This window comes from Methylibium petroleiphilum PM1, assembly GCF_000015725.1.
Lineage (GTDB): Bacteria > Pseudomonadota > Gammaproteobacteria > Burkholderiales > Burkholderiaceae_C > Methylibium > Methylibium petroleiphilum.
Map to the genome: position 1 here is coordinate 3,134,982 of NC_008825.1, position 56,520 is coordinate 3,191,501.

48 protein-coding genes, 2 tRNA genes and 3 pseudogenes (2 of these 53 running past the window's edge) are annotated in these 56,520 nt (G+C 67.5%); 19 read left to right on the plus strand and 34 right to left on the minus strand.

Annotated features, from left to right (window positions below; all coding sequences use genetic code 11):
- The 6 genes in view from MPE_RS22830 to tolA are tightly spaced (at most 14 nt apart) and all read left to right on the plus strand, a layout consistent with a single transcriptional unit that may run on beyond the window.
- A protein-coding gene (locus MPE_RS22830; protein ID WP_148210963.1) for a serine/threonine-protein kinase crosses the window boundary here: on the plus strand, window positions 1-1,013 show its 3' portion. The gene continues 484 nt to the left of window position 1, outside the view; the window shows 1,013 of its 1,497 coding nt (coding positions 485-1,497); its start codon lies beyond the left edge, outside the window; it ends in the stop codon at window positions 1,011-1,013.
- Window positions 1,013-1,516: a TssQ family T6SS-associated lipoprotein gene (locus tag MPE_RS14890; protein ID WP_011830534.1), complete on the plus strand. Its 504-nt coding sequence runs from the start codon at window positions 1,013-1,015 to the stop codon at window positions 1,514-1,516. Before MPE_RS22830 ends, MPE_RS14890 begins: the two co-directional genes overlap by 1 nt.
- Window positions 1,517-1,530: 14 nt before the next feature.
- Complete coding sequence (ybgC, locus tag MPE_RS14895; RefSeq protein ID WP_011830535.1) at window positions 1,531-1,956, plus strand: tol-pal system-associated acyl-CoA thioesterase; 426 nt, start codon at window positions 1,531-1,533, stop codon at window positions 1,954-1,956.
- On the plus strand, window positions 1,953-2,636 hold the full coding sequence (tolQ, locus tag MPE_RS14900; RefSeq protein ID WP_011830536.1) for a protein TolQ: 684 nt from the start codon (window positions 1,953-1,955) through the stop codon (window positions 2,634-2,636). Before ybgC ends, tolQ begins: the two co-directional genes overlap by 4 nt.
- Before the next feature lie 3 nt (window positions 2,637-2,639).
- Window positions 2,640-3,068, plus strand: a complete 429-nt coding sequence (gene tolR, locus MPE_RS14905) for a protein TolR (RefSeq protein WP_011830537.1) — start codon at window positions 2,640-2,642, stop codon at window positions 3,066-3,068.
- Between the two features lie 7 nt (window positions 3,069-3,075).
- Window positions 3,076-3,924 (plus strand): cell envelope integrity protein TolA, encoded by an 849-nt coding sequence (tolA, locus tag MPE_RS14910; RefSeq protein WP_011830538.1) that lies wholly within the window; start codon window positions 3,076-3,078, stop codon window positions 3,922-3,924.
- Here the strand turns inward: tolA and MPE_RS14915 are convergent.
- From MPE_RS14915 to MPE_RS14930, 4 genes are read right to left on the minus strand one after another with little or no spacing between them, the layout of a single operon-like run.
- Entirely contained in the window at window positions 3,921-4,388 is a 468-nt protein-coding gene (locus MPE_RS14915; protein ID WP_011830539.1) for a DoxX family protein, read from the minus strand. The two genes, tolA and MPE_RS14915, sit on opposite strands and share 4 nt — an antisense overlap.
- Complete coding sequence (locus tag MPE_RS22835; protein ID WP_011830540.1) at window positions 4,369-5,196, minus strand: HvfC/BufC family peptide modification chaperone; 828 nt, start codon at window positions 5,194-5,196, stop codon at window positions 4,369-4,371. Before MPE_RS22835 ends, MPE_RS14915 begins: the two co-directional genes overlap by 20 nt.
- Window positions 5,193-6,089 (minus strand): MbnB/TglH/ChrH family RiPP precursor modification enzyme, encoded by an 897-nt coding sequence (locus tag MPE_RS14925; protein ID WP_011830541.1) that lies wholly within the window; start codon window positions 6,087-6,089, stop codon window positions 5,193-5,195. Before MPE_RS14925 ends, MPE_RS22835 begins: the two co-directional genes overlap by 4 nt.
- Before the next feature lie 51 nt (window positions 6,090-6,140).
- Complete coding sequence (locus tag MPE_RS14930; RefSeq protein WP_011830542.1) at window positions 6,141-6,419, minus strand: BufA1 family periplasmic bufferin-type metallophore; 279 nt, start codon at window positions 6,417-6,419, stop codon at window positions 6,141-6,143.
- Window positions 6,420-6,533: 114 nt separating this feature from the next.
- Here MPE_RS14930 and MPE_RS14935 point away from each other — a divergent pair, with 114 nt between their 5' ends.
- The gene (locus MPE_RS14935) at window positions 6,534-7,130 is read left to right on the plus strand and encodes a sigma-70 family RNA polymerase sigma factor (RefSeq protein WP_011830543.1); all 597 of its coding nucleotides are present in this window, start codon (window positions 6,534-6,536) and stop codon (window positions 7,128-7,130) included.
- Entirely contained in the window at window positions 7,127-7,336 is a 210-nt protein-coding gene (locus MPE_RS14940; RefSeq protein WP_041929709.1) for a zf-HC2 domain-containing protein, read from the plus strand. The genes MPE_RS14935 and MPE_RS14940 overlap by 4 nt, the downstream gene beginning before the upstream one ends.
- Window positions 7,337-7,342: 6 nt before the next feature.
- On the opposite strand, the gene MPE_RS14945 is transcribed toward MPE_RS14940, so the two are convergent.
- From MPE_RS14945 to MPE_RS14955, 3 genes and pseudogenes are all read right to left on the minus strand, one after another.
- Window positions 7,343-7,948, minus strand: a complete 606-nt coding sequence (locus tag MPE_RS14945; RefSeq protein WP_011830544.1) for a TetR/AcrR family transcriptional regulator — start codon at window positions 7,946-7,948, stop codon at window positions 7,343-7,345.
- A gap of 23 nt (window positions 7,949-7,971) precedes the next feature.
- A complete protein-coding gene (gene adeC, locus MPE_RS14950) occupies window positions 7,972-9,435 on the minus strand; it encodes an AdeC/AdeK/OprM family multidrug efflux complex outer membrane factor (protein ID WP_011830545.1) in 1,464 nt (487 codons plus the stop codon).
- Window position 9,436: 1 nt separating this feature from the next.
- Window positions 9,437-10,582 (minus strand): annotated as a pseudogene (locus MPE_RS14955) (efflux RND transporter permease subunit); the annotation flags it as partial.
- 60 nt (window positions 10,583-10,642) lie between these two features.
- On the opposite strand from MPE_RS14955, the gene MPE_RS14960 reads away from it, so the two are divergent.
- Window positions 10,643-11,656 carry an IS5 family transposase gene (locus MPE_RS14960; protein WP_011830032.1) on the plus strand — a complete coding sequence of 338 codons (1,014 nt, stop codon included), beginning with the start codon at window positions 10,643-10,645 and terminating at the stop codon, window positions 11,654-11,656.
- 131 nt (window positions 11,657-11,787) lie between these two features.
- On the opposite strand, the pseudogene MPE_RS14965 reads toward MPE_RS14960, so the two are convergent.
- The 3 genes and pseudogenes from MPE_RS14965 to MPE_RS14975 form a co-directional block, all read right to left on the minus strand.
- A pseudogene (locus tag MPE_RS14965) lies at window positions 11,788-13,800 on the minus strand (efflux RND transporter permease subunit); the annotation flags it as partial.
- 23 nt (window positions 13,801-13,823) lie between these two features.
- The gene (locus MPE_RS14970) at window positions 13,824-15,032 is read right to left on the minus strand and encodes an efflux RND transporter periplasmic adaptor subunit (protein WP_237706330.1); all 1,209 of its coding nucleotides are present in this window, start codon (window positions 15,030-15,032) and stop codon (window positions 13,824-13,826) included.
- A gap of 190 nt (window positions 15,033-15,222) precedes the next feature.
- The gene (locus tag MPE_RS14975; RefSeq protein WP_011830549.1) at window positions 15,223-18,912 is read right to left on the minus strand and encodes a hydantoinase B/oxoprolinase family protein; all 3,690 of its coding nucleotides are present in this window, start codon (window positions 18,910-18,912) and stop codon (window positions 15,223-15,225) included.
- 197 nt (window positions 18,913-19,109) lie between these two features.
- Here MPE_RS14975 and MPE_RS14980 point away from each other — a divergent pair, with 197 nt between their 5' ends.
- Window positions 19,110-21,635, plus strand: coding sequence for a GspE/PulE family protein (locus MPE_RS14980; protein ID WP_011830550.1), 2,526 nt, complete (start codon window positions 19,110-19,112; stop codon window positions 21,633-21,635).
- A 50-nt stretch (window positions 21,636-21,685) separates the two neighbouring features.
- On the opposite strand, the gene MPE_RS14985 is transcribed toward MPE_RS14980, so the two are convergent.
- A complete protein-coding gene (locus tag MPE_RS14985) occupies window positions 21,686-24,238 on the minus strand; it encodes a chemotaxis protein CheW (RefSeq protein WP_148210964.1) in 2,553 nt (850 codons plus the stop codon).
- Between the two features lie 86 nt (window positions 24,239-24,324).
- Window positions 24,325-26,100, minus strand: a complete 1,776-nt coding sequence (locus MPE_RS14990; protein WP_158304624.1) for a serine/threonine protein kinase — start codon at window positions 26,098-26,100, stop codon at window positions 24,325-24,327.
- Window positions 26,101-26,164: 64 nt separating this feature from the next.
- Between MPE_RS14990 and MPE_RS14995 the strand changes: the two genes are divergently transcribed.
- Together MPE_RS14995 and MPE_RS15000 are read left to right on the plus strand one after the other, a co-directional pair.
- Window positions 26,165-27,097, plus strand: a complete 933-nt coding sequence (locus tag MPE_RS14995; RefSeq protein ID WP_011830553.1) for an NAD(P)-dependent oxidoreductase — start codon at window positions 26,165-26,167, stop codon at window positions 27,095-27,097.
- A gap of 30 nt (window positions 27,098-27,127) precedes the next feature.
- Window positions 27,128-27,203 (plus strand) — tRNA-Ala (locus MPE_RS15000).
- 109 nt (window positions 27,204-27,312) lie between these two features.
- Here MPE_RS15000 and MPE_RS15005 read toward each other — a convergent pair.
- From MPE_RS15005 to MPE_RS15035, 7 genes are all read right to left on the minus strand, one after another.
- Entirely contained in the window at window positions 27,313-27,714 is a 402-nt protein-coding gene (locus MPE_RS15005) for a cupin domain-containing protein (protein WP_011830554.1), read from the minus strand.
- Window positions 27,715-27,763: 49 nt separating this feature from the next.
- Window positions 27,764-28,972, minus strand: coding sequence for an NAD(P)/FAD-dependent oxidoreductase (locus MPE_RS15010; protein WP_011830555.1), 1,209 nt, complete (start codon window positions 28,970-28,972; stop codon window positions 27,764-27,766).
- Between the two features lie 135 nt (window positions 28,973-29,107).
- Window positions 29,108-29,662 carry an RrF2 family transcriptional regulator gene (locus MPE_RS15015; RefSeq protein ID WP_011830556.1) on the minus strand — a complete coding sequence of 185 codons (555 nt, stop codon included), beginning with the start codon at window positions 29,660-29,662 and terminating at the stop codon, window positions 29,108-29,110.
- A 526-nt stretch (window positions 29,663-30,188) separates the two neighbouring features.
- On the minus strand, window positions 30,189-30,905 hold the full coding sequence (locus MPE_RS15020; protein WP_041929712.1) for a hypothetical protein: 717 nt from the start codon (window positions 30,903-30,905) through the stop codon (window positions 30,189-30,191).
- A gap of 58 nt (window positions 30,906-30,963) precedes the next feature.
- Complete coding sequence (locus tag MPE_RS24040) at window positions 30,964-31,629, minus strand: DUF6988 family protein (protein WP_041929713.1); 666 nt, start codon at window positions 31,627-31,629, stop codon at window positions 30,964-30,966.
- Window positions 31,630-31,731: 102 nt separating this feature from the next.
- Window positions 31,732-32,604: a hypothetical protein gene (locus MPE_RS15030; RefSeq protein WP_011830560.1), complete on the minus strand. Its 873-nt coding sequence runs from the start codon at window positions 32,602-32,604 to the stop codon at window positions 31,732-31,734.
- Between the two features lie 184 nt (window positions 32,605-32,788).
- Complete coding sequence (locus MPE_RS15035) at window positions 32,789-33,715, minus strand: HNH endonuclease (RefSeq protein ID WP_011830561.1); 927 nt, start codon at window positions 33,713-33,715, stop codon at window positions 32,789-32,791.
- Between the two features lie 71 nt (window positions 33,716-33,786).
- Here MPE_RS15035 and MPE_RS23370 point away from each other — a divergent pair, with 71 nt between their 5' ends.
- The 4 genes from MPE_RS23370 to MPE_RS15050 all read left to right on the plus strand — a co-directional run bounded on the left by MPE_RS23370 (window position 33,787) and on the right by MPE_RS15050 (window position 37,727).
- Window positions 33,787-34,212, plus strand: a complete 426-nt coding sequence (locus MPE_RS23370; protein ID WP_011830562.1) for a hypothetical protein — start codon at window positions 33,787-33,789, stop codon at window positions 34,210-34,212.
- A 178-nt stretch (window positions 34,213-34,390) separates the two neighbouring features.
- On the plus strand, window positions 34,391-35,956 hold the full coding sequence (locus MPE_RS15040; RefSeq protein WP_011830563.1) for a recombinase family protein: 1,566 nt from the start codon (window positions 34,391-34,393) through the stop codon (window positions 35,954-35,956).
- Window positions 35,953-36,852: a ParB/RepB/Spo0J family partition protein gene (locus MPE_RS15045; protein ID WP_011830564.1), complete on the plus strand. Its 900-nt coding sequence runs from the start codon at window positions 35,953-35,955 to the stop codon at window positions 36,850-36,852. Before MPE_RS15040 ends, MPE_RS15045 begins: the two co-directional genes overlap by 4 nt.
- Entirely contained in the window at window positions 36,849-37,727 is an 879-nt protein-coding gene (locus MPE_RS15050; protein ID WP_011830565.1) for a plasmid partitioning protein RepB C-terminal domain-containing protein, read from the plus strand. The genes MPE_RS15045 and MPE_RS15050 overlap by 4 nt, the downstream gene beginning before the upstream one ends.
- Window positions 37,728-37,752: 25 nt before the next feature.
- Here MPE_RS15050 and MPE_RS22850 read toward each other — a convergent pair whose 3' ends face one another.
- The 5 genes from MPE_RS22850 to MPE_RS15075 all read right to left on the minus strand — a co-directional run bounded on the left by MPE_RS22850 (window position 37,753) and on the right by MPE_RS15075 (window position 42,296).
- The gene (locus MPE_RS22850) at window positions 37,753-38,163 is read right to left on the minus strand and encodes a hypothetical protein (RefSeq protein WP_158304625.1); all 411 of its coding nucleotides are present in this window, start codon (window positions 38,161-38,163) and stop codon (window positions 37,753-37,755) included.
- Complete coding sequence (locus MPE_RS15060; RefSeq protein WP_011830567.1) at window positions 38,138-39,202, minus strand: nuclease-related domain-containing protein; 1,065 nt, start codon at window positions 39,200-39,202, stop codon at window positions 38,138-38,140. Before MPE_RS15060 ends, MPE_RS22850 begins: the two co-directional genes overlap by 26 nt.
- A gap of 98 nt (window positions 39,203-39,300) precedes the next feature.
- Entirely contained in the window at window positions 39,301-40,257 is a 957-nt protein-coding gene (locus tag MPE_RS15065) for a tyrosine-type recombinase/integrase (RefSeq protein WP_011830568.1), read from the minus strand.
- A gap of 234 nt (window positions 40,258-40,491) precedes the next feature.
- Window positions 40,492-41,505: an IS5 family transposase gene (locus MPE_RS15070; RefSeq protein WP_011830032.1), complete on the minus strand. Its 1,014-nt coding sequence runs from the start codon at window positions 41,503-41,505 to the stop codon at window positions 40,492-40,494.
- A 323-nt stretch (window positions 41,506-41,828) separates the two neighbouring features.
- Window positions 41,829-42,296 (minus strand): hypothetical protein, encoded by a 468-nt coding sequence (locus tag MPE_RS15075; protein WP_011830569.1) that lies wholly within the window; start codon window positions 42,294-42,296, stop codon window positions 41,829-41,831.
- A 147-nt stretch (window positions 42,297-42,443) separates the two neighbouring features.
- Here MPE_RS15075 and MPE_RS15080 point away from each other — a divergent pair, with 147 nt between their 5' ends.
- Window positions 42,444-43,457, plus strand: coding sequence for an IS5 family transposase (locus MPE_RS15080; RefSeq protein ID WP_011830032.1), 1,014 nt, complete (start codon window positions 42,444-42,446; stop codon window positions 43,455-43,457).
- Between the two features lie 119 nt (window positions 43,458-43,576).
- Here MPE_RS15080 and MPE_RS23375 read toward each other — a convergent pair whose 3' ends face one another.
- Window positions 43,577-44,629, minus strand: coding sequence for an nSTAND3 domain-containing NTPase (locus MPE_RS23375; RefSeq protein ID WP_375136172.1), 1,053 nt, complete (start codon window positions 44,627-44,629; stop codon window positions 43,577-43,579).
- A 54-nt stretch (window positions 44,630-44,683) separates the two neighbouring features.
- Between MPE_RS23375 and MPE_RS15090 the strand changes: the two genes are divergently transcribed.
- Window positions 44,684-45,697, plus strand: coding sequence for an IS5 family transposase (locus MPE_RS15090; RefSeq protein WP_011830032.1), 1,014 nt, complete (start codon window positions 44,684-44,686; stop codon window positions 45,695-45,697).
- Between the two features lie 119 nt (window positions 45,698-45,816).
- On the opposite strand, the gene MPE_RS15095 is transcribed toward MPE_RS15090, so the two are convergent.
- From MPE_RS15095 to istA, 5 genes and pseudogenes are all read right to left on the minus strand, one after another.
- Window positions 45,817-46,521 carry an nSTAND3 domain-containing NTPase gene (locus MPE_RS15095; protein ID WP_041929715.1) on the minus strand — a complete coding sequence of 235 codons (705 nt, stop codon included), beginning with the start codon at window positions 46,519-46,521 and terminating at the stop codon, window positions 45,817-45,819.
- A gap of 36 nt (window positions 46,522-46,557) precedes the next feature.
- Window positions 46,558-48,384, minus strand: a complete 1,827-nt coding sequence (locus tag MPE_RS15100; protein WP_011830572.1) for an ATP-binding protein — start codon at window positions 48,382-48,384, stop codon at window positions 46,558-46,560.
- A gap of 194 nt (window positions 48,385-48,578) precedes the next feature.
- A pseudogene (locus tag MPE_RS15105) lies at window positions 48,579-50,168 on the minus strand (type I restriction endonuclease subunit R); the annotation flags it as partial.
- 54 nt (window positions 50,169-50,222) lie between these two features.
- On the minus strand, window positions 50,223-51,056 hold the full coding sequence (gene istB / locus MPE_RS15110; RefSeq protein ID WP_011829064.1) for an IS21-like element helper ATPase IstB: 834 nt from the start codon (window positions 51,054-51,056) through the stop codon (window positions 50,223-50,225).
- Window positions 51,053-52,552: an IS21 family transposase gene (gene istA, locus MPE_RS15115; protein WP_036236417.1), complete on the minus strand. Its 1,500-nt coding sequence runs from the start codon at window positions 52,550-52,552 to the stop codon at window positions 51,053-51,055. Before istA ends, istB begins: the two co-directional genes overlap by 4 nt.
- Before the next feature lie 197 nt (window positions 52,553-52,749).
- On the opposite strand from istA, the gene MPE_RS15120 reads away from it, so the two are divergent.
- A complete protein-coding gene (locus MPE_RS15120) occupies window positions 52,750-53,388 on the plus strand; it encodes a tyrosine-type recombinase/integrase (protein ID WP_011830574.1) in 639 nt (212 codons plus the stop codon).
- A gap of 79 nt (window positions 53,389-53,467) precedes the next feature.
- Here MPE_RS15120 and MPE_RS15125 read toward each other — a convergent pair.
- The 4 genes from MPE_RS15125 to MPE_RS15140 all read right to left on the minus strand — a co-directional run.
- Window positions 53,468-53,544 (minus strand) — tRNA-Arg (locus MPE_RS15125).
- 38 nt (window positions 53,545-53,582) lie between these two features.
- On the minus strand, window positions 53,583-54,830 hold the full coding sequence (locus tag MPE_RS15130; RefSeq protein WP_011830575.1) for a heme biosynthesis HemY N-terminal domain-containing protein: 1,248 nt from the start codon (window positions 54,828-54,830) through the stop codon (window positions 53,583-53,585).
- A 13-nt stretch (window positions 54,831-54,843) separates the two neighbouring features.
- The gene (locus MPE_RS15135) at window positions 54,844-55,851 is read right to left on the minus strand and encodes a uroporphyrinogen-III C-methyltransferase (protein WP_148211069.1); all 1,008 of its coding nucleotides are present in this window, start codon (window positions 55,849-55,851) and stop codon (window positions 54,844-54,846) included.
- A gap of 116 nt (window positions 55,852-55,967) precedes the next feature.
- Window positions 55,968-56,520, minus strand: partial view of a uroporphyrinogen-III synthase gene (locus MPE_RS15140; RefSeq protein WP_011830577.1) — the 3' portion only. It continues 275 nt past the right edge of the window; only the last 553 of its 828 coding nucleotides appear in the window; its start codon lies off the right edge, out of view; its stop codon occupies window positions 55,968-55,970.

A 56,520-nucleotide genomic window follows, 5' to 3' on the forward strand; every position in this document is an offset into this window, starting at 1 on the left:
GGCGGCCGACAGTGGGCCAGGCGGTGCTGATCATCCGCCGCGTCGCCGACGCGCTAGCCTATGCGCACAGCAAGGGCATCGTCCACCGCGACATCAAGCCGGCCAATATCTTCATGGTCGGCCGCACCCAGCCCAAGGTGCTGGACTTCGGCATCGCCAGCGTCGCGCACGCGCGCGACAGCGGCGGTGCGGTCGGCGGCTCGCCGCACTACATGGCCCCAGAGCAGGTGCGCAACGAGCCGACCGACCGGCGCACCGACGTGTTCTCTCTCGGCGTCGTGCTCTACGAGTTGCTGACCGGGCACCGCGCGTTCGAGGGCGACTCGCTGGCCGCCATCACCGGCGCGGTATGCAGCTTCACGCCACCGATGGCCGACGAGGTGAGCACCGCCGTGCCGCCGGCACTGGCCTCGATCGCCGCGCGGGCCATGGCCAAGCGCCCGGAGGACCGGCCGCGTTCGGCCCGGGCGCTGTCGCGCGACCTGCACGAATGGCTGCAAGCCCACCCCGAAGCGCTGCAATCCGGTGAGGACGACGCGCCGACGGCCGAGCGCCGCTGGCCCCAGTGGGCCTTCGGCAGCCTGGCCCTGGTCGGCGCGGGCCTGATCGGCTTCGGGATCTGGCACGGCCTCGCGTCGGCGCCGGCCGGGCAGAGCCTGGCCGAACCGACGCCCGCCGCGTCGCCGGTCCGGGTGGCCATGGCACCGGCCGAACCCACGGCGCAGGTCACCTCACCGACCGCATCGCCGGCCGCAACGGCCGACCCGCCCGCGACGACCATCGCCCCACCGGCCGCCGCCGGCAGCGGCGTGCTGCAGCTCGCCATCAGCCCGTGGGCGGAGGTCGAGGTCGACGGCAAGGTGCAGGGGCTCACCCCGCCGCTCAACCAGCTCAACCTCCCCGTCGGCCGCCACACTGTGACCCTGCGCAACAGCGGCTATGCGGCCCATGCCATCGCCGTCGACATCGAGGCGAACGAGAGCGTCCTCGTCAAGCACCGTTTCGGACCCTGATGACCCCTGCCGCCCCCACACGCCGGCTGCTGGCCGCCACCACCGCGCTGGCGCTGCTGGCCGGCTGCGCCCAGCTGTCGCCGCCGCCCCCTCCGCCTGCACCGGCGCCGGTGCAGGCGCCGATCCAGCCGCCGCCTCCGCCCGCGCCGCCACCGCCCCCCCCTCCGCCCGCTCCCCCGCCGCCGGTGAGCGTGGTCGAACTCAGCGCACGGCCGGCCGAGCAAGCGCTGCTCGCAGGCCTCCGCGCCTACGACGATGGCCAGTACAAGCTCGCCGAGCAGCGCCTCGGCGGCGCGCTGAAGGCCGGTCTCGCAGCCCCCAAGGACCGCGCCGCCGCCCACAAGACCCTGGCCTTCATCTATTGCACCAGCCAGCGCGCCAAGGCCTGCGAGAACGCGTTCCGCGCCGCACGCAGCGCCGACCCGGCCTTCACCCTCAGCAAGGCCGAGGCCGGCCACCCGCTCTGGGGACCGGTCTACCGTCGCACGCTGGCTGCACCCTGAGTGCCTGACCGATCTTGCCGATCTCCTCACTGCCCCCCGCGTTCCGCTTCCCGCTGCGCGTGTACTGGGAAGACACCGACGCCGGCGGCGTGGTGTTCTACGCCAACTACCTGAAGTTCTTCGAACGCGCCCGCACGGAGTGGCTGCGCGGCTTCGGCTTCGAGCAGGAGATACTGCGCACCCGCGAGAGCGTGATGTTCATCGTCAGCGAGACCGCGGTGCGCTACCTGCGCCCGGCCCGGCTCGACGACCTGCTGCAGGTGAGCGTGACGATCCGCGAAGCCCGGCAGGCCAGCCTGAAGCTCGCGCAACAATGCTGGCGCAGCGATCCCGACGGCGAGACGCTGCTGGCCGAAGGCACGATCCGCATCGGCTGCGTGGATAGCGGAACCTTCCGCCCGCGTCGCATTCCGATCTCTCTCCTCGAAGCCCTGGCATGAATTCACAAGACCTCTCGATCTTCCAGCTGGTGCTGCACGCGAGCCTCGTCGTGCAGTTGGTCATCGTCGCGCTGCTGGCGATGTCACTCGCGAGCTGGACCGTGATCTTCGGCAAGCTGTTCGGGCTCAAGCGCGTGCGCGCGCTCAACGAGGGCTTCGAGCGTGACTTCTGGTCGGGCCAGAACCTGCAGGACCTGTACGCCGACGCCGCCAAGAAGGCCGACCGATCCGGCCCGATGACGCGCATCTTCGCCTCCGGCATGCGCGAGTTCATGAAGCTGCGCGAGCGCCGCGTGGCCGATCCGGGCGCGCTCCTCGACGGCTCTCGCCGCGCGATGCGCGCGAGCTTCCAGCGCGAACTCGACACCGTGGAATCGCACCTGAGCTTCCTCGCCTCGGTGGGCTCGGTGTCGCCCTACGTCGGCCTGTTCGGCACCGTGTGGGGAATCATGCATGCCTTCACCGGCCTGGCGAACCTGCAGCAGGTGACGCTGGCCACGGTGGCCCCCGGCATCGCCGAGGCGCTGGTGGCCACCGCGATCGGACTGTTCGCCGCCATCCCGGCGGTGCTGGCCTACAACCGCTTCGCGCGCGACATCGACCGCATCGCGATCCAGATGGAGACCTTCATCGAGGAGTTCTCCAACATTCTCCAGCGCAACATCGGCCAAGGGCACTGACCCATGGCACAAGTCACTGCACGCCACGGCTCGCGCCGCCGCACCATCAACGAGATCAACATGGTGCCCTTCATCGACGTGATGCTGGTGCTGCTGATCATCTTCATGGTGAGCGCGCCGCTCATCACCACCGGCGTGGTCGACCTGCCCTCGGTCGGCCAGGCCAAGCGCCAGCCCGACAAGGTGATCGAGGTCGTGGTCGGCACCGACGAGAGCCTGAAGCTGCGCGTCGACGGCAAGGACGCGGCACGCACCTCGCTGCGCGAACTGGCCGGCCGCGTGACGGCGCTGCAGAACGGCAGCGCCAACACGCCGGTGATCATCGCCGCCGACCGCAACGTCAAGTACGAGCAGGTCGTGAAGGTGATGGACACGCTGCAGAAGTCCGGCGTTCAGCGCGTGGGCCTGGCGGTCAAGGCCACCGGGGCCTGACGCCGCGATGAACGCGACGACGCTCGACGACCTGCGCCCGCGCAAGCCCGGGGGGCTGCCACGGGCGGCCGTGCTGGCGCTGATCGCGCACGGGCTGCTGGTGCTGGCGCTGAGCCTGAGCGTCAACTGGCGCAGGTCCGAACCGGCCGGCGTGGAGGCCGAGCTGTGGGCGGCGGTGCCGCAGATCGCTGCGCCCCGCGCCGTGCCGCCCGAACCGACGCCCACGCCGACCCCGCCGCCGAAGCCCGAGCCGCAGGCCAAGGCCGAGCCGCCGCCGCCCCCGCCGAACCGCGACGCCGACATCGCACGCGAGAAGCGTGAGCAGAAGGAGAAGCTCGAGAAGCAGCGGCTCGAGGAACAGCGCAAGGAAGACGCGCTGCGCAAGAAGAAGGAGCAGCGCGAGCAGGAAGAGAAGGCCCAGGCCGAAGCCGACAAGCGCGAGGCGGAGAAGAAAAAGAAGGCCGAGGCCGAGCGCCAGGCCAAGCAGGAAGCCATCCGCAGGCAGCAGCTCGACCGCGTGATGGCCGAGGCCGCCGGTACCGGCGCGCCGGGCAGCACCGGCACGGCGGCGCAGAGCGCGGGGCCATCGGCCAGCTATGCCGGTCGCATCAAGGCACGCATCAAGCCCAACGTGGTGTTCGGCGACGAGGTCGACGGCAACCCGCTCGCCTCGGTGGAGGTGAAGGTGGCCCCCGACGGCACGATCGTCGGCCGCCGGCTCGTCAAGTCCAGCGGCGTCCCGGCCTGGGACGAGGCCGTGCTGCGCGCCATCGACAAGACCGAGGTGCTCCCGCGCGACACCGACGGCCGCGTGCCGTCGGCCATGCTGCTGGACTTCCGTCCGCGCGATTTCTAGCGGCGTGGCGAGCCGCCCACGCGCGGCCACCACCACGCATCGAGCGACCACTTGCCGGGGCCCCACAGGGCCAGCGCCGCCAGCAGGCTGCCCCAGAACACATGCTGCTGCAGCGCCGCCGGCGCGATCTCCTCGAGGCTGAGAACGGCCACCACGTTCATCACCGACAGCCCGAGCGCGCCGAAACGGCCGAACAGCCCGAGCACCAGCAGCACCGGCAGCACCAGTTCACCGCCGGTGCCCATGACCGCGGCCAGGTGCGGCGGCAGCAGCGGCACCTTGTACTCGTCCTGGAACAGCGCGAGCGTGGTGTCCCAGTCGGCGATCTTGGTCAGCCCGGAGCGGAAGAACACCGCGCCGACATAGAGGCGTGCGGCCAGTTGGGCCGCCGGCTGCAGCGCCTCCAGCACGCGGGTGCCGGAGCGGCACAGCGCCAACGGGGTTTCAAGCCAGGTCTGGGTCATGGTGTTTCTCCTCGGTCTCGTCAACAAGCTCGGCCTTCCACAGCCAGCCGCGTTGCAGGGCCTGGATCAGCCAGGCACTGAAGTCGAATCCCCGGCCGGCCCGCTGCAGCGCCTCGGCCAGCGTGCGGCTCGCCTGCAGGGCCTGCATCCAGGCGAACACCGGGGCATCGACCGGCGTCACGTCGGCCCGCCAAGCGGTGCGCCCGACCACCACGGACTCGGCCTGGCCGGTCGCGAGCGCCTCGCGGACGGCGGCGATGGCAGCATCACCGTCGTGCCGATGGGCTGCGTGCAGCGCCGCCACCGGCCAGCGGCTCGCGAGCAGTTGCACCGCCGGTGCCAGCCGCAGCCTCAAGGCCTCGGCCGGGTGCTCGGCCAGCCAGGCAAGCGTGTCACGATCGAGCACGGCATCGGCCGCACCTTCGCACTGCACGATCGCGGCGTCGAGTCGCGCGCAATCGCCGAGGTAGGGCCATTCGGCGAGATCCGCCTGCGCCTCGACGAAGGTCGGCAGATCCTGCCCCCATTGCGCGAGATCGCCACGCTGCGGCGGCGCATCGCACCACAGTGCGCGGGCCAGCCGGCCGAAGTCCTCTGCGCCCACCAGGGCCAGCAAGGTCGGATAGGCCACGGCCAGCGCGCGTTCGGCGGCGGCCGCGGCATGGGCCCGGTAGGCCTCGAGTCCGAGTTGCAGCCGCGCGCCCTGCTCCGCCAGGCGTGCCGACGGCACCGGCGCGGCGCCGCGCAGGGTCGCCAGCAGGGCGCTCTGGCGTGCGGCCTCGGTTCGCCGTTCTGCGGAGCACGTCATGCCGCGCTCCGCAGGCCGGCGACCTCGTGCTGGCAACGTGCCGCCTGCGCGGCTTCATCCAGCAGCACGTCGAGCGCGGGCACGTCGGTGTCCCATTCGATCAACGTCGGCAGTGCGCCCAGGCGCGAGACGGCGTGCCGGTAGACGGCCCACACCGGTTCGTGCACGCGGCTGCCGTGATCGTCGATCACCAGCGCGCCGGCATCGCAATAGCCGGCCAGGTGGATCTCGCCGACCACGTCGGCCGGCAGCGCGTCGACGAAGGCGCAGGCCGCGGCCACCGGATCTCCGGCCGCCGGATCGGCACGCTGCGCGTTCAGTGCGTTGACGACCAAGTTGTTGACATCGAGCAGCAGCTGGCAGCCGGTGCGACGGGCCAGCGCCGCGAGGAACGCGGGCTCGGGCATCTGGTCGGCGTCGTCGAAGGAGAGATAGGCCGACAGGTTCTCGACCAGCAGCGGACGGCGCAGGCGCTCCTGCACCTGCTGCACGTTCGTGCACAGGAGGTCGAGCGAGGCCGGAGTGAAGGCGATCGGCAGCAGGTCGGCCGCATGCAGCACGGTCGACGCATCGCCCGGCACCGATGCCCGCGCGAAGCAGGCATGGTCCGACACACGCACCGGCCCGATGCGATCGACCAGCCTGGCCAGCCGTTCCAGATGCCAGGCATCGACGCCGGCCGCGGAACCGAGCGCGAGCCCGACGCCGTGCAAGCTCACCGCATGGTGCTCGCGCACGTCCGACAGCACCGCCAGCGCGGCCCCGCCCTCGGCGAAGAAATTCTCCGCATGGACCTCGACGAAGCCAACCGCCGGGCGGCGTTCGGCCCACTCCCGGTAGTGCGGCTGGCGCAGACCGATACCGACACCGGCCGGGGTCGAACGCGCGTCCATGCTGAGCGACGGAGAGGATCGCTGCGTCCGGTGCCGTGCGTCCTTTTGCTGTTACTTCTTCTCGGCCAGCTTGGCCTTGGCTTCGGCGGCGCTCAGGCCACCGGCGGCCTTGCAGGTGCCCTTGGCGACGTACTTCCATTCGCCGACGTCGCCCGCCGTCGCCTGGCCCGCACACGAGTGGGTTCCCGACAGGTTGGCGCAATCGTTCTGCCCGGCCTTGGCGATGCCGTAGCACTTCTCCTTGCCCGAGTCCTGGGCGGCGGCCGGGCCGACCAGGCCCAGCGCGAGGAGGGAAGCGAGGGCGGACGATGCGATCAGATGCTGGTTCATGCAGTGCTCCTGGAGGGGGATTGAATGGGCCGCCACGGAGGCGACGTGCATGTGTCGCGAAGACCGGAAGATTCTTACACTGCCCCCTGCTTCCTCTCATCGAAACGGCCCTTCATGACCGACGTGTCCGCCTTGCTCGAAACCTTGCGCCCGCAGTTGCTGCGCTATGCGCAACTGCAGTTGCGCAATCCGGCCTGGGCCGAGGACGCGGTGTCGGAGACGATACTGGCCGCACTCGAGAAGCCGGAGGCCTTTGCCGGCCGCGCCGCGCCGAAGACCTGGCTGATCGGCATCCTGAAGCACAAGCTGGTCGACCAGGTGCGTCGGCATGCGCGCGAGTGCTCGATGACGAGCGACGAAGACGACGGCGCAACGCTCGAAGAACAGCTGTTCGACGAAACGGGCCACTTCCGCGACGCCCCGATCGAATGGGGCGACCCACAGGCGATCGTGGCCCAGGATCAGTTCATCAAAGTGCTCGACGCCTGCATCGAGAAACTGCCCAACCAGCTCGGCCGCGTGTTCCTGATGCGCGAGTGGATGGAACTCGAAACTGACGAGATCTGTAAGGAACTGTCGGTCACGCCGACGAACCTCTGGGTCATGCTGCACCGGGCCCGGTTGAGGCTGCGGGAATGCCTGCAACTCAACTGGTTCGGCGAGCCCGCCCTCGCTCTGTCTTCCGTCCCGCCCGCCCCGAAGCGCCGATGAAGCTGCCCTTCCTCATTTCATGCCGTCAGTCCGCGCGCCTGCTGTCCGGCCGCCTCGATCGTCGCCTCTCGCCGGCCGAGCGGGTGACGCTGCGCATGCACCTCGCGATCTGCAAGGTCTGCCCGGTGTTCGACCGCCAGCTCCGGCTGATGAGCCGTGCCATGGGGACGTGGCGCGCGTACTCCGAACAGGAGCGCGAGCGCTGAGGCGCCTCAGGCGCCGATCATGTGGCGCACGGCATCGCGCAGGCCGCGCTTGAGGGCCTGGCGGTCGATCTCCGGCTGGCGCAGCGTGCGGAGCATCAACCCCTCGAACAAGGCCAGCAGCAGCTCGGCGCGCGCCACCAGGTCGGCCTCGTCGACCGGTCCTCGCGCTGCGGCTCGCACCAGCTCGATGAGCCGCCGGCGCACCGTGGCGTCGGCCCGCTGCACCATGTCGGCGATCTTCGGGTTGCGCGAGGCCTCGGCCACGATCTCGATCTGCAGCGACGCGTGGTCGGCGTCGAGCCGGCGGTCGGTGCCCTCGTCGACGCGCTCGACCATCTCGTGCCGCAGGTCGGCCTCGCCCTGCATCTGAGCGGTCAGCGTGAGGAACTCGTCGATGTCGCGCGCGACGATCGCCTCGATGATCGCTTCCTTGCTGTCGAAGTAGTTGTAGATGTGGCCGGCGCTCATGCCGAAGGTCTTCGCGATCTCGGCCATGCTCGCCGCATGGAAGCCGCGGCGGCGGAACACCTCGACCGCGGCATCCAGGATCTGGCGGCGCCGCACCTCGGCGTGCGCCACCTCCTCACCGTCGATCAGGCTGCAACGTGCCATCGCCGCTCTCCGCTCCGCTGGTCTCAGCCCGTGGCCGCGTCGGCGCGCTGCCAGCCGCCGCCGAGCACCTTGTACAGCGTCACGAGGTTGGCACTGCGCGAGAGCCGCAGCGTGATCAGCGACTGCTGCGCCGCATACAGCGAGCGCTGCGCATCGAGCACGGCCAGGTAGCTGTCCACGCCGCTGCGGTAGCGCGCCTGCGAGAGGCGGAAGGTCTCGCCGGTCGCGTCGACCAGCGCCTGCTGGGCGGCGAGCTGCGCGTCGAAGGTGCCGCGTGCGGCCAGCGCGTCGGCCACCTCCCGGAATGCCGACTGGATGGCCAGTTCGTATTGCGCCAGCGCGATGTCGCGTTGCGTCTTCGAGACCTCGAGGTTGGCGCGGTTGCGGCCGGCGTCGAAGATCGGCAGGCTCACCTGGGGCACGAAGCTCCAGGTGCGCGCGCTGCCCTGGAACAGGTCGGACAGCGAGCTGCTCGCCACGCCGGCCGAGGCCGTGAGCGCAATGCGCGGGAAGAAGGCCGCGCGCGCGGCGCCGATGGTCGCGTTGGCCGCCTGCAGCTGGCGCTCGGCCTGCAGCACGTCGGGGCGGCGCTGAAGCACCTCCGACGGCAGGCCCGACGGCAGCTCGGCCAGCCGGTCGATCCAGCGCAGGTCCTCGGGTTGCACGCTGCCGGGCCGCAGCTCGGCGGGCAATGGCCCACCGACCAGCAGCGCCAGCGCGTTGAGGTCCTGCGCCAGCGCGCGGGTGTAGCGTGCCACGTCGGCGCGCGCCACCTCCACGCTGGTCTGGGCCTGCCGCAGGTCGAGCGCCGATGCAACGCCCAGCTCGTGGCTGCGCTGCGCCAGCCTGTACGAGGACTCCTGGCTCTCCAGCGTGTCGCGCGCCAGGCGCAGCAATTCGCCGTCGGCGGTCGCCGTGAGGTAGACATTGGCCACCTCGGCCACCAGGCTGATCTGGGTGCTGCGGCGCGCCTCCTCGGTGGCGAAGAACTGCTGCAGCGCCTGCTCGTTGAGATTGCGGACGCGCCCGAACAGGTCGAGCTCGTAGGTCGAGAAGCCGATGCCGGCGCTGTAGGTGTGGCTCGTGACGGCGCGGCCGGCCTGACTCAGGTCGGCCGGCGTGCGCTGGTGCACCGCCTCGCCGCTGGCCGCGACGGTGGGAAACAGGTCGGCGCGCTGGATCTGGTACTGCGCGCGCGCCTGCTCGATGTTCAGCGCCGCGACACGCAGGTTGCGGTTGTTGCTCAGCGCCAGCTCGATCGTGCGCTGCAGCGGCGCGTCGACGAACACCTCGCGCCAGGCCAACTCGGAGGCGGCCACGCCACCGCCGGTGCCGGGCTCACCGTAGGCCTCGCCTTGCGGCCACGCGGGGGCCACGGGTGCCGCGGGGCGCTCGTAGGTCGGCGCCAGGTTCATGCAACCCGCTAGGGCCGCGGTGGCCAGCAGCGTCAGGCGGCCGCGGCAGTGGTTCATCGTGGCGGTCCTCATGTCACTGTCCCTCCGCGACGGCCGGCGCACCCTGCGGCGCCGGGTCGACCTTGCGTTGCCTGAACAGGCGCCGTACCACCACGAAGAACAGCGGCACGAAGAAGATGCCCAGGAAGGTGGCCGCGATCATGCCGCCCAGCACGCCGGTGCCGATCGCGTTCTGGCTGCCCGAACCGGCGCCGGTGGCGAGCGCCAGCGGCAGCACGCCGAAGGCGAAGGCCAGCGAGGTCATCAGGATCGGCCGCAGGCGCAGGCGCACCGCCTCGAGCGTCGCCTCGATCAGGCCCTTGCCGTGCTCCATCTGCTCTTTCGCAAACTCCACGATCAGGATCGCGTTCTTCGCCGACAGGCCGATGGTGGTCAGCAGGCCGACCTGGAAGTACACGTCGTTCGACAGCCCGCGCGAACTCGCCGCGATCAGCGCACCGAGCACGCCAAGCGGCACGACCAGCATCACCGAGAACGGGATCGACCAGCTCTCGTACAGCGCCGCGAGACACAGGAACACCACCAGCAGCGACAGCGCGTAGAGCAGCGGCGCCTGCGAACCCGACAGCCGCTCCTCGTAGGACAGGCCGGTCCAGTCGAGGCCGATGCCGGCCGGCAGCTGCGCCACCAGCCGCTCCATCTCCTCCATCGCCTCGCCGGTGCTCCGGCCCGGCGCGGGTTGGCCCTGGATGTTCAGCGCCGGCAGGCCGTTGAAGCGCTCGAGCCGCGGCGAACCGTAGCTCCACTTGGCCGAGGCGAAGGCCGAGAACGGCACCATGTCGCCCTGCGCATTGCGCACGTACCACTTGTCGAGGTCCTCGGGCAGCATGCGGTGCGGCGCATCGGCCTGCAGGTAGACGCGCTTGACGCGGCCCTTGTCGATGAAGTCGTTGATGTAGGAGCTGCCCCAGGCGGCCGACAGCGTGGCGTTCACGTCCGACATCGCCAGGCCCAGCGCTCCCGCCTTGGCCGAGTCGATCTGCACGCTGAACTGCGGCGTGTCGTCCTGGCCGTTCGGGCGGACAGCCACCAGCACCGGGCTCTTGGCGGCCAGCCCCAGCAGCTGGTTGCGGGCCGCCATCAACGCGTCGTGGCCGAGCGCGCCGCGGTCCTGCAGGTACATGTCGAAACCGTTGGCGGTGCCCAGCTCTAGGGAAGCACTGATTTATCCGTGCAGGCCACGATGGCGTGCGGCGAATTCAGCGGCGATGATGCTGCCATGAAGCAGACGAGTTTTGCCACTGCCGAGTACGCCGGCAAGAAGCGCCAGACGCGCCGGGAGCGCTTCCTGGCCGAGATGAACGTGGTGGTTCCGTGGGCGCGGCTTGAGGCGCTGATCGAGCCGCACTACCCGAAGAGCGGCAAGGTGGGCCGACCGCCGATTGGCGTGCCGCGGATGCTGCGCATGTACTTCCTGCAGCAGTGGTACACGCTGGCCGACGAGGCACTGGAAGACGCGCTGTACGACAGCCAGGCCATGCGCGAGTTCATCGGCATCGACCTTGGGCGGGAGAACGTACCCGACGCCACAACGCTGCTGAAGTTCCGCCGCCTGCTCGAGCAGCACGACTTGACGTCGGCCATCCTGGCCGAGGTCAACGCGCACCTCACCGAGCGTGGGCTGCTGATGCGCCAGGGCACGGTGGTGGACGCCACCATCATTGCCGCGCCAAGTTCGACGAAGAACGAGGACGGCAAGCGCGACCCCGAGATGCACCAGACCAAGAAGGGGAACCAGTGGCACTTCGGGATGAAGATGCACTCGGGCGTGGATGCCGAGTCGGGTCTGATCCACAGCGTGGTCTGCACCGCGGCCAACGAGGCTGACGTGGCGCACGCGCACGAACTGCTGCATGGCCAGGAGAGCCAAGTTCACGGCGACAGCGGCTACACCGGCATCCAGAGGCGAGACGAGATCACGACGGCGCAGGAAGAGGGCAGGCTGCGCCAGGACATGGATTGGCGTATCGCCATGAAGCGCGGCCAACTCAAGGCCATGCCCGAAGGGCCGGCCAAGGCGATGCACGAGTGGTTCGAACGGCGCAAGGCTCAGGTGCGGGCCATCGTCGAACACCCGTTCCACGTCATCAAGAACCTGTTCGGCTACCGCAAGGTCAGCTACCGCGGGATCTCCAAGAACGAAGCTCGCGCGAAGGCGCACGCTGCGCTGGCCAACTTGTACATCGCCCGGCGCCGATTGCTGGCCCAAGGCCTCAGTGCGTCTGCTGCATGAACGGGGGCCTGAGAGCGGCCTCGAAGTGCCGCAGAAGGGGCTCATCGGTGCCACTTCTGAGTTCACGAGTCGCCATCAACGCCCGCTGTCGGCCGAGTCGCGGTCACGAAGCGGGTTGATCAGCGCTTCCCTAGCACCGCCGGCGGCGCGAAGGCAAAGCCCATCGCGTCGCGGAACTGCGAGAAGGCCTTCATCGCCCGCGCCGCCACCGCCTTCACGGTGTGGTCGGCGCCGGGGCGCTCGCTCCAGTCCTTCATGCGGATGAAGCCGAGTCCGACGTTCTGGCCATTACCACCGAAGCTGAAACCGGCCACGGTGAACAGACCCTGCACCGAGTCCTTCTCGGTCTCGAGGAAGTGGTGCTCGACCTGGCGCAGCACCTTCAGCGTGCGCTCCTGCGTGGCGCCGGCCGGCAGCTGGATCTGGGTGAACAGGATGCCCTGGTCCTCGTCGGGCAGGAAGGCGGTGGGCAGGCGCGTGAACAGCCACGCCACCGCCAGCAGCAGCACCCCGTAGATCAGCAGGTAGCGCAGGCTGCGGCCGAGCATGCGACCGACGATGCCCTGGTAGCCCTTGCTGCTGCGGTCGAACATGCGGTTGAAGGCGCCGAAGAAGCCGGTCGTCTTGCCGTGGTCGCCCTGCGGGATCGGCTTGAGCAGCGTCGCGCACAGCGCCGGCGTGAGCACCAGCGCCACCAGCACCGAGAGCACCATCGATGCGACGATGGTGATCGAGAACTGCCGGTAGATCACACCGGTCGAACCGCCGAAGAAGGCCATCGGCAGGAACACCGCCGACAGCACCATCGCGATGCCGACCAGCGCGCCGGTGATCTGGCCCATCGATTTCTTGGTCGCCTCCTTCGGCGACAGGCCCTCCTCGCTCATGACCCGCTCGACGTTCTCGACCACGACGATCGCGTCGTCGACCAGCAGGCCGATCGCGAGCACCAGGCCGAACATCGTCAGCACGTTGATCGAGAAGCCGGCCACCGCCATCACGCCGAAGGTGCCGAGCAGCACCACCGGCACCGCGATCGTCGGGATCAGCGTGGCGCGGAAGTTCTGCAGGAACAGGTACATCACCAGGAACACCAGCACGATGGCCTCGGCCAGCGTCTTCACCACTTCCTCGATCGACAGCTTGATGAACGGCGTGGTGTCGTAGGCGACGATGGCGTCGAAGCCGGCGGGGAAGTAGGGCTTGAGCGCATCGATCCTGGCCTTCACCGCGTCGGCGGTGGCCAGCGCGTTGGCGCCGGCCGCGAGACGGATCGCCAGGCCCGCGGCGGGCTTGCCGTTGTAGAAGGACAGGCTGGTGTAGTTCTCGCCACCGAGCTCGACGCGCGCCACGTCCCGCAGGCGCACGGTCGCACCGCCGGCGGCGGTGCGCAGGATGATCTGCTCGAACTGCTCCGCGGTCTGCAGCCGGCTCTGCGCGGTGATGGTCGCGTTGATCTGCTGGCCCGGGGCCGCGGGCAGGCCGCCCAGCTGGCCGGCCGAGACCTGGGCGTTCTGGGCCCGCACCGCCGTCGCCACGTCGGCCGGCGTGAGCTTGTAGTTCAGCAGCTTGGCCGGGTCGAGCCAGATCCGCATCGCGTACTGCGCGCCGAACAGCGTGACCTCGCCGACGCCGGTCACGCGGCTCACCGTGTCCTGCACGTTGGCCGCCACGAAGTCGGCCAGGTCGGTGCGGGTCATGCTCGGGTCGTCGGAGACGAAGCCGACCACCATGATGAAGTTGCGCACCGACTTCGTGACCGTCAGACCCTGCTGCTGCACTTCCTGCGGCAGCTGCGCGGTGGCGAGCTGCAGCTTGTTCTGCACCTGCACCTGGGCGATGTCGGGGTTGGTGCCGGCCTGGAAGGTCAGCGTGATCTGCGCGGTGCCGGCGGCATCGCTGTTCGACGCGATGTAGCGCAGGCCGTCGAGGCCGGTCATGCGCTGCTCGATCACCTGCGTGACGGTGTCCTCCAGCGTCTTGGCCGAGGCGCCCGGGTAGGTCGCCGTGACGGTGATCTGCGGCGGCGCGATGCTCGGGTACTGGTTGATCGGCAGGCTCAGGATCGAGAGTCCGCCGGCCAGCATGATGACCAGCGCGATCACCCACGCGAAGATCGGCCGTTCGATGAAAAAGCGAGCCATGGTGTGGTCCCCTGTCGCCGCGCTCAGGTGCCGCTGGCCGCCGCAGGGGCCGGCGTCGCAGCGGACGCCGCGGCGCCGGGCGCCGAAGCCGCGGGAGCCGGCGCCGAGGCGCCAGCGCCCGGCACCCGCTCCACCGCCTTCACCTGCGCGCCGGGGCGGGCCTTCTGCAGCCCCTCGAACACCACCTGGTCACCGGCCTTCAGACCCGCATCGACCAGCCATTCGTTGCCGACCGAGCGCGGCACCTGCACCGCGCGCTGCGCGACCTTGCCGTCGGCCCCGACCACCATCGCGATCGCGTTGCCGCGGTTGTCGCGCGCCACGGCCTGCTGCGGCACCAGGATCGCGTTCTCGCGCACGCCTTCCTCCAGCACCGCCCGCACGTACAGCCCCGGCAGCAGCAGTTGCTTGGGATTGGGAAAGGTCGCGCGCAGCGTCACCGAGTTGGTCTGCTCATCGACCGTCACATCGGAGAACTGCAGCTTGCCGCTCACCGGATACAGCGTGCCGTCGTCCAGCTTGAGTTTCACCGAGGCCTGGTTGGCCGCGTCGGTCTTCAGGCGTCCGGCGGCCAGTTCGCGGCGCAGTCTCAGCAACTCGGCGCTGGACTGCGTCACGTCGACGTAGATCGAGTCGAGCTGCTGCACCGTCGCCAGCGCCTGCGCCTGGTTGGCGGTCACCAGCGCGCCCGGGGTCACGCTGGACTTGCCGATGCGGCCGGAGATCGGCGCAGTGATGCGCGTGTAGGCGAGGTTGATGCGGGCGGTCTCGAGGGCAGCCTTGGCGGCGGCGACATCGGCCTCGGCCTGCAGGGCGGCCGCAATGGCTTCGTCGGCCGCCTGCTTGCTGACCGCGTCGATCTGCACCAGCTCCTTGTAGCGGTCGGACTTGGCTTGCGCCGCCACCACGTTGGCCTGGGCCCGGGCGAGCGTGGCCTGGGCGCTGCCGAAGGCCGCGCGGAAGGGCGCGGGATCGATCTGGTACAGCGTCTGGCCCTTGCGGACATCGCTGCCTTCGCGGAAGTCACGGGTCAGCACGATGCCGCCGACCTGCGGCCGGACCTCGGCCACCAGCAGCGCGGAGACACGGCCGGGCAACTCGTTCTGCAGCGACACGGTGCGCGGCTTGATGGTCAGCACACCCACCTCGGCCGGCGGCGGGGCAGCCGGCGCGTTGGCCGCGCCGCCGCGGCTGCAGGCCACCAGCAGGGCCGCCAGGGACAGGACGGCCATCTGCGCCCCGTGGCGCATCGAAACTCGCGGGAAAACCATCTGGCACCTCGTCGGGTCGGGGCGCGCCACGGCAGCGACGGCTCCCAGATTGATGATCAGAACGCTCTGAATAAACGTTCATTCTCACATCGGGAAAAGTCCTCTGCCACGGCTTGGGTATCTGCCAGCCACCGCCCGTGCCGACCGAGGGTCAGCGCCCGGGCGAGCCGTAGCCGCCGCCGCCGGGCGTCTCGATCACGAACACGTCGCCCGGCTCCATCGCCACCGATCCCAGCGGCCCGAGCTCCTCGATCGCGCCACGCCGGCCGTCCGTGCCGGGCGCGCGCTCGACCCGGTTGATCCCCAGCGCGCCGGCCTCGCCGCCGGCCAGCCCGAAGGCCGGCACGCGGCGGCCGTTGCTGAGGATGCTGGCCGTCATCGGCTCCAGGAAGCGCAGGCGCCGCACGCCGCCGTCGCCGCCCCGGTGACGGCCGGCACCGCCCGAACCGTGGCGGATGGCGTAGCTGTCCAGCCGCACCGGGAAGCGGAACTCCAGCACCTCCGGGTCGGTGAGCCGGGAGTTGGTCATGTGGGTCTGCACGACGGCCGTGCCGTCGAAGTCGGGGCCGGCGCCGCTGCCGCCGGCGACCGTCTCGTAGTACTGGTGGCGCTCGTTGCCGAAGGTGAAGTTGTTCATCGTGCACTGGCTGGCCGCCATCACGCCGAGCGCGCCGTAGAGCGCATTGGTCACGCACATCGAGGTCTCGACGTTGCCGGCCACCACCGCCGCCGGCGGCCGCGGGTTCAGCAGCGAGCCTTCGGGCACCACCACCCGCAGCGGCTTCAGGCAGCCGGCGTTGAGCGGGATGTCGTCGCCCACCAGCGTGCGGAAGACGTACAGCACCGCCGCCATCGTGACCGACTTCGGTGCGTTGAAGTTGCCGTCGTCCTGCTGGGGGCTGCTGCCGCTGAAGTCGATGCAGGCGCTGCGCGCGGTGGCATCGACGCTCACCTGCACCGCGATCTGCGCGCCGTTGTCGAGCGGCAGCGTGTAGCGGCCGTCGCCGATCGTCGCGGCCAGCGCCGTGACGACGCGGCGCACGCTCTCCTCGGCGTTGTCCTGCACGTGCTGCATGTAGGCCTGCACCGTCTCCAGGCCGACCTGCGCCACCAGCGCGCGCAGCTCCTGGGCGCCCTTCTCGTTGGCGGCGATCTGCGCCCGCAGGTCGGCGAGGTTCTGCGCCGGATTGCGCGCCGGGTGCGGCCCGGCGCCCAACACGGCCAGCAGTTCGGCCTCGCGCAGCCGCGGCGTGGCACCGCCCTCGACGAGCCGGAAATTGTCGAACAGCACGCCCTCGTCGTCGATGCGGCGCGAGAACGGCGGCATCGACCCCGGCGTGATGCCGCCGACATCGGCATGGTGGCCGCGCGAAGCCACGTAGAACAGCGGCCTTTCTCCCTCGCCCTCCGGGAGACGGCTGGAGTGAGGGGCCAGGAACACCGGCGTCACCACCGTGATGTCCGGCAGGTGCGTGCCGCCGTGGTAGGGGTCGTTGAGCACGAACACGTCGCCCGGCAGCAGCCGAGGGTTGCGGGCGATCACGGTCTTGATCGACTCGCTCATCGAACCCAGGTGCACCGGCATGTGCGGTGCATTGGCGATCAGCTCGCCGGCAGCGTCGAACAGCGCGCAGGAGAAGTCGAGCCGCTCCTTGATGTTCACCGAGTGCGCGGTGTTCTGCAGCCGCAGGCCCATCTGCTCGGCGATGTTCATGAAGAGGTTGTTGAAGACCTCCAGGCGCACCGGGTCCACCGCGGTGCCGAGCGCGGTGCGCAGCGCGCGCGGTCGCACGCGCGCCAGCTCCAGCGCGCCCTGCGCCGTCACGCGGGCCTGCCAGCCCGGCTCGACCACCGTCGTCGCGTTGCGCTCGGCGATGACGGCCGGCCCGTCGATGCGTGCGCCGGGCTGCAGCGCTTCGCGCCGGTACAGGCCGGCGTCCTGCCAGGCGGCGCCGGCCTCGCCGTCGGTCGCGCCGTGCAGGCGCACCGTGGCCAGCGGCGCCGCAATGTGATCGGCACCTTCGGCCGCAGCAGGCGTCGGCAGCGGCTCGCCGGCACCCACCGCCTCCACCGACACCGCCTCGATCACCAGCGCCCGGCCCGCCATCAGGAAGGCATAGCGCTGGCGGTAGGCAGCGTCGAAGCGCGCGCGCAGCGCCGCCTCGTCGCCGTCGGCCAGCACCAGCGCCGTGTCCGTGCCTTCGTAGCGCACATGCACGCGGCGCAGCACCTCGATGCGCGACGCAGCCACGCCCTGCGCCGCCAGCGCGGCCTCCGCCTCGGCCGCCAGCGCATCGAGCCGTTCGCCGGCGGCGGCCAGGCCTGCCGCATCGAGGCGGCGCTCGACCGCCGCCTCGCGCATCGCGGTCTGGTCGGCCAGACCCATGCCGTAGGCCGACAGCACACCGGCCAGCGGGTGGATGAAGACGCGCGTCATGCCCAGTGCGTCGGCGACCGCGCAGGCGTGCTGCCCGCCGGCGCCGCCGAAACACTGCAGCGTGTAGCCGCTCACGTCGTGGCCGCGCGCGACCGAGATGCGCTTGATCGCATTGGCCATGTTGGCCACAGCGATCTGCAGCGCGCCGGCGGCCACGTCCTCCGGCAGCGTGGCACGGCCGGTCGCCACGGCGAGCTGCTGCGCCAGCGCGCCGAAGCGCTGCACCACGCCCTCGGCGTCGAGCGGCTCGTCGCCGCGCGGCCCGAACACCGCGGGGAAATATGCGGGCTGGATGCGCCCGAGCAGCAGGTTCGCGTCGGTGGTGGTCAACGGCCCACCGCGGCGGTAGCAGGCCGGGCCGGGATCGGCGCCGGCCGACTCAGGCCCGACGCGCAGCCGGCCGCCGTCGAAGCGCACGATCGAGCCGCCGCCCGCGGCCACCGTGTGAATGCTCATCATCGGCGCCCGCAGCCGCACGCCGGCCACCTGGGTCTCGAAGGCGCGCTCGAACTCGCCTGCGTAATGCGACACGTCGGTCGAGGTGCCGCCCATGTCGAAGCCGATCACGCGCGTGTGGCCGGCTTCGAGTGCTGTGCGCACCATGCCGACGATGCCGCCGGCCGGACCGGACAGCACCGCGTCCTTGCCCTGGAAGCTCTCGGCCTGCGCCAACCCGCCCGAGCTCTGCATGAAGTACAGCGGCACGCCGGGCATCTGCGCGGCCACGCGCTCGACATAGCGGCGCAGGATCGGCGACAGGTAGGCGTCGACCACGGTGGTGTCGCCACGCGACACGAACTTCATCAGCGGGCTGACCTCGTGCGACACCGACACCTGCGTGAAACCCAGCTCGCGCGCGATGCGCGCCGCCGCCGCCTCGTGCTGCGGGTAGCGGTAGCCGTGCAGGAAGACGATGGCGCAGGCACGCAGGCCGGCGTCGTGGGCCGCCCACAGGCGCTCGCGCAGCGCGGCCTCGTCGAGCGGCTCGACCACCTCGCCGTGCGCGCCCATGCGCTCGGCCGCCTCGACCACGCGCTGGTACAGCAGTTCGGGCAGCACGATGCGGCGGTCGAACAGCCGCGGCCGCGCCTGGTAGGCGATGCGCAGTGCGTCACGGAAACCGCGGGTCGTGACCAGCAGCGTCGGTTCGCCCTTGCGCTCCAGCAGCGCATTGGTCGCCACCGTGGTGCCCATCTTCACGCACTCGACCTGCGCGACGGGGATGGCCGCGCCGGCCGGCAGGCCCAGCAGGCGGCGGAGACCCTCGACCACCGCGTCGTCGTATTGCCCGGGGTTCTCGCTGAGCAGCTTGGCGGTGTGCAGGCGACCGTCGGGTGCGCGGCCGATCACGTCGGTGAAGGTGCCCCCCCGGTCGATCCAGAACTGCCACCGTCTTGCGTCCATCGCCTCGCGTTCCCTCCAGGCCACCCCGGGCGCGTGCCGGTTCGCCGCGCCCTTCGGGGCATCCTACCGGCGAGCGGCAGATCTGCCGGCCGGAATGCCCGCTTTTCCGGCGTTCCCGCTCGCGGGGCCTCCTTACGATGCCAGGGCGACCATGCCTGTCGCCTGCCCTTGCCACACCGCCCCGCCGACCCAACGCCATGACCGATCTCTCGCTGCCGCCGATGACGCCGCCCCGCAAGGCAGGTGCCACAGCGCCCGACAGCCAGCAGGACGCCGCGCGCGCCGGGGCCTTCAGCTGGCCCACGCCGCCGTTCGCCGGCTATCCGCAGGCGGGCGCGCCCGGACAGGCCGAGCCCTGCGCCATCGAGGGACTCAACGGCAAGCTCATCAGCGGCCGGCTGCTCAGCTTCTCGCCGGCGGACGAACTGGCGAGCGTGCAGATCCCCCCCGCACGCTCGACGATGCCGCTGAAGTTCGCGCGCTTCCGTTCGCTGATGCTGACGGAGCCGCTGGTCCCGACCGCACCACGCAGCGACGATCCGCACGCCGCCGTGCTGGCACACCGCCCGCGCAGCCGCTACAAGCTGGAGATGAAGTCCGGCGGCCCCATCGTCGGCGAGACCATCGGTCACGTCGAGACCGCCTTCGGTCTGTTCCTTTTCACGCCGCTCGACGACAGCGGGCGCGTCACGCGGCTGTTCGTTCCGAGCGAGGGCATCGCCTCGCGCGAGATCGGGCCGCGGCTCGGCGACCTGCTGGTCGAGAGCCAGGCCGCCACCGCCGAACAGGTGAACGAGGCCGCCCAGATGCAGCAGAGCCTGCGCAAGCAGAAGCTCGGCGACATCCTGGTCACGCAACGCAGCGTCACCTCCGACCAGCTGCTCGAGGCCATCGTGCAGCAGAGCCGCATGCCGATGGTGCGCATCGGCGAGGCGCTGATCGCGCTGGGCATGATCGACCATCAGCAGCTCGACGAGGCGCTGGAGCAGCAGAAGGTGGACCGCGGCGTGCCGATCGGCGAGCTGCTGGTGCGCCTGGGCCGCGTGTCGCGCCAGGACCTGCAGACCGCGCTGGCGCGCAAGATGGGCTACCCCATCGTCGACGCCAGCAGCTTCCCGATCGAGGCCGACGCGCTGCGCAAGCTGCCCTTCCCGACCGCGCAGCGCCTCAACGCGCTGCCGCTGCTCCTGCGCGACACGACGCTGGTGGTGGCGGTGGAAGACCCGTCCAAGCGCGGCGCGCTCGACGAGATCGAGTTCGCCAGCCAGTGCAAGGTGGCCCCGGTGCTCGCGCGCCACCACGACATCCAGGCCACGCTGCACAGCGCCTACTCGCGCATCGGCGTCGAGATCGCCGGCCTGGCACTCGACGACGGGCCCGAGCCCGAGCCCGCGGACGCCGGCAAGCTGCTGGAGAGCCTGGAGCGCGAGGGCGCCGACCAGAACGCCCGCGAGAACGAGAAGCAGATCGAGCAGAGCGACAACTCGCTCGTGCGCCTGATCCACACGATGATCATCGAGGCCTACACCCAGGGCGTCAGCGACATCCACATCGAGAACTACCCGGGCCGCGAGAAGCTGAAGATCCGCTTCCGCAAGGACGGCGTGCTCAAGCCCTACCTCGAGCTGCCGCACACCTACCGCAACGCGATCATCGGGCGCATCAAGATCATGTGCGACCTCGACATCTCCGAGCGCCGCAAGCCGCAGGACGGCAAGATCAACTTCGCCAAGTTCTCGGCCCAGCACAAGCTTGAGCTGCGCGTGGCCACGATCCCCACCAACAACGGCCTCGAGGACGTGGTGATGCGGCTGCTGGCATCGGCCAAGCCGGTGCCGCTGGAGAAGCTAGGGTTCAGCGAGCGCCACCTGTCGCAACTCAAGACCGCGATGGAACGCCCCTACGGCCTCGTGCTGTGCGTCGGTCCCACCGGCTCGGGCAAGACCACCACGCTGCATTCGGCCATCAGCCACATCAACCAGCCGGAACGCAAGATCTGGACGGCGGAGGACCCGGTCGAGATCACCCAGGCCGGCCTGCGCCAGGTGCAGGTGAACCCGAAGATCGACTGGACCTTCGCGAAGGCGCTGCGCGCCTTCCTGCGCGCCGACCCGGACGTGATCATGGTCGGCGAGGTGCGCGACGGCGAGACGGCCCGCATCGCTGTCGAGGCCTCTCTGACCGGCCACCTGGTGCTGTCCACGCTGCACACCAACAGCGCGCCGGAGACCGTGACCCGCCTGCTCGACATGGGCATGGACCCGTTCAACTTCGCCGATTCGCTGCTGCTGGTGCTGGCACAGCGCCTCGTTCGGCGCCTGTGCACCGAATGCCGCGTGAGCCGCCCGATGACCGAGGCCGAGATCGAGGTGATGCTCGACGATCACCTGTTCGTGCAGCATCACGCCGACCCGGAGGCCGTGCGTGCCAGCGTCCGCGAGGGCTGGCTGGGTCGCTTCGGCCGCGACGGCCGACTGATGCACCACCACAGCCCCGGCTGCCCGGCCTGCGGCCACACCGGCTTCCGCGGCCGCTGCGGCATCCACGAGCTGATGCCGATGTCGCGCGAGCTGCGTCGCATGATCCAGACTGGCGCCCGCGCCGAGGAGCTGCAGCAGTTGGCCCTCAGCGAGGGGATGCTGACGCTGCGGCAGGACGGCATCGAGAAGGTGCTGCAGGGTCAGACCTCGATCGACGAGGTTCGCGCCACGAGCAATGTCTGAGGTCCGTCCGGCACGGCATGCCGCCGCGCTGACAAGCCCGTCACCCCGGGTCAGGCTGAGCTGTCGACGCAGGCCGGCGCTCTGCTGTGCATCACGTCCTTCATGATCCCCAGGCTCGCGAACAGGCGTGCCACGTCGAGCACCTGGATCATCAGGTGCCCCTCGTTGGCCTTGATCAGGTGCGACACCAGCGCCGGCGCACCACCGCGGAGCTGCGGCGCCCGCGTGATCTGTTGCGCCGCGAACGCCGGTACGCCGTGAAGCTCGCTGACCAGCAGGCCGATCTCGACCTCCTGGTATCGCAGCACCACGACCTGGCTGGTGTCGCTGATCACCGTGGGCAGACCGCCCAGCAGCGAGCCAAGGTCGAAAGCCCACAGATAACCCTCGACGTGCCCCTCGCGCCGACGCGCCAGCATGCCGATGCGGTGCGGCACCTCGCCCGTCGACACGGCCGTCAGGTGCCACGCCGGTAGCGCCTCGATCACGTGCTCGGCCGGCAAGGCCATCAGCGCTGCATCGATGAAGAAGGTCGCGAACTCGGCGCCGCTTGCGACGGTCGATCCCTCGGTCAGCCGCGTGAGCGCCCGGTGCCGCGCGGTGAGCTGCGGGGTGCGCACCTCGCCGAGCGACTGGAAGGCCACCGCCAGCACATCCTCCACATACCCGTCCGTCCGCTTGAACTCGCGATAGCCGTTGGAAACCGAGCAACCGACCAGGGTGTAGCGTCCATCGCGCACGATCACTCGCGACGCGCTGCCGCCATTGCCCAGTGTCAGGAACTCGGGCGGCAGGTCCAGCGTGCCGCCGACGGCGACCGACGCGTCGGTGCTGGCGATGACGCGGCCGCGTCGATCCACGAACAGCGCCGACATGTCGGCCTGGGCACCGATGCCGTCGCTCAGCATCGCCTCGAACTCGCGCGCCGAGTTGAAGGCGATGCCGATGCCGCCGACCACCGCGGCCTCGTCGTCCAATGCACGCACCGCGGCGTGATAGACATACGTCGGCAACCCGTCGCAGAGCGCAGACGGAAGGAATGGCGTCACGTGATAGGACTGCGAGTCGGGCAGCGCCAGCACGGCCCGCAGTGTGTCGTCCTCGATCCTGCCGTCGACAACGCTGCCTTGCGCGCGCGGCTCGCTCGCGGCGACGATGCGCCCGTGGCTGTCGTAGACGACCAGCCGCGTGTAGACCGTGTAGAGCGCGTGGATGCCTTCGAGCAGCGCGGTGAGTGCACGGCGTGCCGGCTCGTCGAGCACCGGCTGTGCGAGCGCGCTGCGCAGCTCGGGTGTCATCGCCCACCAGCGGCAGTCGTCGGAGCGCTCGTAGAGGTTGCGGTCGAGCAGCTCGACCAGCAGTTGTGTCGTGAACTCCGCACTCGCGAGACTGGACGCGAGCACCGTGTCGTAAAGATCGCGGATCGAACGCGCGAACAGCTCGTTGCTGCGTGCGCCGGTGTCACTGATCTGCTCCAGCACGGTCTTGAGGCGATGCAGGTCACCGCCCTCGCCGGCTGCCATCACCTGGCCGTTCCACACCACGCGCCGGATGCCGTCGGCAGCGGTGACGATTTCGTAGAGCGGCGGGCAGAAGCTGCGCGCATGCGACAGCAAACCTTCGGCGACGGCCTCGTCGAGGCGCTCCAGCACGCCCCCGGCGCGGCCGCTGAAGGCGACTTCGAGCGGGATCATCACCTGGCTCTGCCAGCCGGGAGGCCCGGCGTAGCCCTGGTAGCCGTCGGACACGAAGGTCTGGACCAGGTAGGTGCGCCCGGCATGGATGCACAGCTCGGGCTGCGCCGAGCGGTTCACCGGCACCACCGTGCCCAGCGGCAGCCATTGCTCGTCGGCCGACGCGATGATGCGGTCGTCGGCGTCGAGCAGCATGATGTTGGAGCGGCCGTCCCGGCCATGGCGCGATGCGAAGATGCTCGCCATCTCCTTCTCGAATCCGAACACCAGACACAGGACACCGACCGGCTGCCCGTCGCGCGGGTCCAGCATGCGCCGCGAGTAGACGAGCGAGCGCGGCCTGCCCGGCCGCAGGTCGGTCGCACGGAAGCTCTCGACATAGGTGTCGCTCGCCAGCGACCGAGCGATCAGCGGATCGCCGCTGCCCTCGATCGGCGAATGGGCGTCGATGTGGGCCAGCACACCGCCGCGGATGTCGAGCAGCACGATTTCGTCGTAGACGGTGTACTTGTCGCGGTACGCGCGCAGCCGCTCGACCACGGCCTCGCGCGTGCCACCGATGCCGGCGACGTAATCGCACAGCTCGCGGTCCGTCGCGAGGAAGCCGACATCGGCGGTTCGCTCGTAGAGGTTGCGCACGATGATGTCGATCACATGGCGCGCGCGGGTGCCCAGCTCGGCCATCACGTTGGTCACCTTCTGGTGCACGAGGCTGCTGACCAGCTCCGTTTCGAGGCGCTGGAATCCCTCGCGCGTGGCGGCCATCATCGGCAGGATGCCGCCCGCATCTTCGGCGCAGTTCATCTTGGTCGACGCCTCGATCATGCGCCACGTCAGGTTGAGTTCACGCAGCGATTCGTCGCAGCGCACCACGTCCCGCATGTGCGGGAGGAACCCATCTATGTCCATTCTTGTGCTTGCTGTCCAGCCCGGCAGGCCGATGCGGCGCTGCAGCAATGTCCATGCCCGGGGCGACGTGCGCCGAGCCGTGCGGGCTAGGCGGCTGCGTCCAGCGGCCGCAGCGCAGCGTCGACCGAGCGTTGCGCCTGCTGCACCGCATGCAGCAGCTCGTTCTGGCCCAGCACCAGCGCACGCGCATAGCGCTGGCTCACGCGGGCCAGCGCGGCCGCCGCCGCCGAGGCCCCGGCCCGTGCCTCGCGCGAGGCCATCGCGGCCGCGGCCTCGACGGCCGCGCTGGCCAGCAGACGCAGCGTGTCGGCTCGGTGATCGGGCGCACGCACCGGGGCTTCCAGAGACACACGCCGCATCGCATGCAGCACCGTCTCGTCGAAACCCCAGTGGCGCGCGACGGCCATCGCCAGCGCGTCGAGCTCCACGCCGATCACGGCGCAGGCCGCCGCCGCTTCGGACATGCCGCGTGCGCCGCCCGGCTCGGGGTCGACCAGGCGGTGGATCTGTTCGGCTTCCTCGGGGAAGTGGTAGCGCACGAGCAGCGTGCCCAGGCTCTGCAGCAAGGCGAGCAGGAAGGCTTCTTCGCCGTCCATGTCGGCCGGGCACAGCGTGCGCGCCACGTGCGCCGCGACGCGCGCCTCGCGCAGGCTCGCCGCCAGCGCGACGGCGTTCGTTTCGGACAACGCACCCGGCCACGGCCGCAGGCCGTTCGCCACCGGCCGCAGGCCTTGCACGCCGAACAGCTGCACCGCGCGCCGCACGGTGGTCACGCCACCGCTCGCGTGCGCCGCGAACTGAGCCGCGTTGACCTGGCGCAGCAACTCGAAGGCCAGCGCCGGGTCCTGGATGATCAGTTCCGCCATCTCGTCGATGCGCTGCTGCTCCATTGCCACCACCGCGGACACACGGCCCAGCAGACCCGGCAACGCCGGCAGGTGGCCCACGCTGTGCAGGCGGTCGAGCAGGAGGCCGAGCACACCATCGCCACCGGCCGCCTGCGCGTCCAGCCAGCCCTGCAGCGCGCGCTGAAGACTGCGCGCGCCGAGGTAGCGGCGCTGCGGTTCCCGCTCGGTGGCGCGGTTGGCAATGGCACGCAGCGCATCGGGCACCGGCTGCGGCGTGGTCCAGCCCAGGCGCACGATCTCGCGGTCGAGCCGCGCCAGGGCCGTGGGCGGGTCGGCCTCGTCGAGCGCCGGCTGGCCGGCGAGCAAGCGATGCAGCAGCAACCCGCAGGCCTGCAGGTCGCGCGCGCCGGCATCGCGTTGCGTGCGCAAGGCGTCGGGATCGACGGCCAGCGCCGAGCCGCTGGCCGCGGCGGCCTGCGATGCCGAGGCATCGGCGCCGGGCAGCAGCAGCGCGCGGCCCTGCGGATCGATGAGGACGCTGTAGCCGCCCACGTCGCCGTGCGCCAGGCCGGCCTCGTGCATGAAGGCCAGACCCTGCAGCAGGTCGCACAGCCATTGCGCGGCCTGCACCGGCGAGGGCATCTCGCCACCGGCCAGATGGGCGTCGAGCGTGAGGCCGGCCAGCGCCGGGCCCGCCAGAAAGGGCCAGCGTTCCTCCACGCCGACGTCGACGATGGGCAGCAGTTGCGGATGGCTCAGGCGGGCCACGTGGCGCGCGCCGCGCAACCACGCCTCGAGCGTGGCTGCGTCGGCCGGTTGCTGGCGCGGCAGCGTGAGGTAGCGGTCGGCGCCGGCCGCCGGGTCATGAGCCAGCCACAGCATCGTGCGGCTGCTCTTGCCGAGCAGTTGCCGAAGCTCGAAACGACCGAGACGCCGGGTCGTGGACGAGCCGGCCGGCAGGGCGCCGGGCGTGGTGGTCGGGGCAGCGAGCATCGGCATGGGCACAGTGGTCACGCGATTGGACCCTGGAGCGCGCGCCGGTGAAGCCGTGAACTGCGGGGTCCGGACGGGTCTGTTCATGGCGCCGGGGCCCGCCGTTCCTATACTGGCCCGACCTGACCCTGCCCTGGAGTGTTCACCGATGAAGCTTGCCCTGCTCGGGACCGGACTGATGGGCGCGCCGATGACGCGCCGCCTGTGCGCCGCCGGCCTCGACGTGACCGTGTGGAACCGCACACGCGCCAAGGCCGAGGCCCTGGCGTCGGCCGGTGCCCGCGTGGCCGACACGCCGGACGCGGCGGTGCGAACGGCCGAGCTCGTGATCACCATGCTCGAGCACGGCGACATCGTGGAGGAACTGCTGTTCGCGCACGGCCTGGCCGACGCGCTGCCACGCGGCGCGCTGCTGGTGGACATGAGCTCCATCCGGCCGGCGCAGGCGCGTGCCCACGCCGCCGCGCTGGCCGAGCGCGGCGTGGCCCATCTCGACGCCCCGGTCTCGGGCGGCACGGTGGGCGCCGAGGCCGGCACGCTGGCCATCATGGCCGGCGGCGAGGCGGCCGACTTCGAGCGCGCGCGGCCGGCGTTCGCCCCGCTCGGCCGCGCCACCCACGTGGGCCCGCACGGCGCGGGGCAATTGGCCAAGCTGGCCAACCAGATGATCGTGGGCATCACCATCGGCGCCGTGGCCGAGGCCCTGCTGCTGGCCGAACGCGGCGGTGCCGACCCGGCCAAGGTGCGCGAGGCCCTGCGCGGCGGCTTCGCCGACAGCCGCATCCTCGAGGTGCACGGCCAGCGCATGGTCGAGCGCGACTTCGCCAAGCGCGCCGCGATCACCGTGCAGATCAAGGACCTGCGCAACGCGCTGACCACCGGCGCCGAGCTCGGCTTCGACGCACCGATCACCCAGTTGTTCGAGCAGCTGTACCGCAGCGCCGCCGACCACGGCTGGGCCGACGCAGACCACGCCGGCCTCTGGCTGGAACTGGCACGACGCAACGGCATGAAGTGAGCGGCGATCGGCTACAATCCGCTCCGTCGTGGGGGGGTAGCTCAGCTGGGAGAGCGTCGCGTTCGCAATGCGAAGGTCGGGAGTTCGATCCTCCTCCTCTCCACCATCCACAGAGTCCCGGACTTCCCGCCAAGTCCTCGACGAACACAAAAGCCCTGGAGCGCCGATGGCCCCAGGGCTTTTTCATGCCCGGCCTTGCCGCCCCGGCACCCCACTCACCTCACCGGCATGACCGCCGGCACGCCCTGGTCCTTCAGCAGGAACACGACGAACTTCGCCGGTTCGGTCTGGCTCGCGTTGCGGCCCACGACGTGGATGTCATCCGGCGCTTCGTAGAAGCCTTGTCCCGGCTCGAGCGTCACCGCGGGGCCGCCCTTCACCTGCATCACGATCGCTCCCTCGAGCACATAGACGAAGGCATGCGCGTTGTGTCGATGGATGGCGTCAGCCCCGCCCGGCGGGTACTTCACCGTGAGCACCAGCCCTTCCTTGCCGGTCAGGTCGGCCAGCGGCCTGGACATGACCTGCTCGACGTGGGCAGGCGGGGCCGCCTGGGAGCCCGGCGCAGCGAGCATGGCGCCAGCGAGCAGGAGGGGAGCAGCGAGCGTCTTCGTCATGAGGAACTCCAAACGGAAATGAAATGCCGCGCTGATGCACCGCCGCGCATCACGGCACGATGACGTGGTCGGGGTTGGCAATCGCGAAGGCGGCCTCGCGATCCGCCTGGGGCGGATAGATCCACTGCGTGTTGATCGTCTGCTTCGTGGCCTTGCCGACCTCGCGCGTCAGCTTGATCTGGCGGTCCCAGCCTTCGGTGAAGAGGGCGCCCCAGGGCCCCAGATCGAGACAGGTCACGTACTTCGGCTGGCTGTAGGGGTGGGTGGGCAGGCCGACCAGTTCGGCGGCAGCGTTGTGGCCCGCCACGCGGCCCAGGCTCAGCGCGTGCTGGCAGGACATCGCCGCGTGATGGCCCTCGTCGTCGGTGGCCGCCAGCGCGACATCGCCGGTGACGAACACGTCCGGCACGCTGCGAGCCCGCAACTGCGGGTCGGCGTGCACGCGCCCGTAGCGATCGTGTTCGCCCTCGATCTGCGCGGCCAGCGGGTGGGCACGGGCACCGGCGGTCCACACCACGGTGTGGGTCGCGATGCGTTCGCCGCTGGAGAGGGTCACGCCGTCGGTGTCGATCGCCACGACCCCCGCGGAGGTCCTCACCTCCACGCCGCACTCGGCCAGGGCCGACTCGATCACCGGGCGAGGCACCGGCCCGAGATCCGGACCGATGACCGGTGCCTGCTCCACCACCACGACACGGATCTTCGCGCCCGGACCGAGGATGTCGCGCAAGCGCCGCGGCATCTCGGTCACGGTCTCGATGCCGGTGAAGCCGCCACCGGCCACCACGACCGTGTTGCGCGCGGCCGTCTCCGGCCGCTCGGCCAGCGAGCGCAGATGGGCGTCGAGGGTCATCGCGCTGGCCAGTTGATCGACATTGAAGCTGTGCTCGGCGAGACCGGGCACGTCAGGCAGGAACAGCCGGCTGCCGGTCGCCAGCACGAAGCGCTCGTAGGGCAGCGTGCTGCGCCGGCCGTCGGCGCCGGTCACGTCCACCTCGTGCCGCTCCGTGTGGACGGCGTCCACCACCCCGGCAAGGTGGCGGACACCGACCGCCGCGAACAACGGCGCAAGGTCCGGCGCCATCTCCTCGAACGCGGTCTCGTAGAGGCGCGGGCGGATGTGCAGATGGGGCGTGGGCGACACGACGAGGATCTCCACGTCGCGCTCCCGACCGGCCAGCGACACGGCCCGAGCGGCCGACAGCGCCGCCCACGTCCCGGCGAAGCCCGAGCCTGCGATCACGATCTTCTGGGTCATTCGATGCTTTCTTGATGAGGATAAAAGTGGCGAGGTTCCGGCGCTCGAAGAAGACGCGCAGGCATGCGGCGGCGCTCCCGATGGGCCGGCAGGCCTCCGGGCAAGCGGTGCCGATCAGGGGGTGGGACGCTCAGTTCACGGGTCGTGATCGCGCCGCAGCGGCGCGATCGGCACGGTCCTGGCGGTGCCGCGCGACTGGCCGCGGTCGCTCAGCCACGCCTGCACGTCCGGGCCGAAACGCGTCGGCGCCTTGCGGCCCAGCGTGAGGGCCAGGCCGGCGAGCGTTTCCTGGGCCAGGGCGTCGCGCATCGACTTCTCCGCACGCAGCATCACGGCGTGGATCGCGCAGACGCCGCCGGTCGCCCAGCGCGGCGCTTCGCCCTCGAAGACGGCGCAGCGACCGCGGATCTCCTGGCAGTCGAACAGGGGCTTGTCGCCCTCGATCGCGTCCACCACGTCCAGCACCGTGATGCGCTCCGCCGGCCGCGCCAGGCGGTAGCCGCCGCGCACGCCGGCGCTGGCCGCCACGATGCCGGCCTTCTCCAGCTTCGGGAAGATCTTCGCCACGAAGCTGGGCGAGATGCCCTGCAGTTCCGCCAGGTCGCGGCTGCTCGGTTGCGTCTCGCCGGCATCCACCAGCCAGAGCAGGCAATGGAGGCCGTATTCGACACTGCTGGTGAGGTGCGCCATAACGCAGACTATATTTGTCCGCGTTCAATGGCGCAAGCGAAATCCGTCGCGGCGGCCCGCGCTACGGCGGCAGTCTGCGCGCGGGAGAATCTGCACGCATAGACACGCAGTGCGGTTCGAATCGCTGGCTCTTGGTCAATGGATGGAAGCGATCGATGTCTGAGCAATGGCGCGTCAATTCGCACTGCCAAGAAAAACGGGCCAGCCCTTGTGAGGCTGACCCGTTGTTTCGTCGAGCAGATCTGGTGCGGCTGGCAGGAATCGAACCCACGACCCCTTGGTTCGTAGTTTCGGCCACGCCGCTAAGTTGTTGATTTATCAGGGGTTGAAGCCGTCCGTTCCCACTCATTTTGCCCTGTTTTGGACAGTTCCGCCCAGGAAAGTCACCCAAAAGTCACCCAGACCAAATCGCCGCCGAACGGGACTGCCAATAGGGTTTCCGGTCCCACTGGGACCAGAACTCGGCGCCCGGATTGCGAGACCACTTGCTGTCTGCACCGGGCTGTGCCTCTGACGGCTTAGTTCCCTATCGATCGCCGTGCTTTGAGTCGCGCGCTGAAAGCACAGCAATAGCTCCCGCCTCAATGACGCGTCGAGCATCCGGCGCATCCATCCGATGACCCGTAGCGATGTAGTCTGCCTTGGCCTGCACGAGAGCATCGGCCACTACGTCGACCGAGAAAGTCGAGAGTTCAGGCCTGCGTTGCATCGCTATACGCGCTGCCTGCCGAGCCTGCTGGGCGCGGAACTGCGCCAAGCTGTCGCGAGCACGAGTGCGATCCCGCGTAAACATGCGTTCCGTCCCGTCGCTCAACGGGCTCTGCCACTGGCTCGCCGGCTGGGGGTGGCGATCGATCGATCCTGCTGCTCGCCCGCGCAATCGCTGTGCCTCGGCACTGATCCGATCTGCGGCCAGACTTTTGGCTTCCCTCTCTGCCGCCAATCGGGCCTCAACATCCGCGACGAAGGCTGCCGTATCCGCAATCATCAGGGCACGCTCTTCAGGGGTCAGGCGCCGACCGTCGAAGCCTGCGATGGTCGCGCCGTGCCTGGTGGCCTCCTCATGCCCGGACAGGCGCCCGTAGCATCCGGAACCAATGACGCGAATGGTGCCGGTGGAATCACGGATCACGTGCACAGCCTTGGCAATGGCTCGGCCGCAGCCTGGTGCTTGGCAGACCAGCTTGCGCGACTCGTCCACGCTTGCGACAAACAGGAGCTGCGCGACATGCATGTGGACCACTATAGGTCTCCTGCCCGGAAGGCGCACTTCTGCCGCGCGTCGCCGCTCCAGAGGGGGTCTATGCCGACGTCGGTTTCATCGGCACGCAGTCCTCGAACCCAACGTAGGCGCGCTCCATCTCGGCTGCTGTTGCGACATCAGCGGTCGACGCGAGCCGCGCGAGCAAGCGGCAGGCGATGTGTGAGATGCCATTCGAGTTACGCACGACCTGCGCGGCAAGTTCCACGGGGAAGCCGTCGGTGCGCTGCAGCGGGTGGATGCCACCATGGACGAACGAGTTCATTGCCTTCCACTGGTTGACCCGAATCTCTTCCAGCGGAATCACCAGACCCATGAGCTGTGGATTGAGTCCTGCGCGTGCCTTGATGGCATCCAGCATTCGCTCCGGGCCGTCGAGGTTTTTGGCTGCCTGTTCGCTGTCCGGATCAAGCGGGCGATTGAGCCGATCGACCTTCTCGCTGGGGGCAGCATAAAGCGCCCAGGCACCACGCAGTACAGCTTCGTACTGTGAGCGCAGCAGCGCGCAGGCAGAGTTTGGCGCCCCTGAACTGAACAAGACTCGAAGTGCAGCGCCGTGCTCCAGCGCGAGAAGCGCCGCCCGTCGCGCGGCCAGCCCACGCGGGTCGTCGCGCAACTCGGCAACTTGCTGGAGCACCGAAGCAAGTCGACCCGCGAACACGCCGGATCGTTCGAGAAGCCTGTCGAAGTCGAGTTGGGAGGTCATCGCGCGGTGGCGATGGTCCCACGAAAGTGGGCGGAGAAGTCAGTCTGAGCTCGCAACTGCCACCCGCTTGCCTGGCTCAATCAACCGGGTGTGTAGCCCTGCCTACTCGCCCCTGCTGAAGCGTTGGCGTGCCTGCTTCACAAGCGCCGTAAGCGACTGACGCTGTTTGTCATCGAGGCTCGGAGGCACGTGCACGCGGTAGTACTTAAACCCGGTGTCGTAAGCCATCATTTCAAGTCCCGCCTCGGTCATGGCGTCATGCGTCTCCTGCTCCTTGGGGAGCTTGATCGACATGATGACGTGCGCTTTCCTCGGCACAAACGTCACGAAGTTCATCGCAGCTCCATCAACCCCGATCCCGATGTAGTGCTTGTTGTACTTAAGGGTCGCCTTAGGCTCAACCTGGCGCACGACCTTTTGCAGCAGGTCCTCGACGATCACCAACGATTTCTGTGAGCCCTTCTTCTCCCACAGGCTACGGTCAGCAGGCTCCGCAACCGGCTCGTCCTCGTCAACCAAGCCGTAGCTGATCTCGTCCAGCACCTTCACGAAGGTCAGCGCGTACCCCTCGCCGACTTTGTACACGGTCATTTTCAGAGCGATCAAAGGGATCGCACCGTTGAACAGCTGGATCACGTTCAGGAAGCGCGACGTGATCTCTTCCGCGACGATGACCGCAGCATGCTCGTACTGCGGATACCGCCTGCGCTCGATGTCCCAGTATTCGATGGTGCGGATGATGTGACTCTCGTCGGTCGCTCCGAGCTGGATCTCGACCTCGTACCGCTTAAGGGTGTCCGGGTCGTACAAGAGGAGGTCCAACCTGCCACCGGCTGCCTGCGTCCGCTCCTTGTCCTTCACCTCAAGCTCGCCGATGCCCAGGATCGTCGGGTCTTCAGCGATTTGATCCTGGACCCACTTCTCAGTGAGCGTGGGGTGCTTCCTCAGGTTGACGACTTCGAGCTTGACCGACATGCGCTGCCTCCTCGTCGGGCATTGTGCGACACGGAGCCAGGACACCAACTCGCGCTCAGACAGCCCGGCCGCAGCGTCGTCAATGATCTGGCCTGCCAGTGGATGTGGTGTCCGGCCCGGCCATTGCCTTCACCGACGAAACTAGAATGCAATCAGGAAATTCCACCGAACTCCCAGCACTCGGCTACGCTGCCGCCAAAAATAGATCGAAGCGCTGGGCCAACCGATCGCGATCGGGGCTATCTGTGTTCCGGTGAGGGAGGTGCAGTTGGCCACCATGTAAGCGCTTTAGCGCTTCGAGCATTGGCCCGTCGTTCTGCGATAGCAGGCGCTCGGCGACGTGAACTCGGTAGTCCGGATCAATGCCAATCAGGTGAGCGTCGAACGCCGCGTGGTGAATCTTCGACAGCGGAATACCGTTCTGAACCACCGGTTGCCCCAGCCGTTCGTTCCTGTCCGCCACGATGTGGGCGGCATCGAGCAGCAAAGGTTCGGGCAGGCCGGACAGCGCGCAACGGCCGCGGTATGCGGTAATGACAGCGTCGCGGAACGTCGCTTGATGCAGCCGCTGCTGCACCGTGCGAAGAGCATAGCGTCGCTCCACGGCATCGACAGGTGGTGCGGCGTCCACGGCGGTGACATCGGCGGCAAACGCGACCCCTGCCTTGCAAGCGACTGCGCCCCAATCAACGATGAAGGCCGGCATGACAGCCTCATACCGTCCAGGAGAGACTCCGAGGAAGTAGATGATCGGCGTCTTCTGTTCCATCGCCTCGCGAAGCCATCGGTTCTCGGCCACATCGGCGTTCGTGCCCATGAACGCGTAGTCGATGGTCTCTTGCCCAGAATAGATCTGGCCGTGGACCTCGCGCTGGTCGTCGTACCAAACGCGCGCACCAGGCTTAGGAAACACGGTTCGGATCGATAGCAGGTGCTCCATCTCCTTGGGCTTGAAGATCCCCCGTTGCGGGTTCACCAGGGGGAAGCGTTGACCATCGGAGACGAAGCCCTTGGCCAGATCGGCCGCGGTGAGCTGGTCGTGGACTGACTGGAGCCGGCGTATGTGATCAAACGCGGCCTTTCGCATTGATGGCTGGCGGGTGGCATCCATGGCGCGAGCTTATCCGCCACAGGTCACGACTGGGTTTCCCAGGGAGGCAATCGCGACCTACGGAGGCTCCCATGGGCACCAAACGATGCTTGGCCTGCGCCGATGACTTCGACCCCTGCCCTCGCGTCGCTGCACAGAACTACTGCAGCCGACCGGAATGCCAGCGCGAACGCCGCAGCCTCTGGCAGAAGGACAAGCGCGCGAACGATTCCGACTATCGAGGAAATCAACTCGCGTGCCAGCGCCGATGGCGGGAGACGCACGGGGACTACTGGAAGAAGTACCGGGAACAACACCCCGACTACGAGCAGCGAAACCGTGAGCTGCAACGCGGGCGCAATGAAGCCATCAAGGCCGCTCCGGTTGCAAAGATGGACGCGATAGCGCCTGCCGGTTCACTGCGCTCCGGCAGGTACCGACTACGCGCATGTGGCTCCAACGGCGTTGCAAAGATGGACGAGTGGATCGTGCAGATCGTCGTGCTGACAAGGGCTTAACTCTTGCGCACGGAATTGCAAACAGCCTACTCGATCGACTCCAACGGACAAGCCTGATAAGTTGCCGCTTCGCCCAACCACCGCGCACACCAGCTGCCTGCGTGAAAGGGCTTGTTCTCCAGCTCGTCCCGCGATCCTGCGGCGCCCGAGCCGGATGCTGGTTTCCCGGAGGTTCGGTATGCCGTCGGATGCGATCAATGAGGGTCAGGCACAGGATGCTCCACGCATGCGAGCGGCAGAGTACGTCCGCATGTCGACCGAACATCAGCAGTACTCGACCGAGAACCAGGCGGACAAGATCCGCGAGTACGCTGTTCGCCGCGGCATCGACATCATCAAGACCTACGCCGACGAAGGAAAGAGCGGGCTGCGTATCGACGGTCGCCAGGCACTGCAAAGCTTGATCCGGGACGTCGAGGCAGGCACCGCCGACTTCGACATCATCTTGGTGTACGACGTGAGCCGCTGGGGCCGCTTCCAGGATGCCGACGAGAGCGCCTACTACGAATATATCTGCCGCCGAGCTGGCATCCAGGTGGCCTATTGCGCAGAGCAGTTCGAGAACGACGGCTCGCCCGTCTCGACCATCGTCAAGGGCGTCAAGCGTGCAATGGCCGGCGAGTACAGCCGGGAGCTTTCGGCGAAGGTCTTCGCCGGCCAGTGTCGGCTGATCGAGCTGGGCTATCGGCAGGGAGGTCCAGCAGGCTACGGTCTGCGTCGAACACTCGTCGACGTCAAAGGCGAAGTCAAGGCGGAGCTTTCGCGAGGCGAGCACAAGAGTCTGCAGACCGACCGAGTCATCCTGCGGCCCGGTCCTGACGAGGAGGTCACCATCGTCAACCAGATCTATCGGTGGTTCATCGACGATGGCATGTACGAATCGGAGATTGCCGGTCGCCTCAATGGCATGCGCGTCCGCACCGACCTAGACCGCGAGTGGACGCGCGCAACCGTCCGCGAAGTGCTCACCAATGAGAAGTACGTCGGGCACAACGTCTACAACCGGGTCTCCTTCAAGCTGAAGAAGCTGCGGGTGGTGAATCCGCCGGAGATGTGGATTCGAAGGGATGCCGCTTTCCCGGGGGTGGTTCCGCCGGACGTGTTCTATACCGCCCAAGGGATCATCCGAGCGCGAGCGCACCGATACACCAACGAGGAACTCATCGAACGACTCCGTGGCCTGTATCGCAACCGCGGCTTTCTCTCCGGTGTCGTGATCAACGAGACGGAGGACATGCCGTGCGCTGCCGTCTATGCCCACCGGTTCGGAAGCCTGGTGCGGGCGTATCAACTCGTCGGGTTTACGCCGGACCGGGACTACCGCTACGTCGAGATCAATCGCGCCCTGCGCCGCATGCACCCCGACGTGTTGCGGCAGATCGAGGGGCAGATCGCAGGCCTTGGCGGCATCGTTCAGCGCGATGCCGCCACGGACGTCCTCATCGTCAACGGCGAGTTCACGGTCTCGATCGTGCTGGCGCGTTGCCATGAGGCCGCCGGAATGCCGAACCGCTGGAAGATCCGGCTCGACTCCAGCCTGGCGCCAGACATCTCTGTCGCGGCCCGGCTGGAAAGCGGCAACCAGGCGGTGCGGGACTACTACCTCCTGCCAAAGGTCGACATCGGCAGCTCAAACATCAGTCTGGCCGAGAGGAATGCGGCCGAGTTCGAGAGCTACCGCTTCGAGACGCTGGACTACCTGTACGGCATGGCGGCCCGGTCCCGCGTGAGGTTGGCAGCGTGAGCGATTCGCTGCCCCGGGAGATTCGCCAGATTCCGCTGGATCGCATCGACGTCTTGAATCCCCGCGAGCGCAACGCCAAGGCGTTTGCCGACATCGTCGCCAACATCAAGGCGATCGGCCTGAAGAAGCCGATCGTGGTGACACCGCGACCGTCTGACGATGGTTCCGATCGGTATCTTCTGGTCTGCGGCGAAGGCCGCATGAAGGCGTTCAACGCGCTCGGCCAGGCCACGATTCCCGCCCTTGTGGTCGAGGTTGACGATGAGGATGCCTTCATCATGAGTCTGACCGAGAACGTTGCTCGGCGGCAATGGAGGCCGTTGGAACTGCTTGCAGGCATCGAGCAGTTGCTGGCGCGCGGCTACAACCCTCGACAGATCAGCGTCAAGACGGGCCTGACCTTCAGCTACGTGCAGGGAATCGTCAGTCTGATCAAAGGTGGCGAGCAACGCCTGCTCGTCGCTGTCGAAAAGGGCGACGTGCCGCTCAACGCGGCCCTCGCAATCGTCGGCGCCGGTGATGACGACAAGGCTGTTCAGGCTGCGCTGCAGGAAGCCTATGAGGCCGGCACACTCCGCGGACGGAAGCTGATCGATACACGGCGCGTGCTTGAGCGGCGATCCAAGCTGGGCCGATCCATCGCTCGACGAATGCCCCGAGGGACGAGCGACGTGACGACGTCGAGCCTGGTACGCACCTACCAGAAGGAGGTGGAGCGGCAGAAGGCGATGGTTCGGAAGGCCACCATCGCGCAGCAGCGACTACTGTTCACCGTCAGTGCCCTGCAGGAGTTGTTCAAGGACGACAACTTCGTCAACTTGCTCCGTGCAGAGGGGCTGGACACACTGCCCAGGTACCTCGCCGAGCGGGTCTGGACGGACGGTCGGCGAACATGACCGCCATTGCCCTCGGCTTCGTGCCGGAGCCGATCACGGTGAGCCTCGACCGGATACTGCCATCGAGGAAGGTGCCTGCAGGCCTCGCAACGTCGAGGAAATTCCGCCAGGTCAAGTCGTCCATCGAGGAAGTCGGGCTGATTGAGCCGTTGTCGGTGGCCGCACTGGACGCCGTCAGCGGTCATCACCTGCTACTGGACGGCCACGTGCGGCTGGTTGCATTGCAGGCTCTCGGCCACGCGAGCGCGTCGTGCCTTGTGGCGAAGGACGATGAAGGCTACACCTACAACAACCGGATCAATCGGCTCTCGACGGTGCAGGAGCACTTCATGATCCGGCGCGCGATCGAGCGCGGCGTCTCACAGGAGCGGTTAGCCAAGGCGCTCGGCGTGGACGTGTCCCAGATCGCGAAGAAGGTCAATCTGCTGGAAGGCATCTGCCCGGAGGCGGTCGAACTGTTCAAGGACCGTCAGTTTTCGGTGGAGCTGGGGCGAGTGCTGCGCAAGATGAAGCCGACCCGGCAGATCGAGTGCGCCGAGCTGATGCTGTCCGCGAACAATCTGACGGTCGCCTACGCCGAGGCTCTTCTGGTCGCGACGCCGGCGCACGCACTGGTGTCGGACAAGCGTGCCCGAAAGATTTCTGGCGTGACGCCGGACCAGATGGCGCGGATGGAGCGCGAGATGGCGAACCTTCAGGGGCAGTACCGGTTGGTCGAGCAGTCCTATGGGCAAGACGTGCTCAACCTGGTGCTCGCCAAGGGATACCTGATCAAGCTGATGGAGAACGCGCTGGTCGCGAAGTTCCTCAAGGCCAAACACCCCGACATGCACGAGCAGTTTGTGTTGATTGCCGCGGCCGTTTCATTGGACTGAGCGTCGGGCAGTCAGCCCGTGCGCGCTACGCATCCGATCCCTGGCGATCTTCCAACTGGCGAGCCAACTCGACCCTTCTCACCGGGTCGCCATCGAGCGCGATGTTCCACAGCAGTTCTCGCTCAGTGTCAGTCCGAGCGTGGTCCGGGCTCACAGCTGCCAACTGCACTGGCCGGTTCCCTGCTGGTCGGCCGCCGTACCGCTCCAGTTCCACGTCCATCAGCCAGTTGAGGAACGCAGAGTCGTCCGAGGGCTCGGCGTAGTAGCGCTTGCACTCTCGCACGTAGGCCTCCAGATCGGCCACGGTTGCGATGGCCGTCGGCTCGAAGCCCGTGATACGGGTCCACCGCCGGATGTCGACTTCGCTGAGCGTCAGCCGGTTGCCGTATCGAATCATGGCCAGACCCTCATTACCCGGTTCGCAGTTCATCCACATGCGGCAGCGCGATGACCGACGGTCGGATCTGCCCCGCCTCGTGAAAGTACACGCAATCGTCCATGCCGACCGACGTGGTGGGCAAGAGATCGCCTCGCATACGTCCGAACGGCGCCAGACCCAAGAGTGGCACCAGGCCCCACAGCTTGCCACGCCACCAGTGCAGCGAGGCCTTGCGGCAGGCCGGGAGCACGCCGATGCGCCGCCCGTCGACCCGAACCCAAATCAGGTCCCCGATGAGTTCGCGCCCGCCGTGCAGCCGGACGACATCCCACGTGCGGAGCTGGCCGACGACCTCCGCGATCCTGGTCGTCGTGGCAGGCGTCATCATCTCCAGGAGACCCTCGGTCAGCTTGGTGGCGGTGGCAGGCTTGGCGCATCGCTCGATCAACTTGGCCAGCAACAGCTCCGATCCGGACACGCCGCGGCCGAACCGCGAACCCGCAACTTGCAAATCGTAGAGCGTCACCACACTCGGATGCGCCGCCAAACGCTCGTCGAGGTCGAGCCCCGGGTGGGTGAAGACGACGACCTGGCCGAACCGATCGCGCGGCACGTCCAGACCGGTGGCTTGCAGATGCTGGCGCAGCGCTCGCACCTTGCTGTCGTTGTGCGTGACCAGGCTGTCGAATACCTGCACTTCGCCCGAGCGCCGCTGGTAGATCCACTGCTCGCCGTCGAGTCGCAAGGTGCCACTCCAGTGCTTGACTTCGATGATCGCGATGCGCCGCGGCGTCACGACGACCAGGTCGATCTCATAGCGCCCGGCAGCAGGATTGGCGGGGTCTCTCGGCACGCGCTTGCCGCCGAAGATGTGCCCGAAGCGGGACGACTGGTGCCGCCCCATGACGCGCCGAAGCGACAGTTCGCCCCGCGCGCCGGCCAGGACCTCCGGCAACTCGGCGTGGGGACGAACACGCATCATCTCGTGCCAGTCTTGCAGGCGCCGCTCCCAGCCGGGGTCGGCTGGCCGCAGTTCGGGCACGCCCGGCAGCCGAAAGTCTTCGAACCTGGCGTCGTCAGTTGGAAAGTCGGTCAAGGGCGCTGCTCCGGCAAGTGAACCTGCCGGGATGCTTGCCCTGGATCTCCAGGCTTCAAGGGGTGGGTGCGCGGGCCGGGTACCGCCTCCGCCGCACCTCAAATGCCGATCCGCTCCACCTCGTTGAGCTTGATCTGGTCGCCGCGCCGGTCGTACAGGCCCGTCGTGCGTGAAGACTCGTGATTGGCCATCTGCTGCGCGATCTCCAGCTTGCCGCCGTTCAAGAGGTACTCGGTGATGCCAGTCGCGCGGAACGAGTGACATCCAATGGCCGTGGCAATGCCGGCAGCTTCCGCGCGCCGCCGGATCATCCGGTACACGTCGGCCTGGGACATCGGCCGCGACGTCAGCGTGTCGGTGGCAGCGCGCGCCGACCTGAACAGCGGCCCGCCGGGATCGTCGGCAATGCCGGCGGCCTCCAGGTAGTCGTAGAGCCACTCCTCCAGCCGGTGGTGGCACGGCATCTCGTGGCGCTTGCCGCCCTTCTCGTCCAGCCGCACCCACAGGCGCCGCCGCTGCGTGTAGACATCCTCGACCCGCAGCCGCGTCACCGCGCCGACGCGCGCGAAGGTGTAGACCATGGTCCCGATCAAGGCCCGATCGCGCATGCCCACCAGGGATTCGGCGTCGATGGACTCGACCAGGTCGCGCACCTCGCTCGCCGACAGCACGGGCGTCTTACCGGTCTTCACCGAGTAGCGCGGCCCGCGCACGGCCGCCGCCGGGTTGATCGGCATCACCTGCCCCACCACCAGCCAGTCGAACAGCGCGCGCAGCGCCGCCAGGCGCTGCTTCACCGAGGGTGCGGCCAGGTCGAGCTGCTCGACGTACAGCGCGACGTGGACCGGCTGCACCTGCCGCACGTCGCCGATGCCGAAGCGCGCGCACCAGTCGGCGAAGTGCTGCCCGGCCCGCGCGTAAGCCTTGCGGGTGTTCGGGTTGCGGATGTGCGCGGTGAAGAACTCCAGCGTGCGCGCCTTGGCGCGGGCGTCAGGCGCGAGCAGCGCCGGCACGGACGCGGCGGGCAGGAGTTCGAGCTGGGACGGTGCGAACATGGCGGTCGAAAGGGCTGTGACTGATAACGTCCTTTATCAGTCACAGCGCCCGACATTCAACATCCGCGCATCTCCAGGCTTCGGTCAAGACGCACACGGTCTAGGGAAGCGCTGATCAACCCGCTTCGTGACCGCGACTCGGCCGACAGCGGGCGTTGATGGCGACTCGTGAACTCAGAAGTGGCACCGATGAGCCCCTTCTGCGGCACTTCGAGGCCGCTCTCAGGCCCCCGTTCATGCAGCAGACGCACTGAGGCCTTGGGCCAGCAATCGGCGCCGGGCGATGTACAAGTTGGCCAGCGCAGCGTGCGCCTTCGCGCGAGCTTCGTTCTTGGAGATCCCGCGGTAGCTGACCTTGCGGTAGCCGAACAGGTTCTTGATGACGTGGAACGGGTGTTCGACGATGGCCCGCACCTGAGCCTTGCGCCGTTCGAACCACTCGTGCATCGCCTTGGCCGGCCCTTCGGGCATGGCCTTGAGTTGGCCGCGCTTCATGGCGATACGCCAATCCATGTCCTGGCGCAGCCTGCCCTCTTCCTGCGCCGTCGTGATCTCGTCTCGCCTCTGGATGCCGGTGTAGCCGCTGTCGCCGTGAACTTGGCTCTCCTGGCCATGCAGCAGTTCGTGCGCGTGCGCCACGTCAGCCTCGTTGGCCGCGGTGCAGACCACGCTGTGGATCAGACCCGACTCGGCATCCACGCCCGAGTGCATCTTCATCCCGAAGTGCCACTGGTTCCCCTTCTTGGTCTGGTGCATCTCGGGGTCGCGCTTGCCGTCCTCGTTCTTCGTCGAACTTGGCGCGGCAATGATGGTGGCGTCCACCACCGTGCCCTGGCGCATCAGCAGCCCACGCTCGGTGAGGTGCGCGTTGACCTCGGCCAGGATGGCCGACGTCAAGTCGTGCTGCTCGAGCAGGCGGCGGAACTTCAGCAGCGTTGTGGCGTCGGGTACGTTCTCCCGCCCAAGGTCGATGCCGATGAACTCGCGCATGGCCTGGCTGTCGTACAGCGCGTCTTCCAGTGCCTCGTCGGCCAGCGTGTACCACTGCTGCAGGAAGTACATGCGCAGCATCCGCGGCACGCCAATCGGCGGTCGGCCCACCTTGCCGCTCTTCGGGTAGTGCGGCTCGATCAGCGCCTCAAGCCGCGCCCACGGAACCACCACGTTCATCTCGGCCAGGAAGCGCTCCCGGCGCGTCTGGCGCTTCTTGCCGGCGTACTCGGCAGTGGCAAAACTCGTCTGCTTCATGGCAGCATCATCGCCGCTGAATTCGCCGCACGCCATCGTGGCCTGCACGGATAAATCAGTGCTTCCCTAGGGCGATGCCATCCCCTTGCAACGCAATCATGTATGAAGTGCAAGCTTGACTGCCTTGAGGACTCTTAACGTTGGGAACTGATGGCCGTATTCCCGCGACCAGCCATCTAGTAGCCATCGGTCTCGGATACCTACTCAGGATCACCAATCGGCGCTGGCCAATTCTGCGCGCGCGACTCGCAAGCCAATCCGGCCACCGGCACCAGCAACTGCTTTCCCACATGCAGCCGCAAGCTCAGCCAAACAATGCTGGGCTAGTCGTCGATGTCGTCGAAGATGCTGCGAGTACCGTGCTTCTCTTCCTGGACTCCGACGCTCCCCAGGGCGCGGGCACTGATCTTCGGCTCTGGTGGTTCTGCCTCCGAAATCCAGTCGTTCGCAGCCTTCTTCTCTCGCGTGATGATTCTCAACGCATCTTCGTCGCCACCAAACTGATCCTCCAGCGTGTTTAAAGACTCAAGGATGCCGTCTAGGTGCTCCTCCGGTGACTCTGACGAGTCATGACTGTCCTGGGCTTCCTTTCGCACCTCAGAAAACCTCGGCAGCAGAACGTCGCGCACTTGTAGTCTTAGGGTCTCAAATTCTTCGCCGACAAACATGCTCCGAATATCACTGTCTTTGAGCGCGTATAGGTCGTCCCCTTCAATAGCATAGGCGGAAACCTTGTCAACGAACTTCTTCCGATACTCTTCCGGCAGCAACCCATAGCCGTGGAGTCGCACGGCGAGATCAACCTCAGGTACAACACTGAGACGAAGCCCAGGGGTCGCAACTCGTTCAAGTAGCGTTGGCTCCTGCGCTAGGGAAGCACTGATTTATCCGTGCAGGCCACGATGGCGTGCGGCGAATTCAGCGGCGATGATGCTGCCATGAAGCAGACGAGTTTTGCCACTGCCGAGTACGCCGGCAAGAAGCGCCAGACGCGCCGGGAGCGCTTCCTGGCCGAGATGAACGTGGTGGTTCCGTGGGCGCGGCTTGAGGCGCTGATCGAGCCGCACTACCCGAAGAGCGGCAAGGTGGGCCGACCGCCGATTGGCGTGCCGCGGATGCTGCGCATGTACTTCCTGCAGCAGTGGTACACGCTGGCCGACGAGGCACTGGAAGACGCGCTGTACGACAGCCAGGCCATGCGCGAGTTCATCGGCATCGACCTTGGGCGGGAGAACGTACCCGACGCCACAACGCTGCTGAAGTTCCGCCGCCTGCTCGAGCAGCACGACTTGACGTCGGCCATCCTGGCCGAGGTCAACGCGCACCTCACCGAGCGTGGGCTGCTGATGCGCCAGGGCACGGTGGTGGACGCCACCATCATTGCCGCGCCAAGTTCGACGAAGAACGAGGACGGCAAGCGCGACCCCGAGATGCACCAGACCAAGAAGGGGAACCAGTGGCACTTCGGGATGAAGATGCACTCGGGCGTGGATGCCGAGTCGGGTCTGATCCACAGCGTGGTCTGCACCGCGGCCAACGAGGCTGACGTGGCGCACGCGCACGAACTGCTGCATGGCCAGGAGAGCCAAGTTCACGGCGACAGCGGCTACACCGGCATCCAGAGGCGAGACGAGATCACGACGGCGCAGGAAGAGGGCAGGCTGCGCCAGGACATGGATTGGCGTATCGCCATGAAGCGCGGCCAACTCAAGGCCATGCCCGAAGGGCCGGCCAAGGCGATGCACGAGTGGTTCGAACGGCGCAAGGCTCAGGTGCGGGCCATCGTCGAACACCCGTTCCACGTCATCAAGAACCTGTTCGGCTACCGCAAGGTCAGCTACCGCGGGATCTCCAAGAACGAAGCTCGCGCGAAGGCGCACGCTGCGCTGGCCAACTTGTACATCGCCCGGCGCCGATTGCTGGCCCAAGGCCTCAGTGCGTCTGCTGCATGAACGGGGGCCTGAGAGCGGCCTCGAAGTGCCGCAGAAGGGGCTCATCGGTGCCACTTCTGAGTTCACGAGTCGCCATCAACGCCCGCTGTCGGCCGAGTCGCGGTCACGAAGCGGGTTGATCAGCGCTTCCCTAGATAAAGAGCAAGAAAATCCTTCGAACAGCGTGTTGAGAGAAATCGGGTTAGGACGCGCCATGCCCTCCAGGAGGCATACCAGCCGACCTTATTGCTCTCACTCTTCTTGTACTGGCGTAGCCGATCGGAAATCATTGCGAAATGCGATGGCGGCACGACGACCGCTTTCTCAATTCCGACGTTTCCGCAAGTTATTTGCGATGTCAAACTTTCAATCGAGCTTCCGGTCAAGAAGATTTCAAGCAGATCCGGGCTAAACGCCAGTGTCGCCGCGTACGCATCGCCTACGGTTGGATGTTTGAAGCGCCAAACCGGCTGATCATTCACATGCACAACCGTCACAAGACTGCCGCTCAATGCGTTGAGTGCTTTTATGCAATCTCCAAGTGTGCTTCCCAGTCGCTCCAGCGCTTGAGGTTCGGATCCAAGAAGCGCAATCGGAATCTCTAGATGATCCTTTCGCATGTAGATCAGACCTAGCGCCGCTTTGCTGTGCGTGTCTAACCCCTGGATAACCTCGAGCAAGAGTTGCTCGCGCTTTTCGACGAACTCCTTCAGGAAGTAATCTGACGGAAACAGTCCCTGCGTAAAAAGTGGGTCTGCCAGGCGTCGCGCAGTCTCAGGAATGAACCGCGCGTGCGCAGCTACCTGCTCCAAATGCGGCTTCAGACTTGCAAGAAATTCTTTGGGCTGCTTTCCAAGCTTCAGGTGGTTGTACAGGATCTGCTGTCGCTCAGGCCCAGACAAGTCATGCACATCAATCACCACTTTGCTTTCTTTGAGCAATGGAAAGGCACCCTCCTTGAGATCGTACCGAGCACGGTTGTAGATGTAGTCGCGGGAGGTCATAACAACCTTCGCACCCTTCTTTAGCATCGACTTCACATGCAGAACATTGTGATTCCAACCGTGCACGAGGGGTGATTCATACTGCGTCACGCCGAACGCATCATCGATCCAAAAGAACTGCGATGGCTCGCTAACGTTCCAGTGCTTGACCACGTCGGCGGGATCAGAAAGCTTTAGGGAAGCACTGATTTATCCGTGCAGGCCACGATGGCGTGCGGCGAATTCAGCGGCGATGATGCTGCCATGAAGCAGACGAGTTTTGCCACTGCCGAGTACGCCGGCAAGAAGCGCCAGACGCGCCGGGAGCGCTTCCTGGCCGAGATGAACGTGGTGGTTCCGTGGGCGCGGCTTGAGGCGCTGATCGAGCCGCACTACCCGAAGAGCGGCAAGGTGGGCCGACCGCCGATTGGCGTGCCGCGGATGCTGCGCATGTACTTCCTGCAGCAGTGGTACACGCTGGCCGACGAGGCACTGGAAGACGCGCTGTACGACAGCCAGGCCATGCGCGAGTTCATCGGCATCGACCTTGGGCGGGAGAACGTACCCGACGCCACAACGCTGCTGAAGTTCCGCCGCCTGCTCGAGCAGCACGACTTGACGTCGGCCATCCTGGCCGAGGTCAACGCGCACCTCACCGAGCGTGGGCTGCTGATGCGCCAGGGCACGGTGGTGGACGCCACCATCATTGCCGCGCCAAGTTCGACGAAGAACGAGGACGGCAAGCGCGACCCCGAGATGCACCAGACCAAGAAGGGGAACCAGTGGCACTTCGGGATGAAGATGCACTCGGGCGTGGATGCCGAGTCGGGTCTGATCCACAGCGTGGTCTGCACCGCGGCCAACGAGGCTGACGTGGCGCACGCGCACGAACTGCTGCATGGCCAGGAGAGCCAAGTTCACGGCGACAGCGGCTACACCGGCATCCAGAGGCGAGACGAGATCACGACGGCGCAGGAAGAGGGCAGGCTGCGCCAGGACATGGATTGGCGTATCGCCATGAAGCGCGGCCAACTCAAGGCCATGCCCGAAGGGCCGGCCAAGGCGATGCACGAGTGGTTCGAACGGCGCAAGGCTCAGGTGCGGGCCATCGTCGAACACCCGTTCCACGTCATCAAGAACCTGTTCGGCTACCGCAAGGTCAGCTACCGCGGGATCTCCAAGAACGAAGCTCGCGCGAAGGCGCACGCTGCGCTGGCCAACTTGTACATCGCCCGGCGCCGATTGCTGGCCCAAGGCCTCAGTGCGTCTGCTGCATGAACGGGGGCCTGAGAGCGGCCTCGAAGTGCCGCAGAAGGGGCTCATCGGTGCCACTTCTGAGTTCACGAGTCGCCATCAACGCCCGCTGTCGGCCGAGTCGCGGTCACGAAGCGGGTTGATCAGCGCTTCCTTAGCACTGAAGACTTCCACTTGTCGGCAGACGCCATCGCCAGCATTGACGCAATGGTAGTCTTACCGGCTGCTGGCTCACCAATTAGGAGCACAAAACCGTGGCGATCCAAAGCATCTACGGCATTGCGGTAGGCACTGGTCATCACGACTTTCGCCAAGTCTTCGCGCAATGAATCCAAGACGGCTCGCGCCTGTTCATATGCCCGTTCATCAAGAATCTGGCTTAGATCGCCGAGGCCGTAAACACGCGGTACGAGCGTGCGCAATCTCGTGTTTTCCCTGATCTGGTCGGTGATCCAAGTGCCGCCGAGGATTAGGACATTCTTTGCCCCGGCCGAAGTTAGCTCAGCCGCAATCCTTTCTTCCTGCTTGCCCGACACACCAGCGTTGGTCATCAACACGTAGACATCGCACAAGCCCTTTTCAGTGAGCCTACGTATCTTGGGCAACTCAGCCGCAATGTCTTCCTTTGCAAGAAGCGCGTTTGGCTTGCTAGTGAACTTGCACTGAATGACAAAGGATCCGCTCATCGTTTCGTTCTTGGTCGGCGTCCATGTGCCGCAGAACGCACCGTCACGCCCTCCATCGTTGGAGTCGAGAAACGACTTGACGGATTGCGCGAGCACTTCTCGCGCAATCGTGAGACACAACTGCTGGAAGCTGTTCCATCCGAGGCGGTGCAGGTCGTACATACTTGGCTGCGAGGCGTCCTTCCGACACAAGATCTATCAGAGCATGGCACCGATCTTCCGCAGCCAGCCCTCTACCTCGCCGGTAGGGTCGCGCTGTTGGAGGCGCGCCGCTGTCATGCACGGGAAAGCTTGATTCGCCAACCGTTTCTTCGCCGTGCCGTCACTGATCGGATTGCCGACAGGGTTCGACGCAAACAATGCCGCAGAGAGCAGCGCGGGAACGGCCCTGCCGGCGGCATCGCGCTGATCGGGCACGACGAACGTCACCCCGAACGCTTCTTGAATCGCGTCGGCATGTAGGTAGTTCTCAATTTCGTACTTCAAAGTCTGCAATGCCCAGGATCCGTCCGTGCGCAGGTTGACCGCGGCCACCGACGCGCCATAGGTTGCTACATCGCTGTCGTAGATATGAACCTCGGGACGGCCCAGTGCCTTTAGATAGTGTCCGGCAACCCAATGCTGCAGCGTCGAGCCGCCAAGAACGATGAACGCCACCCGTCCGTCGTTCCCCAAGTCGGGGATGGTCGCGTCGGCGAGATGAAGGGCGCGGCTCAGGCACTTGAAGGCGGTCACATCTGTCGGTCCCTCGACGCATAGCAGGACCTTGACCTTGCTGTCGGCGACGACGCCCAATGCCTGGGCCACCTCGGCGAAAACATCGACGCCTGCCTCGATTTTCGGATTGTCGTTGGCGTCTCGCGTGACGAACCGGATACTGTCAGTTGGCAGTTCGGCGGCGAACCCAGGACTATGGGTCGTTAGAAGCACCTGATATCCGCTCTCGCCGGCGAGCGCTTTGAATGACTCGATCAGGATCTTCTGATTGTTCGGATGCTGTGCAGTCTCGGGCTCTTCAATTGCGTAGATGATGCTGCGAGTATTGCCGCCGCTCGCCATACGCCGCTCCGCGGCAGCCTTGAAAAAGCTTACAAGCACGAGTCGACGGACGCCACTTCCTCGCTTATTTAGAGGGATGCCGTCGTCGGTATCCATGTTGACGGAAAAGAGCCCGGTCCACTTGGCCGTGGTCGGCGGCGTGAACTGTGGGGTCAGTTCCTTCGCAAGGTTGGGGTCGATGGCCTTCAGCGCCTTGTGCGTGCTTTGCGCGATCTCCTCGGCCTTCTCCTTAACCCTTTTCTGGATCAGATCGATTTCATCCTGCACCTCGGCGATTGCTGCAGCTACGGCCGCTTTCATCGGTGTTTGGACTTCCCCGTCGGAATCGCGGCTGCTTCGATCGCTTTGGAACAGCGCGAACATCGGCAAGTGGCTTTCGAGTTGCTCCCAGATACGTTTGCTGTCTTCCTTCGGCTTCGTTAGCGCCAGCGTGACCTCTGCAATCTTGAGGTCGGCTTCGGCGTCCCATAACGCCTTACGCATTCCGGGATTTCCCTTGAGTTGGACAGCGAGGCCTTTGGCCTTGATCAAGGCCTGCAGTTCCTTTTCTTTGAGATCAAGTAGCCCGGCGACACCGTCGGCGGTTGGATGGTGCGCAACCAGGAAGACCTCAACACTGGGAGTCTTCGTCTTGCAATCGTAGATCTTCTGGATCTTTAGTGTGCCGTCCGCTGTCAACAGATGTTCGTCAGCCAGCGTAGTAACGGCTCCCGCATCCAGCGTAAGTGACGCCGGCAGGTCCGAAAACTCGCAAGTTATGGAAAGCCTCGAATCGCCGCTATAGACATTGGCGTCGCCGGCTTCAATCTTCACAACGTCGTTATTGAAGAAGATTTCTAGGGCTTCGAGTACAGACGACTTTCCGATGTCGTTCTTGCCGACAAATGTTGTGAGCTCATCGAGCTGAACCGTTGCTTCCTCGCGATAGCAACGGAAGTTTTTGATCGCAACGGATTTCAGTCTCATCAACCCCCCTGAGCGGTCGCAGCGGACGATCGTCCTTTTTGGACCGATGGTATGCCATCACTGCGCTCGAGCCGCCAAAACTTACGGCTTGCGAGCCTTGGGCCAGCGAGTGACGATTCGAGTCGCTGCGCCTCGCAGAAGCTTCAAGCAAGACGTGAGGCATCAACACTGATTTGGTATCTCCACGCTGGCCGCTACGCCCACGCCTCCCCCAACGCCTTCGCCTGCTGCAACACCAGTTCCACCGCCGCCTCCTGCTGATCCGGCGGGTACTTGTACTTGCGCAAGATGCGCTTGACCATCAACCGCAGCTTGGCCTGTACGCTCTCGCGGGCAGACCAGTCCACGGTCAGGTTCTTGCGCAGGCTCTCGGCCAGTTCGTGAGCGATCTTCTTCAGCGTTTCGTCGGTCAGTTCGCGCACTGCCGATTCGTTGTTTGCCAGCGCGTCGTAGAAGCGCACCTCGTCCTCATTCAGGCCCAGTTGCTCACCGCGTGACGCCGCCTCACGGAACTTCTTGGCTATCTCCACCAGCTCTTCCATCACCTGGGCGGCTTCGATGGACCGGTTCTGGTAGCGCTGAACTACGTGCGTCAGCATGTCGGAGAACTTCTTGCTCTGCACCACGTTGCTGGCGAAGCGTGACTTGATCTCGCCTTCGAGCAGCCGCTCCAGCAATTCCACCGCGAGGTTGCGCTCTGGCAGGTTGCGAACCTCGGCCAGGAAGGCGTCGTCCAGGATGCCGATGTTGGGCTTGTCCAGCCCCACGGCGTCGAAGATGTCGACCACCTCCTCCGAGACCACGGCCGCGCTGATGATCTGCCGGATGGCCAGTTCACGTTGCTCGTCCATCTTCTTCTGCGCGCTGATGTCCCGCTTGGTCAGGATCACCTTCACGGCCTGGAAGAAGGCCACCTCCTCGCGCACGGCCTTGGCCTCGTCGAGCGTGCAGCACAACGTGAAGGCCTTGCTCATCGCCAGCGCCAGGTCGGCGAAGCGCTTCTTACCGTCCTTCAGGCCCAAGACGTAGTTCGCCGCGCCGGCCAACGTCTTGTGGCCGCCGGTGAGGAAGTCGCTGTAGTCGAAGCCATGCCCGTTCGTGCCAGCGAGCATGCCGCGCAGCGCATCCAGCTTCTCGGCCAGCACGCTATAGGCCTCGTGCGCGTCCACCGTCGGCCGGCCGCGGCCCTGTGCTGCGGTGTACTCCTTCAACGCCGACTTCAACTCGTTGGCGATGCCGATGTAGTCCACCACCAGGCCGCCCTGCTTGTCCTTGAACACGCGGTTCACGCGCGCAATCGCCTGCATGAGGTTGTGGCCCTTCATCGGCTTGTCGACGTAGAGCGTGTGCACGCAGGGCGCGTCGAAGCCCGTGAGCCACATGTCGCGCACGATGACCATGCGCAGCGGGTCGGCCGGGTTCTTGAAGCGCTTCTCCAGCCGCTTCTTTACCTGGGCGCTGTAGATGTGGGGCCGCAGCAGTGCCTTGTCGCTGGCCGAGCCCGTCATCACAATCTTGATCGCGCCTTGCTCGGGGTCGGGGCTGTGCCAGTCGGGCCGCAGCTTGACGATCTCGTCGTAGACATGCACGCAGATCTCGCGGCTCATGGCCACCACCATGGCCTTGCCGGTCTGCGCCTTGTTGCGCTCCTCGAAGTGCGCTACCAGGTCGGCCGCCACCTGGGCGATGCGCGGCGCGGCGCCCACCACCTTCTCCAGTGCCGCCCAGCGACTCTTGAGCTTGGCCTGCTGGCCTTCTTCCTCGTCTTCGGCCAGTTTGTTGACGATCGCCCAGAACTGACCCGCTGCGATCATTCAATACTGACCCACCCCTGTAGGCTACCCGAGGGTGCCTTGGTCTGTGGATATCTCTGCGGTTCTGGGGTCTTGGGTCGGTCCTTTCCTGCGTTGCGTCGTTGATCGGGTTCGTGCCGCAGCGGTGGTCGTGCTGCTGTGCCTGAAGCGCCAGGAGTCGTTGCCGCTCTCGACGATGTGGCAGTGGTGCGTGAGCCGGTCCAGCAGCGCAGTGGTCATCTTCGCGTCGCCGAAGACGCTGGCCCACTCGCCGAAGCTCAGGTTGGTCGTGATCACCACGCTGGTGTGCTCGTAGAGCTTGCTCAGCAGGTGGAACAGCAAGGCGCCGCCGGCCTGGCTGAACGGCAGGTAGCCCAGCTCGTCCAGGATGAGCAGGTCCACGTAGGTCAGCCGGTGCGCGATCTGCCCGGCCCGGCCTGCGGCCTTCTCCGCCTCCAGCGCGTTGACCAGTTCCACCGTCGAGTGGAAGCGCACCCGCTTGCCGTGCCGCTGGACCGCCTCGATGCCGAGCGCGGTGGCCAGGTGCGTCTTGCCCGTGCCCGGCCCGCCGATGAACACCACGTTGTGGGCGGCCTCAGTGAACGCCGTCGTGTGCAGCTTGCGCACCAGCGCTTCATCGACCGCACTGCTGGCGAAGTCGAAGCCCGCCAGGTCCCGGTGCGCCGGGAACCGGGCCGCCGTCATCTGGTACGCGATCGAGCGCACGTTGCGCTCGGCGCCCTCGGCATCGAGCAACTGCTCGACGAACTGCTCGGGCTCCAGCGCCGCATGCCGGCAGCGCGCCACCAGCTCCGGCCAGTTCGCCGCCATGCCGTGTAGCTTGAGCGCCTTCAGGCGCGTGACGATCTCGGCGCTCATGGCTGCTGGGCCTCCCGCAGGCTGTCGTAGCGCTGCACGTCGGCGCGGGGCTCTTCCTTGAGCGTCGGGGCGGGCTGCGTCAGCTCGCGCAGCGCCGGCGCCCCATCCTTCAGCCGCGCCAGCACGTTGAGCACATGCTCGGCACTCGGCCTGCCGGCTTCCAGCGCGATCTCCGCTGCGACGAGCACGGCCTCCAGCCCGTGCACCGGCACGGCCGCCAGCACCTGCGCCATGACCCGGTCGCCGCCGGCATGGCGCAGCAGGTGACGCTGCAGCGTCTGCAGCACCTCGGGCATGGCCTTGAAGGGCGCGCCGTTGCGCAGCGCCCCCGGCTTGGTCTGCACCAGCGCGATGTAGTGCTGCCAGTCGTAGAAGGTCAGCTCCCGCTCGAAGCTCCTCGTGTGCCGGGCCACCTCGACGCCCTCGGCCACCAGCACCACGGCCTCGGGGTAGGCGCGCAGGCTGAGCACTTCGTTGACCCAGCGGGTCGGCACGCTGTAGCGGTTGCGCTGGAAGTGCACCAGCGCCGTCGCCGACACCCGAACGGGCTGCTCGACGTAGCCGTCGAAGGGCTTCGGGCATGGCATGAGGCGGGTGCGCTCGTCCTGCAGCACGTCGGCCACGCTCAGCTCGGACCACTCGGGGTGTGCCGTCTCCTCCCAGCCCTGGCGGCAGCGCTCGGCCAGCCAGGCGTTCAGGCTGGCCAGGTCGCTCCAGCGCCGCTCGCCGGCCTCGCGCCACACCTGGCGCCGGCGGTCCTGCACGTTCTTCTCGACCACGCCCTTCTCCCAGCCCGAGGCCGGGTTGCAGAACTCGGGCTCGAACAGGTAGTGCGAGCACATGGCCTGGAAGCGGGCGTTGACGGAGCGCGCCTTGCCCACACCGACCTTGTCCACGGCGGTCTTCATGTTGTCGTAGATGCCCCGGCGCGGCACGCCACCCAGCGCCTCGAAGGCCCGGGCGTGCGCGTCGAACAGCATCTCGTGGCTCTGGGCAGGGTAGGCCGTCAACCAGAAGGCCCTCGAGGCCGCCAGCTTGGTGTGCGCCACCTCGAGCCGGCGGCGCAGTCCGCCCACGAAGACGTACTCGCAGCTCCAGTCGAACTGGAAGGCGTCGCCCAGCTCGAAGCTCATCGGCACGAAGGCCGCACGCCGCGGGGCGCTGGCCTGCCGCTCGCGCCAGCGGCGCACCCACACGACCACGCGCGGGTAGCTGCCCGCGTAGCCCAGCGCCCGGATCTGCTCGAACAGGGCCTTGGCCGTGCGCCGCTCGCGCACCGGGCGGTGCGCATCGGCACGCAGTGCCGCCTCCAAGTGCTCGGCCCAGGCGTCAAGCACGCTCGCCGTGCTGCGCTCGGGGTACTTCGGCTCGGTCACGCCTTCCTCGCGCAACCACTGCCGCACGGTGTTCCTCGACAAGCCCGTGCGCCTCGCCACCTCGCGGATGGACAGGCCATCTCGCAGGTGCATCCGTCTGATCTTGGCCAACATCGCCACGCTGATCACTCCTGGCTCTCCCCGCTCGTTCATCGAGCAGGGCAGTGTGTTTGCGTGGGTCAGTTTTGAACGATCGCAATGCCCTCAGGTGGGTCAGTTTTCAGTGATCGTCAACAGCGCGGACGGTCCTGAACCGTGCGGCTCGTGTCTGGAGGCGAAACGGCAAACCGTGGCTCGGAGCAGCACCGCTTATCGAGATGCTGGACGAGGAATCGACCAAGAGGAAGCCGTACCCGATGAGCTGGGCGCAACAGGCCCAGCTTTTGCCTAAGCTACCAGGTCATCTTCAGCGAATGGCGCTGTTCTCCCTGAACACCGGGGCTCGTGACGAGAACGTCTGCGGGCTCAGGTGGGATTGGGAAGTGCCAGTCCCCGAGGTTGGTCGGAGCGTCTTCGTGGTTCCTGCCACTGCGTTCAAGAGCAAGCGCCCCCATGTGCTGGTTCTGAACGACGTAGCGTGGAGCCTCGTGGAAGGCCAGAGGGGGAAGCACAAGGAGTTCGTCTTCGTGTACCGCAGGGAGCGGGTGAAGCACATCGACATCGAGCCCGCCATGAAGTACCGGCGGGTCGGGACGATCAACAACACCGCGTTCCAGGCGGCTCGCACTGAAGCTGGGCTACCGCAGGTGCGGGTGCACGACTTCAGGCACACATTCGCCCAGCGCTTGAGGGATGCGGGTGTGCCGGAGGAAGACCGAGCGCTGTTGCTTGGGCATGCCGTAGCGGGCATGGCCCAGCACTACGCAACGTCGACCGTCGAGAGATTGATTGAGGTGGCGAACAAGGTCAGCGAGACGAGGGACAGGACGACGATCCTGCGCGTGGTGAACGGATGAAAGTCACGCAACGAGTCACGCAGAAAAGAAAAATGGGCTAGCTCTCGTGAAGCTAACCCATTGATCCATAACGACATTTTGGTGCGGCTGGCAGGAATCGAACCCACGACCCCTTGGTTCGTAGCCAAGTACTCTATCCAGCTGAGCTACAGCCGCATCAAGCCCTGCAGTTTAGCACGAAGCGTTTTCGCGTCTCAACCCAGGGCCGCCGCGGCGCGGAAGCATTGCGCCGCGCGCTCTTCGTCCCGATCCTGCTCGGCCATTGCCGCCAGGTGCAGCCAGGCTTCGCGGCGCACCGTCGGCGTCAGCGCCTCGTCACGCGCCGCCTGTTCCAGCAGGGCCCGGGCCTTGCCCCAGAGCTGGCGCGCCATCATCGCGCGACCCACACCGTAGGCCAGCGCACCCTCGCCCGGACAGGACTGCAATGCAGCTTCCAGGCGCGGCAGCCATTCGGGCCCGATGCCGTCGACGGCGTCGGCCAGCGCGAAGGCCAGCATGTCGCGTTCCTCGCGCGGCAAGGTCGCCACGCGGTCCCAGAAGGGGCGCAGCCAGGTCCGTGCATCTTCGGTTGCTCCCAGCGCGACCAGTTGACGCGCTCCATGGGCGGCCACCACCACATCGCGCCGGTCGGCCGGGTCGAACTCGCGCCAGACCCGTTGGGTCTGGTCGGTGTCACGCGCGGTATCCAGGGCCTCGATGGCCAGCGTGCGCATCAACCCCTGCGCGGCAGCCGGCGAGAAGCCTTGATGCTTGGCGAGCAGGCGCGCCGTCTTCAGGGCCTCCAGCGGCTCCTGCGCCAGGCGCGCCGCCTTCAGTTTCAGGCGCAGCGCCTGAGTCCGCCGCGACACACCGGGCGGCAGCTGCGACAGCAGTTCCAGTGTGCGGGCGGCATCGCGGTCGTCGAGCGCCCACTCGGCAGCCAGCAACCGGGCCCCCTCTTCCGCCGGACGCGCAGCGGTGTTGCGGCGGGCCAGGTCGAGCGCCTGCGCGAGCTGTTCGTCGCGACGGGTACGGTCCTGAAGGCGGTGCAGGCTGCCGGCAGCAAGCAAGTGCCCCAGGACCGTGAACTCGGCATCCTGGCGCAGTTCCGGCGTGTCGGCCTGGATCGCCACCGCCCGCTGCGCGGCCTTGTGGGCGCGCCCGTAGCGGCCGCCGAAATACTGCGACAGCGCCTCGCGCAGCGCGCCCTGCGCAATGCGGTCGCGACGCGACACGCGCCATTCGCGCGCCCGCCGCGGCAGCCCGATCAGCAGCCCGACCGCCTGGATCAGCGCGTTCAGCACCAGGCAGAGGCCGACCAGGATCACCATGAAGAGGTTGAACGACAGGTCGACGCGCCACGGCGCCCAGTACAGCGTGACGAGGTTGTCGTTGCTGCCGAGCAGGCTGGCCGCCACCACGGCCACGATGGCCAGCAACAGCAACCAGATCACGTTGCGCATCGGAGCCGGCGCCTCAGCGGCCCGCCGCCGCGGTCGTCAGCGCCGCCAGCGTGTCGTCCGGGCGCGGCACGCCGGCCTGGCGCGCCTGCGGCACCACGCTGCGCAGCAGTTCGGTCAGCAACTGCGTCTTGCGCGCGCCGCGGTCGAAGTAGTTGTCGACGGCCGCGACCGCAGCCTGCAGATCGGACTGCGCCGTGTCGAACTGGCGACTCATCAATGCCAGCCGCGCGTTGAGCAACCGGAGCTTGAGGTTCTCGCGCAGGAAGAATCCCTGCTCGGGCGCCAGCAGCATGGCCTGCGGCTGGTCGATGCGCGTCACGCGCAGCAGGGTGCGCGTCTCCGCCCACAGGCCCTGCCACCAGTCGCCCAGTTCCGCGCGCAGGCCGCCGACCGGAGCCGCCGACGCTGCGGCACTGGCCGGCGAGGGGGCAACGCGCGCGACCGCACGCGGCGCCTTCGCTTCGGCCAGGCGCTGCGGATCGAGCACCTGCAGCGGCGCCTCGTCGACCAGCCGCGCGGCCTCGTCGAGCTTGATCGCCAGCGAGGCGATGTCGGCCACGCTCACGGCCTTGACGCGATCGAGGTCGCGCGCGATCGCGCGTCGCACCGGTTCGAGCCGCGGCTGGCTGACGCGCGCGAGGCGCTCGTCGGCCGCCTTCAGCGCCGCCACCAGCGGCGCGGCGCTGCCGGTGATGGCGGTCTGCTGCAGCGCGACGCGGATGCCGGCATCGATGTCGACCACCAGGTTCTCGTCCCGTGCACGCGACAGCGACTGGATCAGTTCTTCGAGCTGGCCACGCTGCGCGGTGATCTCGGCCAACCGGCTCTCCGTCAGCGTGACCTTGGCCACCGCGTCGCGCGACAGCTCCTGGGCCTGCTTGGCCAGCAGCTGGGCCTCGGCGGCCTGACCGGCGCTGTCCTGCTGGCGTCGAACCAGCTCCTGCTCCAGCGTGCGCACCCGGCGCTGGCCGTACCAGGCCATCGACAGTGCGGTCACGCTGACCAGCAACAGCAGCAGCATCAGCCCCAACTGCAAGCGCCGCGACCGCGTCGAACGGGTCGCTGGCTGGACGACGACCGGCACAGCGTGCGGAGGATGGGGCGCGGGCGGCGCGACAGGGGGCTCTGGGGACTCGCTCACGGTGCTAACGATTCTATCGGCCGCTCTCCATCGGACCGTGACACACCGATCGCGGCGACCACCGCCTCCAGCGTCGGGGGCGCCTCGATCACCCGGCCGAAGCCAGCCCTGCGCGCGCGCTGGGCGATGCGCGGATGCGTCGCCAACGCCTGCGCGGTCCGCCAGTCGGGTGCGGTGCCGGCGGCCGCGGCCAGCGCGTCGAGCTGATCGATGGCCTCCGAACTGCTGAACAGCCACACGTGCTCGACCGGTGCCGCCAGTGCAGCGGCCCACAGCGCCTGCCCCGCTGCATCCAGCCGCGGTGGCGCGCGACGGTAGGCGGCCACGAGGTCGATGCTGGCCCCGGCGTCGCGCAGCACCTGCGACAGCCACTCGCGGCCCTGGCCCTGCGCCTCCCCGTCGACGCTGCCGCGCACGATCAGCACCGAGCGGCCCTGCCACGGGCCCTGCGGGCCGAGCACGGCCCACAGGGCCTCCGAATCGAAGCGCCCCGCGTCGGGCGGCGGCTCGACGATCGCGCCCGGCGCCACGCCGGCCGCACGCAAGGCC

Bases quoted from the DNA above. Each gene is read 5' to 3' on its own strand.
- MPE_RS14985 (WP_148210964.1), bottom strand. From the start codon at position 24,238: ATGGACATAGATGGGTTCCTCCCGCACATGCGGGACGTGGTGCGCTGC.
- MPE_RS15135 (WP_148211069.1), bottom strand. From the start codon at position 55,851: ATGCTGCTGCTGTTGCTGGTCAGCGTGACCGCACTGTCGATGGCCTGG.
- tolA (WP_011830538.1), top strand. From the start codon at position 3,076: ATGAACGCGACGACGCTCGACGACCTGCGCCCGCGCAAGCCCGGGGGG.
- MPE_RS15080 (WP_011830032.1), top strand. From the start codon at position 42,444: ATGAAGCAGACGAGTTTTGCCACTGCCGAGTACGCCGGCAAGAAGCGC.
- MPE_RS15005 (WP_011830554.1), bottom strand. From the start codon at position 27,714: ATGACGAAGACGCTCGCTGCTCCCCTCCTGCTCGCTGGCGCCATGCTC.
- MPE_RS24040 (WP_041929713.1), bottom strand. From the start codon at position 31,629: ATGACCTCCCAACTCGACTTCGACAGGCTTCTCGAACGATCCGGCGTG.
- MPE_RS14915 (WP_011830539.1), bottom strand. From the start codon at position 4,388: ATGACCCAGACCTGGCTTGAAACCCCGTTGGCGCTGTGCCGCTCCGGC.
- MPE_RS15030 (WP_011830560.1), bottom strand. From the start codon at position 32,604: ATGTCGGTCAAGCTCGAAGTCGTCAACCTGAGGAAGCACCCCACGCTC.
- MPE_RS14890 (WP_011830534.1), top strand. From the start codon at position 1,013: ATGACCCCTGCCGCCCCCACACGCCGGCTGCTGGCCGCCACCACCGCG.
- MPE_RS22850 (WP_158304625.1), bottom strand. From the start codon at position 38,163: ATGTGGATGAACTGCGAACCGGGTAATGAGGGTCTGGCCATGATTCGA.
- MPE_RS14930 (WP_011830542.1), bottom strand. From the start codon at position 6,419: ATGAACCAGCATCTGATCGCATCGTCCGCCCTCGCTTCCCTCCTCGCG.
- MPE_RS15065 (WP_011830568.1), bottom strand. From the start codon at position 40,257: ATGTTCGCACCGTCCCAGCTCGAACTCCTGCCCGCCGCGTCCGTGCCG.
- MPE_RS15100 (WP_011830572.1), bottom strand. From the start codon at position 48,384: ATGAGACTGAAATCCGTTGCGATCAAAAACTTCCGTTGCTATCGCGAG.
- MPE_RS14960 (WP_011830032.1), top strand. From the start codon at position 10,643: ATGAAGCAGACGAGTTTTGCCACTGCCGAGTACGCCGGCAAGAAGCGC.
- MPE_RS14935 (WP_011830543.1), top strand. From the start codon at position 6,534: ATGACCGACGTGTCCGCCTTGCTCGAAACCTTGCGCCCGCAGTTGCTG.
- MPE_RS15090 (WP_011830032.1), top strand. From the start codon at position 44,684: ATGAAGCAGACGAGTTTTGCCACTGCCGAGTACGCCGGCAAGAAGCGC.
- MPE_RS15015 (WP_011830556.1), bottom strand. From the start codon at position 29,662: ATGGCGCACCTCACCAGCAGTGTCGAATACGGCCTCCATTGCCTGCTC.
- MPE_RS15050 (WP_011830565.1), top strand. From the start codon at position 36,849: ATGACCGCCATTGCCCTCGGCTTCGTGCCGGAGCCGATCACGGTGAGC.
- MPE_RS14975 (WP_011830549.1), bottom strand. From the start codon at position 18,912: ATGGACGCAAGACGGTGGCAGTTCTGGATCGACCGGGGGGGCACCTTC.
- MPE_RS14995 (WP_011830553.1), top strand. From the start codon at position 26,165: ATGGCGCCGGGGCCCGCCGTTCCTATACTGGCCCGACCTGACCCTGCC.
- MPE_RS14970 (WP_237706330.1), bottom strand. From the start codon at position 15,032: ATGGCCGTCCTGTCCCTGGCGGCCCTGCTGGTGGCCTGCAGCCGCGGC.
- MPE_RS15070 (WP_011830032.1), bottom strand. From the start codon at position 41,505: ATGAAGCAGACGAGTTTTGCCACTGCCGAGTACGCCGGCAAGAAGCGC.
- MPE_RS15120 (WP_011830574.1), top strand. From the start codon at position 52,750: ATGCTGGACGAGGAATCGACCAAGAGGAAGCCGTACCCGATGAGCTGG.
- tolR (WP_011830537.1), top strand. From the start codon at position 2,640: ATGGCACAAGTCACTGCACGCCACGGCTCGCGCCGCCGCACCATCAAC.
- MPE_RS14925 (WP_011830541.1), bottom strand. From the start codon at position 6,089: ATGGACGCGCGTTCGACCCCGGCCGGTGTCGGTATCGGTCTGCGCCAG.
- MPE_RS15040 (WP_011830563.1), top strand. From the start codon at position 34,391: ATGCCGTCGGATGCGATCAATGAGGGTCAGGCACAGGATGCTCCACGC.
- MPE_RS14980 (WP_011830550.1), top strand. From the start codon at position 19,110: ATGACCGATCTCTCGCTGCCGCCGATGACGCCGCCCCGCAAGGCAGGT.
- tolQ (WP_011830536.1), top strand. From the start codon at position 1,953: ATGAATTCACAAGACCTCTCGATCTTCCAGCTGGTGCTGCACGCGAGC.
- MPE_RS15035 (WP_011830561.1), bottom strand. From the start codon at position 33,715: ATGGATGCCACCCGCCAGCCATCAATGCGAAAGGCCGCGTTTGATCAC.
- MPE_RS14945 (WP_011830544.1), bottom strand. From the start codon at position 7,948: ATGGCACGTTGCAGCCTGATCGACGGTGAGGAGGTGGCGCACGCCGAG.
- MPE_RS14940 (WP_041929709.1), top strand. From the start codon at position 7,127: ATGAAGCTGCCCTTCCTCATTTCATGCCGTCAGTCCGCGCGCCTGCTG.
- MPE_RS15095 (WP_041929715.1), bottom strand. From the start codon at position 46,521: ATGTACGACCTGCACCGCCTCGGATGGAACAGCTTCCAGCAGTTGTGT.
- MPE_RS22835 (WP_011830540.1), bottom strand. From the start codon at position 5,196: ATGACGTGCTCCGCAGAACGGCGAACCGAGGCCGCACGCCAGAGCGCC.
- MPE_RS15010 (WP_011830555.1), bottom strand. From the start codon at position 28,972: ATGACCCAGAAGATCGTGATCGCAGGCTCGGGCTTCGCCGGGACGTGG.
- adeC (WP_011830545.1), bottom strand. From the start codon at position 9,435: ATGAGGACCGCCACGATGAACCACTGCCGCGGCCGCCTGACGCTGCTG.
- MPE_RS15130 (WP_011830575.1), bottom strand. From the start codon at position 54,830: ATGCGCAACGTGATCTGGTTGCTGTTGCTGGCCATCGTGGCCGTGGTG.
- MPE_RS23370 (WP_011830562.1), top strand. From the start codon at position 33,787: ATGGGCACCAAACGATGCTTGGCCTGCGCCGATGACTTCGACCCCTGC.
- istB (WP_011829064.1), bottom strand. From the start codon at position 51,056: ATGAGCGCCGAGATCGTCACGCGCCTGAAGGCGCTCAAGCTACACGGC.